The sequence below is a fragment of the Enterobacter sp. J49 genome (assembly GCF_002148625.1).
Lineage (GTDB): Bacteria > Pseudomonadota > Gammaproteobacteria > Enterobacterales > Enterobacteriaceae > Enterobacter > Enterobacter ludwigii.
In genome coordinates this window covers 507,094-563,218 of sequence record NZ_MWPY01000033.1, presented here as the reverse complement: position 1 = coordinate 563,218, position 56,125 = coordinate 507,094, and the positions used below count along the sequence as shown (strand labels likewise).

57 protein-coding genes (2 of these 57 running past the window's edge) are annotated in these 56,125 nt (G+C 56.6%); 23 read left to right on the top strand and 34 right to left on the bottom strand.

Translation table 11 applies throughout. The features are described from left to right. Positions 1 to 101 carry the 3' end of an O-methyltransferase gene (locus tag BJP35_RS15690; protein WP_086463407.1) on the top strand. 559 nt of this gene lie to the left of the window's left edge, so the window shows 101 of its 660 coding nt (coding positions 560-660); its start codon lies beyond the left edge, outside the window; the stop codon is at positions 99 to 101. Positions 102 to 144: 43 nt separating this feature from the next. Here the strand turns inward: BJP35_RS15690 and hrpA are convergent, their stop codons facing one another. After that, the gene (gene hrpA / locus BJP35_RS15685; protein ID WP_086463406.1) at positions 145 to 4,047 is read right to left on the bottom strand and encodes an ATP-dependent RNA helicase HrpA; all 3,903 of its coding nucleotides are present in this window, start codon (positions 4,045 to 4,047) and stop codon (positions 145 to 147) included. Between the two features lie 205 nt (positions 4,048 to 4,252). Between hrpA and azoR the strand changes: the two genes are divergently transcribed. Together azoR and BJP35_RS15675 are read left to right on the top strand one after the other, a co-directional pair. Beyond that, positions 4,253 to 4,858 (top strand): FMN-dependent NADH-azoreductase, encoded by a 606-nt coding sequence (gene azoR, locus BJP35_RS15680; protein ID WP_025204253.1) that lies wholly within the window; start codon positions 4,253 to 4,255, stop codon positions 4,856 to 4,858. Positions 4,859 to 4,954: 96 nt separating this feature from the next. Then, entirely contained in the window at positions 4,955 to 5,638 is a 684-nt protein-coding gene (locus BJP35_RS15675) for an RluA family pseudouridine synthase (protein ID WP_047356066.1), read from the top strand. 7 nt (positions 5,639 to 5,645) lie between these two features. Here the strand turns inward: BJP35_RS15675 and BJP35_RS15670 are convergent, their stop codons facing one another. Continuing rightward, positions 5,646 to 6,185 carry a DUF2058 domain-containing protein gene (locus tag BJP35_RS15670; RefSeq protein ID WP_014169968.1) on the bottom strand — a complete coding sequence of 180 codons (540 nt, stop codon included), beginning with the start codon at positions 6,183 to 6,185 and terminating at the stop codon, positions 5,646 to 5,648. A gap of 171 nt (positions 6,186 to 6,356) precedes the next feature. Here BJP35_RS15670 and BJP35_RS15665 point away from each other — a divergent pair, with 171 nt between their 5' ends. Then, positions 6,357 to 7,331 (top strand): DUF1852 domain-containing protein, encoded by a 975-nt coding sequence (locus tag BJP35_RS15665; protein WP_014169967.1) that lies wholly within the window; start codon positions 6,357 to 6,359, stop codon positions 7,329 to 7,331. A 26-nt stretch (positions 7,332 to 7,357) separates the two neighbouring features. After that, positions 7,358 to 8,386 carry a methionine synthase gene (locus BJP35_RS15660; RefSeq protein WP_025204256.1) on the top strand — a complete coding sequence of 343 codons (1,029 nt, stop codon included), beginning with the start codon at positions 7,358 to 7,360 and terminating at the stop codon, positions 8,384 to 8,386. A 3-nt stretch (positions 8,387 to 8,389) separates the two neighbouring features. Here BJP35_RS15660 and BJP35_RS15655 read toward each other — a convergent pair whose 3' ends face one another. Continuing rightward, a complete protein-coding gene (locus tag BJP35_RS15655) occupies positions 8,390 to 9,322 on the bottom strand; it encodes a LysR family transcriptional regulator (RefSeq protein WP_014169965.1) in 933 nt (310 codons plus the stop codon). 99 nt (positions 9,323 to 9,421) lie between these two features. On the opposite strand from BJP35_RS15655, the gene BJP35_RS15650 reads away from it, so the two are divergent. Further along, entirely contained in the window at positions 9,422 to 9,856 is a 435-nt protein-coding gene (locus BJP35_RS15650; RefSeq protein ID WP_032670472.1) for a DMT family transporter, read from the top strand. A 4-nt stretch (positions 9,857 to 9,860) separates the two neighbouring features. Continuing rightward, a complete protein-coding gene (locus tag BJP35_RS15645) occupies positions 9,861 to 10,331 on the top strand; it encodes a DMT family transporter (protein WP_020884219.1) in 471 nt (156 codons plus the stop codon). A gap of 2 nt (positions 10,332 to 10,333) precedes the next feature. Here BJP35_RS15645 and BJP35_RS15640 read toward each other — a convergent pair whose 3' ends face one another. Genes BJP35_RS15640 through BJP35_RS15605 form a run of 8 tightly spaced genes read right to left on the bottom strand, consistent with a single transcriptional unit; the run spans position 10,334 to position 16,208 of the window. Then, complete coding sequence (locus BJP35_RS15640) at positions 10,334 to 10,861, bottom strand: DUF3833 domain-containing protein (RefSeq protein ID WP_020884220.1); 528 nt, start codon at positions 10,859 to 10,861, stop codon at positions 10,334 to 10,336. Beyond that, positions 10,858 to 11,382 (bottom strand): hypothetical protein, encoded by a 525-nt coding sequence (locus tag BJP35_RS15635; protein ID WP_086463405.1) that lies wholly within the window; start codon positions 11,380 to 11,382, stop codon positions 10,858 to 10,860. The genes BJP35_RS15640 and BJP35_RS15635 overlap by 4 nt, the downstream gene beginning before the upstream one ends. Then, on the bottom strand, positions 11,379 to 11,864 hold the full coding sequence (locus tag BJP35_RS15630; protein ID WP_020884221.1) for a DUF2878 domain-containing protein: 486 nt from the start codon (positions 11,862 to 11,864) through the stop codon (positions 11,379 to 11,381). The genes BJP35_RS15635 and BJP35_RS15630 overlap by 4 nt, the downstream gene beginning before the upstream one ends. Continuing rightward, positions 11,861 to 13,081, bottom strand: coding sequence for a cyclopropane-fatty-acyl-phospholipid synthase family protein (locus tag BJP35_RS15625; RefSeq protein WP_086463404.1), 1,221 nt, complete (start codon positions 13,079 to 13,081; stop codon positions 11,861 to 11,863). Before BJP35_RS15625 ends, BJP35_RS15630 begins: the two co-directional genes overlap by 4 nt. Next, on the bottom strand, positions 13,078 to 13,800 hold the full coding sequence (locus BJP35_RS15620) for a DUF1365 domain-containing protein (protein WP_014169958.1): 723 nt from the start codon (positions 13,798 to 13,800) through the stop codon (positions 13,078 to 13,080). The genes BJP35_RS15625 and BJP35_RS15620 overlap by 4 nt, the downstream gene beginning before the upstream one ends. Position 13,801: 1 nt before the next feature. Next, positions 13,802 to 15,061 (bottom strand): NAD(P)/FAD-dependent oxidoreductase, encoded by a 1,260-nt coding sequence (locus BJP35_RS15615; protein ID WP_086463403.1) that lies wholly within the window; start codon positions 15,059 to 15,061, stop codon positions 13,802 to 13,804. Next, on the bottom strand, positions 15,058 to 15,777 hold the full coding sequence (locus BJP35_RS15610) for an SDR family NAD(P)-dependent oxidoreductase (RefSeq protein WP_047744606.1): 720 nt from the start codon (positions 15,775 to 15,777) through the stop codon (positions 15,058 to 15,060). The genes BJP35_RS15615 and BJP35_RS15610 overlap by 4 nt, the downstream gene beginning before the upstream one ends. Next, complete coding sequence (locus BJP35_RS15605; RefSeq protein ID WP_014169955.1) at positions 15,774 to 16,208, bottom strand: nuclear transport factor 2 family protein; 435 nt, start codon at positions 16,206 to 16,208, stop codon at positions 15,774 to 15,776. The genes BJP35_RS15610 and BJP35_RS15605 overlap by 4 nt, the downstream gene beginning before the upstream one ends. A 263-nt stretch (positions 16,209 to 16,471) precedes the next feature. On the opposite strand from BJP35_RS15605, the gene BJP35_RS15600 reads away from it, so the two are divergent. Further along, positions 16,472 to 16,669, top strand: a complete 198-nt coding sequence (locus BJP35_RS15600; protein ID WP_008502331.1) for a hypothetical protein — start codon at positions 16,472 to 16,474, stop codon at positions 16,667 to 16,669. Position 16,670: 1 nt separating this feature from the next. Beyond that, positions 16,671 to 17,441: a hypothetical protein gene (locus tag BJP35_RS15595; protein WP_047744605.1), complete on the top strand. Its 771-nt coding sequence runs from the start codon at positions 16,671 to 16,673 to the stop codon at positions 17,439 to 17,441. A gap of 86 nt (positions 17,442 to 17,527) precedes the next feature. Here the strand turns inward: BJP35_RS15595 and BJP35_RS15590 are convergent, their stop codons facing one another. Beyond that, a complete protein-coding gene (locus tag BJP35_RS15590) occupies positions 17,528 to 18,112 on the bottom strand; it encodes a TetR/AcrR family transcriptional regulator (protein WP_047356073.1) in 585 nt (194 codons plus the stop codon). A gap of 103 nt (positions 18,113 to 18,215) precedes the next feature. Here BJP35_RS15590 and BJP35_RS15585 point away from each other — a divergent pair, with 103 nt between their 5' ends. Then, positions 18,216 to 18,683 (top strand): DUF1348 family protein, encoded by a 468-nt coding sequence (locus BJP35_RS15585; RefSeq protein ID WP_014169951.1) that lies wholly within the window; start codon positions 18,216 to 18,218, stop codon positions 18,681 to 18,683. A 111-nt stretch (positions 18,684 to 18,794) separates the two neighbouring features. On the opposite strand, the gene BJP35_RS15580 is transcribed toward BJP35_RS15585, so the two are convergent. The 3 genes from BJP35_RS15580 to BJP35_RS15570 all read right to left on the bottom strand — a co-directional run bounded on the left by BJP35_RS15580 (position 18,795) and on the right by BJP35_RS15570 (position 21,239). After that, entirely contained in the window at positions 18,795 to 19,334 is a 540-nt protein-coding gene (locus BJP35_RS15580; RefSeq protein ID WP_044868496.1) for an ester cyclase, read from the bottom strand. Positions 19,335 to 19,407: 73 nt separating this feature from the next. After that, positions 19,408 to 20,127 (bottom strand): SDR family oxidoreductase, encoded by a 720-nt coding sequence (locus tag BJP35_RS15575; RefSeq protein ID WP_041162589.1) that lies wholly within the window; start codon positions 20,125 to 20,127, stop codon positions 19,408 to 19,410. Beyond that, the gene (locus BJP35_RS15570; protein ID WP_086463402.1) at positions 20,127 to 21,239 is read right to left on the bottom strand and encodes an alkene reductase; all 1,113 of its coding nucleotides are present in this window, start codon (positions 21,237 to 21,239) and stop codon (positions 20,127 to 20,129) included. The genes BJP35_RS15575 and BJP35_RS15570 overlap by 1 nt, the downstream gene beginning before the upstream one ends. Positions 21,240 to 21,338: 99 nt before the next feature. Between BJP35_RS15570 and BJP35_RS15565 the strand changes: the two genes are divergently transcribed. After that, a complete protein-coding gene (locus tag BJP35_RS15565; RefSeq protein WP_014169947.1) occupies positions 21,339 to 22,274 on the top strand; it encodes a LysR family transcriptional regulator in 936 nt (311 codons plus the stop codon). Positions 22,275 to 22,310: 36 nt separating this feature from the next. On the opposite strand, the gene BJP35_RS15560 is transcribed toward BJP35_RS15565, so the two are convergent. Then, entirely contained in the window at positions 22,311 to 22,679 is a 369-nt protein-coding gene (locus tag BJP35_RS15560; protein ID WP_014169946.1) for a MerR family transcriptional regulator, read from the bottom strand. A gap of 96 nt (positions 22,680 to 22,775) precedes the next feature. Here BJP35_RS15560 and BJP35_RS15555 point away from each other — a divergent pair, with 96 nt between their 5' ends. The 4 genes from BJP35_RS15555 to BJP35_RS15540 all read left to right on the top strand — a co-directional run bounded on the left by BJP35_RS15555 (position 22,776) and on the right by BJP35_RS15540 (position 28,722). Beyond that, entirely contained in the window at positions 22,776 to 23,594 is an 819-nt protein-coding gene (locus BJP35_RS15555) for an SDR family oxidoreductase (RefSeq protein WP_086463401.1), read from the top strand. 273 nt (positions 23,595 to 23,867) lie between these two features. Further along, a complete protein-coding gene (locus BJP35_RS15550; RefSeq protein WP_014169944.1) occupies positions 23,868 to 24,482 on the top strand; it encodes a TetR/AcrR family transcriptional regulator in 615 nt (204 codons plus the stop codon). 74 nt (positions 24,483 to 24,556) lie between these two features. Continuing rightward, a complete protein-coding gene (locus BJP35_RS15545) occupies positions 24,557 to 25,666 on the top strand; it encodes an efflux RND transporter periplasmic adaptor subunit (protein ID WP_086463400.1) in 1,110 nt (369 codons plus the stop codon). Then, positions 25,663 to 28,722, top strand: coding sequence for an efflux RND transporter permease subunit (locus BJP35_RS15540; RefSeq protein WP_047744599.1), 3,060 nt, complete (start codon positions 25,663 to 25,665; stop codon positions 28,720 to 28,722). Before BJP35_RS15545 ends, BJP35_RS15540 begins: the two co-directional genes overlap by 4 nt. Here the strand turns inward: BJP35_RS15540 and BJP35_RS15535 are convergent. After that, on the bottom strand, positions 28,645 to 29,625 hold the full coding sequence (locus BJP35_RS15535) for a LysR family transcriptional regulator (protein WP_047744598.1): 981 nt from the start codon (positions 29,623 to 29,625) through the stop codon (positions 28,645 to 28,647). The two genes, BJP35_RS15540 and BJP35_RS15535, sit on opposite strands and share 78 nt — an antisense overlap. Positions 29,626 to 29,753: 128 nt before the next feature. Here BJP35_RS15535 and BJP35_RS15530 point away from each other — a divergent pair, with 128 nt between their 5' ends. Further along, positions 29,754 to 31,148, top strand: a complete 1,395-nt coding sequence (locus tag BJP35_RS15530) for an amidohydrolase family protein (RefSeq protein ID WP_047744597.1) — start codon at positions 29,754 to 29,756, stop codon at positions 31,146 to 31,148. Here BJP35_RS15530 and BJP35_RS15525 read toward each other — a convergent pair. Continuing rightward, complete coding sequence (locus BJP35_RS15525) at positions 31,145 to 31,432, bottom strand: DUF1330 domain-containing protein (RefSeq protein ID WP_014169939.1); 288 nt, start codon at positions 31,430 to 31,432, stop codon at positions 31,145 to 31,147. The two genes, BJP35_RS15530 and BJP35_RS15525, sit on opposite strands and share 4 nt — an antisense overlap. A 149-nt stretch (positions 31,433 to 31,581) precedes the next feature. Between BJP35_RS15525 and BJP35_RS15520 the strand changes: the two genes are divergently transcribed. Next, positions 31,582 to 32,487 carry a LysR family transcriptional regulator gene (locus BJP35_RS15520; RefSeq protein ID WP_086463399.1) on the top strand — a complete coding sequence of 302 codons (906 nt, stop codon included), beginning with the start codon at positions 31,582 to 31,584 and terminating at the stop codon, positions 32,485 to 32,487. Positions 32,488 to 32,680: 193 nt separating this feature from the next. Next, positions 32,681 to 33,619, top strand: a complete 939-nt coding sequence (locus tag BJP35_RS15515) for an omptin family outer membrane protease (RefSeq protein WP_025204278.1) — start codon at positions 32,681 to 32,683, stop codon at positions 33,617 to 33,619. A 95-nt stretch (positions 33,620 to 33,714) separates the two neighbouring features. Here BJP35_RS15515 and paaY read toward each other — a convergent pair whose 3' ends face one another. From paaY to paaA, 13 genes are all read right to left on the bottom strand, one after another. Beyond that, a complete protein-coding gene (gene paaY / locus BJP35_RS15510) occupies positions 33,715 to 34,311 on the bottom strand; it encodes a phenylacetic acid degradation protein PaaY (RefSeq protein WP_020884237.1) in 597 nt (198 codons plus the stop codon). A gap of 9 nt (positions 34,312 to 34,320) precedes the next feature. Further along, positions 34,321 to 35,256, bottom strand: a complete 936-nt coding sequence (gene paaX / locus BJP35_RS15505) for a phenylacetic acid degradation operon negative regulatory protein PaaX (protein WP_014169935.1) — start codon at positions 35,254 to 35,256, stop codon at positions 34,321 to 34,323. 136 nt (positions 35,257 to 35,392) lie between these two features. Further along, positions 35,393 to 36,709, bottom strand: coding sequence for a phenylacetate--CoA ligase PaaK (paaK, locus tag BJP35_RS15500; protein WP_014169934.1), 1,317 nt, complete (start codon positions 36,707 to 36,709; stop codon positions 35,393 to 35,395). A 26-nt stretch (positions 36,710 to 36,735) separates the two neighbouring features. Then, the gene (pcaF, locus tag BJP35_RS15495; protein WP_047744595.1) at positions 36,736 to 37,941 is read right to left on the bottom strand and encodes a 3-oxoadipyl-CoA thiolase; all 1,206 of its coding nucleotides are present in this window, start codon (positions 37,939 to 37,941) and stop codon (positions 36,736 to 36,738) included. Then, complete coding sequence (paaI, locus tag BJP35_RS15490; RefSeq protein ID WP_020884240.1) at positions 37,941 to 38,363, bottom strand: hydroxyphenylacetyl-CoA thioesterase PaaI; 423 nt, start codon at positions 38,361 to 38,363, stop codon at positions 37,941 to 37,943. Before paaI ends, pcaF begins: the two co-directional genes overlap by 1 nt. Further along, complete coding sequence (paaH, locus tag BJP35_RS15485) at positions 38,353 to 39,780, bottom strand: 3-hydroxyacyl-CoA dehydrogenase PaaH (RefSeq protein WP_047744594.1); 1,428 nt, start codon at positions 39,778 to 39,780, stop codon at positions 38,353 to 38,355. Before paaH ends, paaI begins: the two co-directional genes overlap by 11 nt. Position 39,781: 1 nt before the next feature. After that, positions 39,782 to 40,570 (bottom strand): 2-(1,2-epoxy-1,2-dihydrophenyl)acetyl-CoA isomerase PaaG, encoded by a 789-nt coding sequence (paaG, locus tag BJP35_RS15480; RefSeq protein ID WP_025204280.1) that lies wholly within the window; start codon positions 40,568 to 40,570, stop codon positions 39,782 to 39,784. Continuing rightward, positions 40,570 to 41,337, bottom strand: a complete 768-nt coding sequence (gene paaF / locus BJP35_RS15475; RefSeq protein ID WP_014169929.1) for a 2,3-dehydroadipyl-CoA hydratase PaaF — start codon at positions 41,335 to 41,337, stop codon at positions 40,570 to 40,572. The genes paaG and paaF overlap by 1 nt, the downstream gene beginning before the upstream one ends. Next, on the bottom strand, positions 41,334 to 42,404 hold the full coding sequence (paaE, locus tag BJP35_RS15470; protein WP_047744593.1) for a 1,2-phenylacetyl-CoA epoxidase subunit PaaE: 1,071 nt from the start codon (positions 42,402 to 42,404) through the stop codon (positions 41,334 to 41,336). Before paaE ends, paaF begins: the two co-directional genes overlap by 4 nt. Before the next feature lie 7 nt (positions 42,405 to 42,411). After that, positions 42,412 to 42,909, bottom strand: a complete 498-nt coding sequence (paaD, locus tag BJP35_RS15465) for a 1,2-phenylacetyl-CoA epoxidase subunit PaaD (RefSeq protein ID WP_047744592.1) — start codon at positions 42,907 to 42,909, stop codon at positions 42,412 to 42,414. A 14-nt stretch (positions 42,910 to 42,923) separates the two neighbouring features. Continuing rightward, a complete protein-coding gene (paaC, locus tag BJP35_RS15460) occupies positions 42,924 to 43,670 on the bottom strand; it encodes a 1,2-phenylacetyl-CoA epoxidase subunit PaaC (RefSeq protein WP_047744591.1) in 747 nt (248 codons plus the stop codon). Between the two features lie 8 nt (positions 43,671 to 43,678). Next, on the bottom strand, positions 43,679 to 43,966 hold the full coding sequence (gene paaB, locus BJP35_RS15455) for a 1,2-phenylacetyl-CoA epoxidase subunit PaaB (protein ID WP_003857353.1): 288 nt from the start codon (positions 43,964 to 43,966) through the stop codon (positions 43,679 to 43,681). 11 nt (positions 43,967 to 43,977) lie between these two features. Beyond that, the gene (gene paaA, locus BJP35_RS15450) at positions 43,978 to 44,907 is read right to left on the bottom strand and encodes a 1,2-phenylacetyl-CoA epoxidase subunit PaaA (RefSeq protein WP_014169925.1); all 930 of its coding nucleotides are present in this window, start codon (positions 44,905 to 44,907) and stop codon (positions 43,978 to 43,980) included. A 284-nt stretch (positions 44,908 to 45,191) separates the two neighbouring features. Between paaA and paaZ the strand changes: the two genes are divergently transcribed. The 4 genes from paaZ (at position 45,192) to BJP35_RS15430 (ending at position 53,000) form a co-directional block, all read left to right on the top strand. Then, complete coding sequence (paaZ, locus tag BJP35_RS15445) at positions 45,192 to 47,231, top strand: phenylacetic acid degradation bifunctional protein PaaZ (RefSeq protein ID WP_047744590.1); 2,040 nt, start codon at positions 45,192 to 45,194, stop codon at positions 47,229 to 47,231. A gap of 165 nt (positions 47,232 to 47,396) precedes the next feature. Beyond that, on the top strand, positions 47,397 to 49,673 hold the full coding sequence (gene tynA, locus BJP35_RS15440; protein WP_047744589.1) for a primary-amine oxidase: 2,277 nt from the start codon (positions 47,397 to 47,399) through the stop codon (positions 49,671 to 49,673). A gap of 167 nt (positions 49,674 to 49,840) precedes the next feature. Next, entirely contained in the window at positions 49,841 to 51,814 is a 1,974-nt protein-coding gene (locus BJP35_RS15435) for an alkyl/aryl-sulfatase (protein WP_047744588.1), read from the top strand. A 79-nt stretch (positions 51,815 to 51,893) separates the two neighbouring features. Then, positions 51,894 to 53,000, top strand: coding sequence for a GGDEF domain-containing protein (locus BJP35_RS15430; protein WP_047744587.1), 1,107 nt, complete (start codon positions 51,894 to 51,896; stop codon positions 52,998 to 53,000). A gap of 41 nt (positions 53,001 to 53,041) precedes the next feature. Here BJP35_RS15430 and BJP35_RS15425 read toward each other — a convergent pair whose 3' ends face one another. Beyond that, positions 53,042 to 54,541 carry an aldehyde dehydrogenase family protein gene (locus BJP35_RS15425; protein WP_047744586.1) on the bottom strand — a complete coding sequence of 500 codons (1,500 nt, stop codon included), beginning with the start codon at positions 54,539 to 54,541 and terminating at the stop codon, positions 53,042 to 53,044. A 241-nt stretch (positions 54,542 to 54,782) separates the two neighbouring features. On the opposite strand from BJP35_RS15425, the gene feaR reads away from it, so the two are divergent. Continuing rightward, positions 54,783 to 55,691, top strand: coding sequence for a transcriptional regulator FeaR (gene feaR, locus BJP35_RS15420; RefSeq protein WP_014169920.1), 909 nt, complete (start codon positions 54,783 to 54,785; stop codon positions 55,689 to 55,691). Here feaR and BJP35_RS15415 read toward each other — a convergent pair whose 3' ends face one another. Beyond that, the gene (locus BJP35_RS15415; protein WP_014169919.1) at positions 55,692 to 56,009 is read right to left on the bottom strand and encodes a YdbL family protein; all 318 of its coding nucleotides are present in this window, start codon (positions 56,007 to 56,009) and stop codon (positions 55,692 to 55,694) included. It abuts the gene before it with no gap. A gap of 7 nt (positions 56,010 to 56,016) precedes the next feature. Continuing rightward, on the bottom strand, positions 56,017 to 56,125 hold the 3' portion of the coding sequence (locus BJP35_RS15410; protein WP_014169918.1) for a YnbE family lipoprotein. It continues 83 nt past the right edge of the window; only the last 109 of its 192 coding nucleotides appear in the window; its start codon lies off the right edge, out of view; it ends in the stop codon at positions 56,017 to 56,019.

The following is a 56,125-nucleotide window of genomic DNA, read 5'->3' as shown; positions in this document are numbered from 1 at the left end:
TTGAGATGATCGGGGATAACCCGCGCCTGACGGCGACCGCGCTACAAACGGTGGGCAGTAAAGGATGGGATGGCTTTACCCTGGCCGTGGTGAATCGCTAAACGCAGATGCCCTCTCTCACAGAGAGAGGGCGAACACCCGACGTTACGCCGAAATCTGCTCCATTGCCTGCAAAATACGTTTATCCGAAATGGGATACGGCGTACCGAGCTGCTGGGCAAAGAAGCTGACGCGCAGCTCTTCGATCATCCAGCGGATCGCCTTCACGTCTTCATCGTCACGGCGCGCTGGCGGCAATTTGTTGAGCCACTGCTGCCATGCCTTCTGCACGCTTTCCACTTTCAGCATCTGCGCGCGGTCACGATGCGGATCGATAGCCATTTTCTCCAGACGTTTTTCGATCGCCTGCAGATAACGCAACGTATCGCCAAGGCGTTTGAAGCCGTTGCCGGTAACGAATCCACGGTACACTAACCCGGCCATCTGCGCTTTCACGTCCGACAGCCCCAGCGCCATGGTCATATCCACGCGCCCTTTCAGGCGTTTGTTGATATTGAACACGGTGGTGAGGATCTGCTCGACCTGTTTCGCAATGTCGACCACGGTGTCGTTCAGTTCTGCCCTGACTTTCTCATGCAGTACCGCAAACTCCGCTTCTGACCAGACCGGACCGCCCGCCTCGTGGATAAGCTTGTCCACACCACAGGAGATGCAGTCGTCAATCAGATCCAGCACTTTACCGTACGGGTTAAAGTAGAGGCCAAGCTTGGCTTTGTTCGGTAACTTCTCGTGCAGATATTTAATCGGTGACGGAATATTAAGCAGCAGCAAACGACGCAGACCACGCCACATCATCTGCTGTTGTTCCTGTGGATTATCAAAGAGTTTGATGGCCACGCTGTCACGCTCATCCACCAGTGCAGGCCAGGCCTTCACCCTGTAGTTGCCGCGTTTTTGCTCATAGCTTTCCGGAAGCGCGCCAAAGCTCCAGATGTGCAATCCGCTCTGCTCGATACCGTCATCAGCCACCGCAGAAAGCGTCTCCTGGACTTTACCTTTCAGCGCCTCTTTCAGTTCGGTCAGCGATCGGCCTTCCTGCAGCTTTTTGTTTTTGTCGTCCACCACGCGGAAGCTGATTTTCAGGTGATCGGGCACCTGATCCCAGTGCCAGTCGTCGCGGTCGACGGTTACGCCCGTCATGCGCCTGAGCTCACGCTCCAGCGAATCCAGCAGCGGCAACTCCAGCGGCGTTACGCGGCCTAAAAACGCTTCGGCATAGTTTGGCGCAGGCACAAAGTTACGACGCACCGGTTTTGGCAGCGATTTGATCAGCGCAATCACCAGCTCGCGACGCAGCCCTGGAATTTGCCACTCGAATCCGCTCTCTTCGACCTGGTTTAACAGCGGCAGCGGAATGTGTACGGTGACGCCATCCGCATCCGCGCCCGGCTCAAACTGATAGGTCAGACGCAGCTTGAGAGAGCCCTGATGCCAGAAGTTCGGGTAATCGAGTTTGCTGACCGACTCCGCCCCCTCTTTGATCAACATGCTCTTTTCAAAGTTGAGCAGGTCCGGGGTCTCTTTGCTGGCCTTCTTCCACCAGCTGTCGAAGTGGCGGGCAGAAATCACATCGTGGCTAATACGCTGGTCGTAAAACTCAAACAGCGCCTCGTCGTCGACCAGAATGTCGCGGCGACGGGATTTATGCTCAAGCTCTTCCACTTCGGCACGCAGTTTGAGGTTTTCACGGAAGAACGCATGACGCGTCTGCCAGTCGCCCTCCACCAGCGCGTGACGAATAAACAACTCGCGACACAACGCGGGATCTATCTGGCTGTAGTTAACCTTGCGCGCGCCAACCACCGGCAGACCGTAAACGGTCACTTTTTCGGTCGCCATCACCGCGCCCTGCGCGCGCTCCCAGTGCGGTTCACTGTATGAGCGTTTCAGCAGATGCTGGGCAACAGGTTCAACCCATTCAGGATCAATGCGCGCCGCAATGCGGCCCCACAGGCGGCTGGTTTCCATCAGTTCGGCCACCATGGTCCATTTAGGCGGTTTCTTGAATAAACCGGACCCCGGGAAGATGGAGAAACGGGCGTTACGCGCCCCGGTATACTCCTGCTTGTCGGCATCCTTCATCCCGATATGGGAGAGCAGACCGGTCAGCAACGCAATGTGAATTTCGCGGTACTCCGCCGGTTCACTGTTAACCGGAATGCCCAGCTCTTTCACCACCTGACGCAGCTGCGTGTAGATATCCTGCCACTCGCGCACGCGCAGATAATTGAGGAAATCGACGCGGCACTGGCGGCGGAACTGGTTCGACGACAGCGCTTTCTGCTGCTCGCCGAGGTAGTTCCACAGGTTCACAAAGGCGAGGAAGTCGGACTCTTTATCGTGGAACCGACGGTGTTTTTCATCAGACGCCTGCTGCTTGTCCATCGGACGCTCGCGCGGATCCTGAATCGAGAGCGCGGAGGTAATGATCATTGCTTCACGCACACAGCCGTGTTTCTGTGCTTCCAGCACCATGCGCGCCAGCCGCGGGTCAACCGGCAGCTGGCTGAGCTGACGGCCCAGCGGCGTCAGTTTGTAGGCGCTAGCCTGCTCGTCGGTGGTGATGGCACCCAGCTCTTCCAGCAGGCGCACGCCGTCCTGAATATTGCGCTTGTCCGGCGCTTCGACAAACGGGAACGCGGCGATGTCGCCAAGCCCTAGCGCAGTCATCTGCAGGATGACCGACGCCAGGTTGGTGCGCAGAATTTCCGGGTCAGTAAACTCCGGTCGCGACAGGAAATCGTCCTCGGAATAGAGGCGAATACAGATCCCTTCCGACACACGGCCACAGCGGCCTTTACGCTGATTAGCGGAAGCCTGAGAAACCGGCTCAATTGGCAGGCGCTGCACTTTGGTGCGGTAGCTGTAGCGGCTGATACGCGCCGTACCCGGGTCAATTACATATTTGATGCCCGGCACGGTAAGCGAGGTTTCCGCCACGTTGGTGGCGAGCACAATACGACGTCCGCTGTGCGGCTGAAACACGCGGTTTTGTTCGCTGTTTGACAGGCGCGCATACAGCGGCAGAATTTCGGTATGGCGAAGATCGCGCTTGCTGAGGGCGTCAGCGGTATCGCGGATTTCCCGTTCGCCGCTCAGGAAAATCAGAATGTCACCCGCGCTTTCATTTCCCAGCTCGTCGACGGCATCAAAGATGGCCTGCAGCTGGTCGCGCTCGGTATCGTCCGCGTCTTCCACTATCGGGCGATAGCGCACCTCCACCGGATACGTTCGGCCAGAGACCTCGATAATCGGCGCATTGTTGAAATGCTTTGAGAAACGCTCCGGATCGATGGTGGCGGAAGTGATGATAATTTTCAGGTCCGGGCGACGCGGTAACAATTCTTTCAGATACCCGAGCAGGAAGTCGATATTCAGGCTGCGTTCGTGCGCTTCATCGATAATGATCGTGTCGTACTGCATCAGCAGACGATCCTGCTGGATTTCCGCCAGCAGAATACCGTCAGTCATCAGTTTGACCATGGTGTTATCGCTAACGTGGTCGCTGAATCGCACCTTATACCCAATGCAGCCGCCGGGCTGCGTTTGCAGCTCTTCGGCAATACGGTTCGCCACGGTACGCGCCGCCAGACGACGCGGCTGGGTGTGACCAATCAGCCCTTTCACCCCACGCCCCAGCTCCATACAAATTTTCGGCAGCTGAGTGGTTTTCCCTGAACCGGTTTCCCCTGCGACAATCACCACCTGGTGGTCGCGCACGGCGTCAAGAATGTCCTGTTTTTTCTGACTGACCGGCAGGTTTTCCGGGTAGGTAATCTCCGGACGTGCGGCTTCGCGCAGCACGACTTTCCCTGCCGCCTGTTCAATCTCTTTGGCCATCTCCTGATAAATGGCCTGTTGTGCATCAGGATTTTTAACCTTCTTCACCCCGTGCAGACGGCGGGCAAACCGCTGTTTATCACGCAGCATCAGTGAATCAAGCTGTTGCAGGAGCATCGGGAAGGTTAATTTTTGTTGTTCTGTCATAGCGTTAACGGGCAGTGCACTGCCGGGTAAAATCTCTTTTTAATGATTGCTATAGAGTATCACATTGGCGCTTTGAGTGCCTTATTCAAAAAATTCGAACATAGACTTCGATATATTGCGCTATCCCTGCGACAGGATTGTGAATAGAGTGTCAACAAGCAACGGGGCAACCCCCTTCAATCAAATGCAAAAACAGGAATCACCCATGAGCAAAGTATTAGTATTGAAATCCAGTATTCTGGCAGGGTACTCACAGTCTGGTCAGCTTTCTGACTACTTCGTTGAACAGTGGCGTGAACAGCATTCTGCTGATGAAATCACCGTGCGTGACCTGGCTGCAAACCCGATTCCTGTGCTGGATGGCGAACTGGTCGGCGCGCTGCGTCCAGGCGACGCTCCCCTGACGCCACGTCAGCAGGAAGCCCTGGCCCTCTCTGACGAGCTGATTGCTGAACTGCAGGCGCACGACGTTATCGTGATCAACGCGCCAATGTACAACTTCAACATCCCTACTCAGCTGAAGAACTACTTCGACCTGGTTGCCCGTGCCGGCGTAACCTTCCGTTACACTGAAAACGGCCCTGAAGGTCTGGTGAAAGGTAAGCGTGCGATTGTACTGACCAGCCGTGGCGGTATTCACAAAGACACCCCAACTGACCTGGTTGCACCGTACCTGACTCTGTTCCTGGGCTTCATCGGTATTACCGACGTGAATTTCGTGTTTGCTGAAGGTATTGCCTACGGCCCGGAAGTTGCGACCAAAGCGCAGACTGACGCGAAAGCCGCTATCGACAGCCTCGTAGCCGCTTAATCATCCCCCTCTCACCGCCTGGTGGGAGGGTTTCTTTCTGTCCCCGCCGCTAAAAATTCGCTATCATCCGCACCCACTCTTCTGTCGGGCCGTCTGATGTCTGCGATTATAGATTCTTTTATTGCCCCACCGTGTCACGACGAGATCGAGATCCTCTGGCAGGACGAACATCTGGTCCTGATTAATAAGCCTTCCGGTCTGCTCAGCCTTTCAGGCAAAAATCCGCAAAATCGCGATTCAGTGCATTATCGACTGGTACAGACGTTTCCCGGCTGCACGCTGGTGCATCGTCTGGATTTCGGTACATCCGGGCTGATGGTGATTGCGCGCAATAAAGCGATTAACGCCGCTCTCTGTCACCAGTTCAGCCAGCGCACCGTGCGAAAGGTATACAGCGCGCTGCTTTGCGGGCATGTGGAACACGACGAGGGCGTGATTGATGCCCCGATTGCTAAAGATCCGGCGCTGTTCCCGCTGATGTCGATTTGTGCAATTACCGGCAAACCCGCACGCTCACGCTATCAGGTGATGGACCGGTTTTATGATGCGGCACTGCCGTTGACGCGGGTCAGACTGACCCCGGAGACCGGGCGAACCCACCAGCTGCGTATTCACTGCCAGCAGTTGGGCTACCCTATTTTAGGCTGCGATCTGTATGGTGGTCTTGCCCTGCCGGGCACCGAACAGATACCGCGGCTGATGCTGCACGCCAGCGAGCTGGATTTTGTGCATCCGGTGAGCGCAGAAGCAATTAACGCCCGTCACGCCGCACCGTTTTAAGCGCTGCTTACCACATCAAATCGTCAGGAATTTTGAAATCTGCGTACGGATCGTCTTCATCCTGCTCTTCCTGACTCAGGGCGCTGTTTAACACGATACTCTCGGCATCGCGCTGGGCGATTTTATCGGCCACCACTGCCGGGATAATCGCATAGTCGCAGTCGCCATTGGCATTAATCACCAGACGCGCAATCGCCAGGCGGCCATTGATCAGCTGGGCCTGCGTCTGCTTGTCGACCTCGATTTTTTTGATGAGATTGCCGTCGGTAAAGTTAAAGGCGATGGTGCCTCTGGTCACGGTGATGCGGTTCATTTCGATCAGCTGCTTGACCTGCGCTTTAAACTCTTTCGCCAGCGTCGCCTGCTTCTGCTGCTCGCTCAGCTGCTTGTCACGCTCGAGCTGCGCTTTTTTATTCTCTTCTACTGCTTCCCTTGCTTCACGGGCCTGAACGCGCGATTTCTTGGCCGTGCGCTGAACTTTAGCCATCTTTTTACTGCTGACTAAGCCTGCTTTCAGCATCTGCTCTTGTAGGGTGAGTTTTGTCATGATCGTTTCTAAACCGTGTTGAAATTTTGGGGATTATACCTGGAAAGGCGCTGTTCATGAAGATAGCTCATGTTGCAGTGAAATTAAGTCACTTCCCCTCCGTCACGGGCTCAGGCATAAATTATGCATTGGTAACTTCTTAGCAACAAGAACTTAGGATGTATAACGACGATGAGTAATGCTTTTACATTTAGCCTTAAGCGTAGTTGCTTTGATGAAAATTATAACCCTTCAGAAAATACGCGTACCACCACCAACTTCGCCAACCTGGCCCGTGGCGAAAAACGCCAGCAAAACCTGCGTAATACGCTGGTGATGATGAATAACCGTTTTAACGCGTTAGCGCGCTGGGACAACCCAAAAGCCGATCGCTATGCGCTCGAACTGGACATTATTTCTGTGGATTTGCATATCGGCGCTGAGAAGCCCTTCCCGGCTATCGAAATATTGCAGACAACGATCGTTGATAAAAAGACCCATGAGCGCATCGACGGTATCGTTGGAAATAATTTCTCGTCCTATGTCCGCGATTATGATTTCAGCGTCTTGCTGCCGGAGCACAATAAAAATCAGTCCCGCTTCGCGATCCCGGATAATTTTGGTGAGCTGCACGGCACTATTTTCCGGCATTTCGTTAACTCACCTGAATACAAAGAGAACTTCAAAAAGGCACCGGTGATCTGCCTGAGCGTCTCCAGCAAAGACACCTACCGCCGCACGGGCAACCAGCACCCGGTGCTGGGCATTGAGTATCGTCCGGACGGTACATCCTTAACCGAGCAGTACTTCGGGAAAATGGGTCTGCAGGTTCGTTACTTTATGCCTGAGAATAGCGCAGCGCCGTTTGCGTTTTATTTCACCGGCGATTTATTACGGGATTACACCAACCTGGAGTTGATTAGCACCATCAGCACCATGGAGACTTTCCAGAAAATTTATCGCCCTGAAATTTACAATGCAAACTCGACCGCCGGAGAATGCTACCAGCCCGATCTTAATCATGAGGATCATTCATTAACAAAAATTGTTTATGACCGCGAAGAACGCAGCCGGCTGGCAATTGAACAGGGCAAATTTACGGAAGCGTATTTCATCAAGCCCTATAAACCTCTTCTTGAGCAGTGGTCAGGTCACAACACGCTTTAATTAATCGATAATAAAGGTCTTCTACTATGAAAACATTGCTCCCGACTTCAACGGCTGGCAGTTTGCCTAAGCCAACCTGGCTTGCGCAACCCGAAACGCTCTGGTCGCCATGGAAATTGCAGGATCAGGAATTACTTGCCGGTAAACAGGATGCGCTGCGTTTATCTCTGGATGAGCAGATCCGTGCGGGCATTGATATTGTCAGCGACGGCGAACAGACTCGTCAGCACTTCGTCACCACCTTTATTGAACACCTCAGCGGCGTTGATTTTGAGAACCGCCAGACCGTGCGAATTCGTAACCGCTATGACGCGAGCGTGCCGACCGTGGTGGATGCCGTCGCGCGTCAAAAACCGGTGTTCGTTGATGATGCAAAGTATTTACGCCAGCTCACGGATAAACCGATCAAGTGGGCTCTGCCCGGCCCGATGACCATGATCGACACCCTCTATGACGCTCACTATAAAAGCCGCGAAAAGCTGGCCTGGGAATTTGCCAAAATTCTCAACCAGGAAGCGAGGGAGTTAGAAGCGGCAGGTGTTGATATCATCCAGTTTGATGAACCGGCCTTTAACGTGTTTTTTGATGAGGTGAACGACTGGGGTATTGCCGCGCTGGAACGTGCCATCGAAGGTTTGCGCTGCCAGACCGCGGTCCATATCTGCTACGGGTATGGCATCAAAGCCAATACCGACTGGAAAAAAACGCTCGGTTCAGAATGGCGGCAGTATGAAGAAGCCTTTCCTAAGCTGCAGACGTCCAATATCGACATCATCTCGCTGGAGTGCCACAACTCCCGCGTACCGATGGACCTGCTGGAACTGATCCGCGGCAAAAAGGTGATGGTGGGTGCCATTGACGTGGCGACCAATACCATTGAGACGCCAGAGGAAGTGGCCGATACGCTGCGTAAAGCGCTGCAGTTTGTCGATGCCGACAAGCTGTGGCCATCGACAAACTGCGGGATGGCCCCGCTCTCACGTCAGGTTGCCAACGGAAAGCTCAACGCCCTGAGCGCCGGCGCCGACATTATCCGTAAAGAACTCGGCGCGTAATCGCTACGTCTGCCAGTAAGGCGGGGTGCCGAAAAGCGCCACGTAATGATCAATCACCGCCCTGACGTTCAGGGGCGGATGACGGGCGTGAGGATAGATTGCCGCAATGTTCAGCGGCTCGGTATTTATGGCGCACTCCCGTTCCGCGAGGAGTGCGACCAGTTCCCCCTTCTGCAGTCTGTCGCCAATCAGCCAGTCCGGAAACAGCACGATCCCCATCCCGCCCAGCGCGGCAATGAGCAGCGACTCCGCATTATTGGAGGTCATCAGCGGCACCACGGGGTAATGCACCCAGGCTTCCCCCTGACCTCGCACCAGCCAGCGATTGGGACCTGACGACCCGCGGTAGACCAGGCACCGGTGGCGACTGAGGTCATCCGGCCCGTCTGGCACACCGTGTTTTCGCAAATAGTCCGGCGACGCGGCCAGATGGTAACGCTGCTGGCCAAAAACCCGCGCGTGAAAGGTTGAGTCCGTCAGCATGCCGATGCGAAAGATAACGTCGGCGGCATCTTTGTGCGGGTCGATAAAGTCATCGGTCAGCGTCAGCTCTATATTCAGCCGGGGATACCGCGCCGCCAGTGCAGGCAGACCCGGGGCAACGTGCCGCTGCCCAAAGTACACCGGGCCATTAATGCGCAGCGTGCCGGAAGGCTCCGTCGAACGCTCATCCAGCTCCCGACGCGCCTCCTCCAGGCTTTCCACCATCGCTCTGGCGTAGCGGATAAAAAGGTGGCCGCTTTCCGTTGGGATCACCGCCCGGGTATTACGATAGAAAAGCTGCTGGCCGAGCGCGTCCTCAAGCTGATGGATAACGCGTGAAACCTGCGAGGCAGACATCCCCTCCCGCCGGGCGACCACAGAAAAGTTTTGCGCTTCGTAAACCGCAATAAAAACCCGCAGCGAGCGGATATTCATATTTCCGGCATCAACCATTAGTGCATTTCCTGCAAAGGTGTTTCCTGCATTATGGCATTTTTCTCATCGATGTTCAGGGCTAGTCTGTTTCGCCTTCAGAACGTAGAGATAATGAATATGCAATGGTTGTTAATTTTACTGGTTATTCTCGGCGGCATGGGCCTCTCCGTAGAGGCTGGCTTGCTGGGGCCACTGGGTGGGGAAGTCGGCGATTTATGGGCCACGTTCAGTATTTTCGGTACAGGTGCCGCACTGACGTTTCTGCTGATGCTGTTTTTCAGCCCGCGTAACAGCCCGTCGTTTTTCGCACAGCCCGCATGGCAACTGCTCGGCGGCGTACTCGGGCCCGTTTACGTCGTCATTTTGACCCTCGCCACGCCAGCCATCGGCATTGCCCTGACGATGATTGGCATTCTGGCAGGTCAGGTCTTTAAGAGTCTTATCATTGACCACTATGGGTTGCTGGGCACCACGCCCAGAAAGATTAACGGTAAACGCATCATCGCGCTGCTTTTCATCATTGCCGCGCTGGTTCTGGTTGCACAGGGGTAACAAAATGACACTGATTATGATTATGTTGGCAGTGTGTGGCGGCGCGACGCTGAGCGTCCAGGCCGCCATCAACGGACAGCTGGGAAGCAGCGTGGGCGTCTTTAAAAGCGCGTTTCTGACGTTTTCCGTTGGTGCGCTGGTCACCGCCCTGCTGATCTTCTTCTTTGAACCCAAACAGGCCATTACCCTGATGGATGTGCCCAAATGGCAGCTGCTCGGTGCCCTGTTCGGCGTGCCCTACATTGTGATAATGGTACTGGCGGTACAACGTATCGGTACCGCCGTTGCCACGGTCGCGGTGATCTTCGGCCAGCTCACCATGAGCATGTTGATTGACAGCTTTGGCTGGCTGGGTAACGCGGTCATTCCGTTTTCGCTGAGCCGTCTCGGGGCCATCGTCTGCCTGGCCATTGCGCTGATCTTCATCTACCTCAGCAGCAAAACCCCCGCCGAACCGGCGCCCGGGAGCGAGTAACGTTACGCCTTGCGGGTAAAGAACAGCGTCACCGTGGCGACGGTGACGCCCAGTTTCTTCAGATCTGTTTTATTGAACAGATGGGTTTCATCCTGCAGGTACATCCAGTCGTCAAAGTGCAGCAGCCAGGTGCTGCCATTGGCTTTCACCTGCATGCTGTAATGCCAGTTGAAGGCGTTTCCCGCCGCCTGCCCGGTTGCCACCCCTTCGATATCCCCTGCCGTGCCTTCGTAGCGATCGCCCCCCATCCGTCGGATATGCCATACCCGCTGCTGCTTTTCGCCGTCGTCATAGACGAAATGTTCATTGAGCGTCAGCGTATCGCCGATAACGTCCCCGGCAATCTCAACGTGAAACCGGCGCAACTGTTTACCGCTGCGATCCTGCACCATGCCCCACGCTTCGGTTTTCCCCTGAAAATAGCGGAAGATATCCAGCTTCGGCTGCTGCTGACGGTATTCCGTCACCTCTGTACTGCAGCCGGCCAGCAGCATCGTTACTGCCAGCGCGATGACCAGAATACGTTTCATTGTTGCCCTCCTGTCAGCTGCTGACGCAGCGCGGGATATTGCGTGCGGGGACTGAGCCAGATTACCAGAAAGCGCGTGCTGAACGCGGCGGACTGACGTGGTCCCAGTGGAATAAAGTCTTTCTGCGTCGCCGAAGCGCGGTACCAGAACTGCCCCTGCCTGTCGGTGACCACAAACGCCAGCTGGCTGCCCGGCCCGACATCGGGCCAGAGCGACTGGAGCATACGCAGCCAGGCTTCGCTTTGGGGCTCCTGCTCGAGGATCCCCTGCGCCTGCCACTGATCGCGCGTTGCCTCAACCAGGTCGTCACGGTCGATTTCACGCGCGTAAGTGATGATCAGCGCCCGATCCCCGTTCTCCCCGCTGTAACGCCCCTCCGGCGTGCGAAGCTGTGAGGTATAGACGGTGAACGGCCCCCAGGTCAGCGTGGCGTCACCGACCTTGCGCCAGGTCAGCCAGTCGGCAGCCTGAGCCACGGGGGACAGGATTATCAGCCAGAGAAGCAGTGCCGCAGCTCTCATTTTTGTCTCCCCACCAGCAGATGGAAAAACAGCATCAATACCAGCCAGCCCGGTGCCATCCAGCTGATGACAATAAAGGTCGGCTCCAGAAAAGTAATGGCACCAAGCCGTTCGCCAATCAGATAGGCGACAGGCCCGCCCACGGTTGCCAGCAGGGTCAGCAGCCAGCCGGGTAATGTTGTTGTGCGCGTCAGCTGAGTCCAGACGGTGGCGAACATCAGCCACAGTGCCACCATCCACAGCGGCATCAGTGACTCACCCGTAAACGCAAGCAGGCCCGTCAACGCCCAGAGCGCATCCAGCAGGCTCCCTGCCGCGGCCAGCGCAATGGCGTAAAGTCGGTACGCGGACGGCAACAGCAGGCAGGCCACAACCGCCAGCACGATCCAGATAATCAGGCCCTGCTCGCGAAAGAGCACCACCAGCGCCCAATAAAAATCGAACGCGATAGCCAGCAGAAAGACCTGCAAATAATGTTTCATACGCGCTCGGCGGTCAGTTGCACCACGCTGATGGTGCGGGCGTTAAACCCGGCTTCACAGTAGCCGAGGTAGTACAGCCACATCCGACGAAACCGCTCATCGAACCCAAGCTTTTCAATCTCCTGCCATGCATGCACGAAGCGCTGGCGCCAGAGAGCCAGCGTGCGGGCATAGTCGGGCCCCATATCAAAGAGATTGCGCATCACGAAATCGGTGTGGCGTGTCATAAGCTCATTCATGGCGGTGATGCTTGGTAAAAAACCGCCGGGAAAAATGTAGCGCTGGATAAAGTCGACGCTTTTGCTGTAGTCGCGATAGCGCTGGTCCTGAATGGTGATGGCCTGTATTGCCATACGACCTCCCGGTCGCAGCCTGGCCTGACAGGTGCGGAAGAAGGTTGGCAGATAGCGCTGCCCCACGGCCTCAATCATCTCTATCGAGACCAGCTTGTCGTACTCTCCGGTGAGGTCGCGGTAATCGCACAGCAGTACCTCAACGCGATCCTGCAACCCGGCGCGGACAATCCGTTCTTTCGCCCAGAGATACTGCTCCTGCGACAGCGTCGTGGTGGTCACCCGACAGCCATAATGACGGGCGGCATATTCCGCCATCGCACCCCAGCCGGTGCCAATTTCCAGCAGGTGATCATTGGCGTTCAGCGCCAGTTGATCGCACAGGCGAGCCATTTTGGCCTGTTGAGCCGCCGTGAGATCCTGCTCATCTGCGGTGAACAGTGCACTGGAGTAAAGCAACTCGTTGTCCAGAAAATGGGCATAGAAGGTATTACCCAGATCGTAATGCGCGGCAATATTTTCGCGGGCCTGGGCGCGTGAGTTTCGCCGCGTCCAGTGACGAAGCCGTTCAAGCGGCCTGCTGAACAGACGAAATCCCTTTTCCAGCCGGCCAAGCACCTGCCCGTTAAGCGCCAGGATCTCAAGCAATGGTGTGAGCTGTGTGGTTTCCCATTCGCCATCCATCCAGGCCTCAGCGGCGGCGAGGCTGCCCCCCGTTAAGACACGCCAGTACACGCCCGGGCTCAGGATCTGAACGTCCGCATGCAGCGCAGCGGATGTCTCGCCGAAATGGAACGTCTGAGCACCCTCACGCAGGGTCAGCGCGCCGCCGCGGATACCGCTTAACAGACGAAACAGCAGCCAGCGCGCGATGCGGACGTTGCGCGGGATATCGGGTTCAAGCGCAAAGACGGGATCGGTCATGAGCGTTCACTCCTGCTGACGGGATGGTTATACAGCGGCACGCGCTTGAGCCACAGCCGCAGCGCCTGCCAGTAAATAGCGAAAACGGTTTTGAGGGTCATCAGTGGAATGCGCAGCAGCAGCGACCGCAGTGCCGCCCGGGTAAGCGGCTCCCGGCGTAGCGCCAGCGTGGCGTCAAACACCTTCGCTTCCTGATGGTTTTCAATGTGCATATGCAACGAGTCGTCAGGCGGGTTAAAGCGCCAGTGGTAGACCATGTCCATCGGGTTAAAAGGGGAAACATGAAACGCTTTTTCTGTGGGACGCGCATCCTGCCCATTCACCGCGTAGTAATGACGCTCATTCCACGGGGTATTGCGAACTTCCGCCAGCACCCAGCGCAGCGTCTCCGCCCGGTCATAGCAGTAGTAAAAGTTGACCGGATTAAAATGGAATCCGAAGTAGCGCAGCTGCGTCAGGAGCATAACCCGCCCCTGCGGCCGTTCTCCGGTCAGGCTTTCAAGCCTGGTGAGGACGTTCTCTTTAAGTGGCGTGCCCAGCGGATAATCCGCATCATGGAACGAAGCGGCGGCAACGCGATTGCGACGGACCCCGACCGCGGGCAACGTCTCCAGCTCATCGAGATCGAGCCAGGCCATAAAGACGCTGTAGCGGAACTGGTGCGCTTTCGGACGGAAGCGACGATGGCGTAATACACCGTGATAGAGGCAGCTGTTCATTTCAGTTCCCCTCCCCGGCGGCTATCGCATTCACCACGTCCAGCGCACTGCGCACGCCATCTTCATGAAAGCCGTTGTACCAGTAAGCGCCGCAGAACCAGCTACGCTGGTGGCCGTTAATCTCACCGCGACGCGCCTGTGCACGCCAGCTTTTGGGGTTAAACAGCGGGTGTTCATAGACAAAGCGTTTCAGAACAAAGCGTTCATCCACGGGGATGTCCGGATTAAGGGTGACGCAGAACAGCGGGCTACCCGCAGGCAACCCCTGCAAAATATTCATGTTGTAGGTGACGCAGGCGCTGGCCTGATCCTGCTGGCTCAGACGGTAGTTCCAGCTCGCCCAGGCACGCTGACGTACCGGTAGCCAGCGCGGATCGCTGTGAAGCACCACCTCATTACGCTGCCAGCCGATATCGCCCAGCACGTCCTGCTCAGCCGCGCTCGGCGCGTCAAGCATCGCCAGCGCCTGCCCGGAGTGACAGGCAAAAATCACCTGATCAACGCTGTGGCTCGCGTTGTCGAGCTGGATCGTTACCCCATTCTGCTGACGAATCACCCGCTGCACCGGGGCGTTGAGGTGCAGCGTCAGGCGGTCACCGAGTTTATCCAGCATGGCGCGGATGTATTCCCGCGAACCTCCGGGCACGACGTACCACTGCGGACGATGCGTCACATCCAGCAGGCCGTGATTGTCAAAGAAACGCAAAAAGAGCGGCAACGGAAAACGTTTCATCTCCTGCAACGACGATGACCAGATGGCCGCCCCCATTGGCAGAATGTAGTGACGCGCGAAAAACGGCGTAAAGCGGTACCTGTCCAGAAACGTCTGCAGCGTCGCGTGCGGATCTGGCTCGCTCTCCAGCGCCTGTTTCGCCAGGCGATTAAAGCGGACAATCTCCCCGAGCAGCCGCCAGAACGACGGGTTCACCAGGTTTCGACGCTGGGCAAATAACGAGGTCAGGGTGTGTCCGTTGTACTCCAGCCCGGTTTGCGGGTTATGCACCGAAAAGCTCATCTGCGTCTTTTGCCCACTGATACCCAGCTCGCTCAGCAGGCCCATAAATCGTGGGTAGGTACGGTCGTTGTAGACGATAAAACCGGTATCGATGGCGAAAGTGCCCTGTGGCGTCGGCACGTCAACCGTCGCGGTATGCCCGCCGGGAGTGGCCCCCGCTTCGAACAGCGTCACCTCATGATGACCGGCAAGACGCCAGGCACAGGTCAACCCGGCGATGCCGCTGCCGATAATGGCAATCTTCATGAACGCACCATCCTGCGCAGCAGTGTGCGCTGAAGAAACGCGGGAAGCCCTGAGAGCAACCGCAAGATAAGGCCAAACCCCACCGGAAACGCAATTTGCATTTTCCCTTTGGCCAGCCCGGTCCGAATGGCCTGCACGGCCTCCTCAACGCTCACCCTGCCCGGCATGGCAAAGTCATTTTTTCGCGTCAGCGGCGTATCAACGAAGCCCGGAAATACCACCGTCACGGCGATCCCTTTCGGCTCCCAGTCGAGCCGCAGACTGTCGGCAAACCAGCTCAGCGCCGCTTTGGACGCGCCGTAAGCCTCTGCGCGCGGGAACGTCAGCCAGTGCGCCATGGAGCTGACCAGCACCACGCGGTTGCCTGAAACCAGCTGCGGCTGTAACGCGGCGAGACAGTTCACCGGCCCGAGGAAATTGGTGGTCATCACCCGCTCTACCAGCGCTGCATCCACCACGCCCTGCTCAAGGTATTCGCAGGTACCGGCGCAGAGAATAACCAGGTCGGCATAGCAGCCCGTCAGCGCCTGGCGACAGGCGTCCCTGTCTGTCATATCGAACAGGCGAACCGTGATAGTGGGGCTGTGCTGATGCAGGGCGTCCAGACGCGCCGGATCGCGCCCGCAGGCGATAACCGTGTGGCCGTCAGCAGCGAAGGATTTCGCCAGCCCGGCGCCGATGCCCGAACTTGCTCCGGTAATCAGAACCGTGCTCATGCGTTCACCCTCCGCTTCACGCCGCGCACTGCCCAACCGAGCAGCGGAAGGTGTTCGTAGATCATCTCTCCGGCGTCGTAATAGTCACGCTGGCGAGTAATCAACCCATGTTCGGTCTCCACCACCGAACATCCCGGCAGGTCGAGCGGCTCGCCTCCGGCAATGCGCGGATGCGACCAGTGCATAATCCACGTGACAACGAAACGACGGTCACCGAACAGCGGAGGATCAATGGTAAAACGGCAATTTTCAACATTGGCCAGCAAATGGGTGAAATAGCGCTGGAGCGCGAAAATCCCGTCATGCTCGCCGAACGGATCGATAAGCGTGGCATCCGAATGGTAAAGCCCGACCAGCGCTGAGGGCGGCTGGCTATCCAGTGCGGTGTAGTACTCAACAAACCGACTCACGACAGAGGGCAAAGTGCTCATGGGTCACATCCTGGCGGTAAACAACGTGGCGTAATCGCATAATTAAAACTTACACAATTAACGTTATTTGTCCAAGTTTGTGTAAAACTATTTTTTATTTATATTATTTTTCAAAAAGTTACACCTGTGTTGCCGATGTTTTTTTCAGAACATTTTCTGACGCACCTGTTTCCCGTTTTGCTTTTCAGTTTTACCTTAAGGCGAATTTCCCCTTCTTCTTCCAGACTTATCCTTTTTAATCATAAGGATGAGGAAACCCCGCGATGAAACGTTTCTTTCTGTCACTTTTCTCCAGTCCGGAATCATTGCTCCAGGTGATGAGCCAGCAGGAAATTATCGAAGCCGTGGAGGATGGCGATCGCATCATCATCGACCAGGACGGGAACGCCTCGGTGAACTACAAGAGCAACGAGGTGCGACAGGATTTCCTGCGTCATGTTAACGCGCTGAAGAGGGCCTGATATGGGAACGGCTATCTTTATGGTGCTGATGGTCTGTGGGTACTGGTACACCAGCCGTGACCTGTCGACCCGTTTTAAAATCAAGCGATCTTTCGGCTGGGATGTCTATTTTCTCGTTGCCCTGTATGGCTGTATCTTCGTTCTGCAAGGGGTGATCGCCACGGGGCTGCTCTGGCTGTTGCTCTATGCACTTTCTGCCGCCGACAACACCTTCCACTTCACCGCGCAAACCTATGCCGACTGGCAAATAGATTTTATGAACTGGAGCTTTTTAGGTATTCAGGCACCGGTTGTCGTCATGCTGGCCTTCGCCATCCTGTTTTGTCTTTATCGTTCTAACTGGGCAGGCAGCGCCAGGCTGGACGGAGAAGGCAGGAAGAAGCTCTACAAACGTCTCGCGCAGTCGAGCGGTATCGAACAACTGCTGTATCAGTGTATGGAGCAAGGGGAGCTGGCGCAGGTGACGCTGCGTTCGAGACGGATTTATGTCGGCATGATCCACACCGCAACGCTCGAGTATGAAAAAACCGCCAATATCGTGCTGATCCCCATGCTAAGCGGCTATCGCGATGAGAAGACAATGCGGATCTGCATCGAAAATAATTACAGCAAATGGTATGCCCGCCACGACATTACTCTGGATTCAGAACCCGGAAGCGCAATGGACTTCAGAAAGGTGATCATGCTGAACCAGATCGAGAGTATTTCCCTGTTTGATCCGGCCAGTGCCAGCTCGCTGGCGATGGCGGAACGGGCAGAAGATGATGACTAAAGGCAGGAGCCTGGCATTTACTGCCAGGCTCAGCGCCAGCCCTTCCATGCTAAGCGTATTTCGTCGACGGCCGATCGTGCCCCGGGTCAGGCGGCGTTTTCTGTCAGCCGTTCTACTCCCTTTTTCAATGAGCTTATGACCTCATCCGCTGCGATCCCCATTTGCGCATGAATAATCGCACCGTCGATCAGCATCATGATTTCATTAACGGTTTTCTCATCAGTTATGCCGGTCAGGGACGCTATTTTTGCCTTTGTTTCGGTTTTATGATTGCGGCAAATATCTTTTATTTCGCCTTCATTTTCTTCAGATTTTGCTTCTGCGCTGGCATTAATAAAGGCGCACCCATGGAATAACGGTGAAATAAACCATTCATACAGCGTGTCAGATAATGCACTGGCCGGGGTTTTACCCGCAGCAAGATGTCGACGCAGCGTGCTTTCAAACCAGTCAATCCATATTTCGTGTCGATAGTGGAGATAGGCAACAATAAGTAAACTTTTCCCAGGAAAATGGCGATAAAACGTCACTTTAGTGACTTTAGCCTGCTTGATAATGGTATCCACGCCCGTTGCTTTAAATCCGCTGGAATAAAACAGATCGTGCGCGGTAAGCAAGATTTTTTCCCTCACACTGAATGTTTTATCGTTATTCAAGTTGACTCTGTTCACAGATCGACGGCCTCAATTGACAGGTTGACAGCGTTATTTTTCAGGCCTAGATTAACACCAGTAGACAGACCTGTCTACATAATACCAACCAGAGGTAGCCGAAATGAACACACGCCCCCCTTTACCGCCTTTTACGCGTGAAAGTGCCATCGAAAAAGTCAGACTGGCAGAAGATGGCTGGAACAGTCGCGACCCGGCCAAAATCGCACTTGCCTATTCGCTGGATACCCAGTGGCGAAACCGCGCGGAGTTTGCCACTAACCGTCAGGAAGCGCAGGCATTCCTGGAGCGCAAATGGAAAAAAGAGCTGGATTATCGTCTGATCAAAGAGCTGTGGGCATTTACGGAAAACCGTATCGCCGTGCGCTATGCCTATGAATGGCATGATGATTCAGGCAACTGGTATCGCTCTTACGGTAATGAAAACTGGGAATTCGAGCCGGATGGTCTGATGAAGCGCCGCTTCGCCTGCATCAACGATATGCCGATAAAAGCGTCTGAGCGCCTGTTTCACTGGCCGCTGGGCAGACGTCCTGATGACCACCCTTCACTGAGCGACCTGGGGCTGTAGGTTTCGTCAGGATCATGCTTCGCCATTACGGGGGGTTATACGCTCCGGGTAACCTTTCGGTTACCCGGGCGGGCTTATCTTTTACACCACGAAAAAGAGGCAGACTATTATTTAAATCACACCCAACTGTTTCATCAGCGTCAGGTTATCTTCAATATGCCAGTTGGAAACTATTTTACCGTTGCCGATCTCATAGATATCCGTCGCGATAAAATCAACGTTCTGACCCTGCCCTTTTATTTTGCCAAATGTCCCGCTGAAATGGCCGTGGAAATGCAAATGGGAGACGACACGATTACCCGTAACGATCATTTGTTCCACCTCGCAGCGTAAATCCGGCACCGCGGTACGAAATACCCTTGAGGCCATAATGGCGCCCTCCGGCCCCTGTTTACGGCCTTCCGGTGGGGTTTTATCCACAAAATTAACCGCCAGCGCTTCCCGCGCCAGAGACTCTTTGCCGGTATCCCAGAACGTGGCATACGTAACGGCCGCATGTTCGCTCGCCGTTAATTGCGTTTGCGACAGCGTGTTATCCACGATAAGAAGATTCGGTTTCACCCGGTCGCTCTGGGCCGAATAAGCCACACCGGATACGCCAGCCAGAATTAACGCCAGCACAGCTGGACGTGCATATGTTGAATATTGCATAAACGCTTACAACCTGAGATTACGTTTTCCGCCAGCATGTTCACTGCCGGAATCAATTCGGATCAACACGGGGTCAGTTAAGTAATGCCCCGCCCTCAATATCAATCACCGAGCCCGTAACAAAGGCATTATCGATGGCAAAGAGATAGCCCTGAGCAACGTCTTCCGCTCGTCCCCACGCTTTAGCGGGCAACGTTTGTGCTGCAACAGTCAGCATTTTTTCCCGCGCAGCCGCATCCATCCCGGCGTGGGCTTCGGTATCGGTCAGACCCGGGCTGATGACGTTTACGCGACGCGGTGAAAGTTCTTTTGCCAGCACTTTTGTTGCCGCCTCGATGGCGGCGTTCATGGTGGTTTTGACTATGGCACCGGCTACCACGCGGCGTGCAACAAATCCGCTGGTCAGCGTCAGCGTACCGCGGAGCGAAATATTCCCGCTCAAATACCTGGCGACATGCATGCTGCCCCAAAATTTGGTATCAAAAGCCAGTTTCGCCGCGCCAGAGTCGAGGCTGGAAAGCGGCCCTCCCGGTGCCTGAGAGCCGGCCGTGACAATAATATTGTCGACCTCACCCAGCGTTTCGCTTAACGCGATCACCTCTGCTTCATTGCTAATATCGAGGACGAGGGTCTCAACAGAGGCGGGAGATGGACTCAGCCGCGCGCGGGCAGCGTTCAGTTTCTCTTTATTGCGTCCCGCGAGAATAATGGCGTCGCCGCGTGCTGCCAGGGCACGGGCTACAGCAAAACCAATACCGGACGCGCCGCCAATAATTAACGTTTTACGGGTCATCATTTTTCCTCACACAGGTTGTAGGTGGGGTAATCGGTATACCCCACCGCTGTACCACCAAAGAGCGTGGCGGGATCGCTGACGTCATTCAGCGGCCAGTGATGCGCCAGCCGCTGTGGTAAATCGGGGTTGGCAATAAACGGGCGTCCAAACGCAATCAAATCGGCATACCCTGCTGCGAGGATTTTTTCCGCCTTTTCGGGGGTATAATTTCCTGCCACGATCAGGGTGCCACGGAATGTTTCGCGCAGTTTTTTGCGGAAACTCTCCGGAACCTGTGGCGCATCATCCCAGTCGGCTTCCGCCAGGTGAATAAACGCAATGCCTCGTTGCTGGCACCAGGCCGCGAGGGCGAGAATGGCTTCGATGACCTGCGGATCGTTCATTCCCCGCTGTGTAATAAACGGCGAAAGCCGGATACCGGTGCGCTCAGCGCCAATGGCCTCTGCAATGGCATCGAGCACCTCCTGCGCGAAGCGGATCCGGTTCACGAGACTGCCGCCATACTCATCCGTACGGATGTTTGACGTGGATCTCAGGAACTGATCAATCAGATAGCCGTTTCCGCCGTGCACCTCCACGCCATCAAACCCGGCCTGAACGGCATTAAGCGCCGCCTGTCGGTACTGATCGACGACGCGCACGATCTCTTTTCGCGACAGCACGCGTGGCGTCGGGCAGTCAACCATTTGACCTTCGCCATGTTCATTCACCACCCATACTTTCGCATCGGGTGCCAGCGCGGAGGGCGCGACGGGCAGTCCGTCTTCGTGAAAACGGGCATGAGACATCCGCCCCACGTGCCAGAGCTGGGAAAAAATCACCCCTCCCGCCTGATGGACCGCACCGGTAGTGAGTTGCCATCCCGCAACCTGCTCTGGCGTATGGATCCCCGGAGTCCATGAATAGCCCTGGCCCTGAGGCGAAATCTGCGTGGCTTCGGTGATGATTAAGCCCGCACTGGCCCGCTGTCGGTAATATTCAGCCATCAGCGTCGAGGGAATATTTCCCGGCTGATGAGCGCGGGCACGGGTCATGGGTGCCATGACGATGCGATTTTTCAGGTTGAGATCCTCTAACCTGTAGCGTTCAAAAAGTGAGGTCTGGTTCATCTGGACGTCCCTTGTGGTTACGATGAAATCACTTTACAGGCGGCATCTGATTTTGATAATTACACTAAAATCAGATGCACTTTTCGGTAAATATGAATAATGGGTAAACTCGAAGATATGGCGCTGCTGGTTGAAGTGGCCGAGGCTGGCGGGCTTTCCGCCGCTGGCCGCCGCCTGTCACTTTCCCCGGCCACCATGACCGCCCGCCTCAAGGCGATTGAAGAACGCTACCAGACGCGCCTGTTTCACCGTTCCACGCGGGCTATATCCCTCACCCGGGCGGGCGAAGAGTTTTACCATGCGGCACTGCGCGTGCTGGAAGAGATGCATCATGCCGAGTCGTTACTGGCACAAAAAGAGGGCGTGCTCAGCGGCAACATTCGTCTTTCCGCCCCCTCTGACTTTGGCAGGCAGTATCTCAGCCCCGCCGTCATGGCATTTTCCCGCCTGCATCCGGAAATCAAATTTTTCATTTACTTAAGAGAACACGTAGAGGATCTGGTCGCTAACCGGCTGGATATGAGCATTCGCTTCGGCAACCTGCCAGACAGCAGCCTGGTGGTCAGAAATATCCGTCCCAATCACCGGGTGCTGGTCGCGTCAGCAGCGTATCTTAACGACCAGGGTATCCCTGCCTCCTGTGACGCGCTGACGGACCACCGCTGTCTGGCGCTGGAGTCGCAAGGGGTGGTGATGAATGAATGGCGGTTTGAGGTTGAGGGGAAAGAGCGCGTCGTTCGCGTAGAGCCTGCCATGGTCTGTGATGACGGGGCGCTGCTTCGTCAGTGGGCCCTCGACGGGGCTGGCATTGCGGGCAAATCGTGGTGGGACGTGAAGGACGATGTCGAGAAAGGTAGGCTGAAAGTGTTGCTTGCCGGGAGCTTCACCGGCTTTAGCCGGTTTGATCGCAAAGATGTCGGGCTACAGTTTGTCTACCCGCAACGGAAACTCCAGCCGCTTCAGGTCACCGCATTTAGCCAGTTTTTTATCGACTGGCTTAAAAAGACTGAACGCGGTGAGCTGATGACGTCGTGAAGCCGCCGGTTGCGTTAAACGGCCCGCGTCAGCCGTTTAAAATACATCAACACACGGCTGACCGACTTTATGAAGGGCATCGGTCAAGCGGGTCCGAAGTTCATTCAGCACCGCTTCTTTCTCCGCCAGTTGCGCCAGTTTGCGCCGCAAAGCGGCCTGTTTTTCCTCCGCGGTAAAGCGGTCATCAACCCAGACCGCCAGAACATCGGCGATTTCAGCCAGGGTAAACCCCAGCATTTTGGCATGCCCGATCAGCTTCAGCCGTTGTAAATCCACAGCCGAGTAGACTTTGTAGTTATTACTGCCGTTTGGCTGCGGAATTTTTTCCAGCAAGCCCGCCCTTTCATAATAACGCACCGTCTCTTTCGATAACCCAGTTCTGGCACACAGCTCGCCGATCCTCATCGCGTCGTTCTCACCTTGTAAAAATCACGCTTGACCGTGTACCTGAGTACACGGTTTATCCTGTGCCGCACAGACAGGGAAAACGGGATTTATGTTATGAATTCTTTTGATTATACAGGAAAAACAGCACTGGTTACCGGTGCATCCTCGGGCATCGGACGGGAGTTCGCCCGCCAGCTCGCGGCCCGTGGCGTGGGGTTGATCCTGGTTGCCCGCTCCGAGGCAACGCTGCAGGCGCTTGCGGCTGAGCTTCAGAAAACGCACAGCGTATCACTCACCGTTATCGTGCAGGACTTAACGCTGCCTGAGGCCATTACCCACATTGTGGAACGGCTGGAAGCGTTACGGCTTTATCCCGATATTTTGATTAATAGCGCGGGGTTTGCCACCTACGGGCGATTTGAAAAGCTATCTCTGGCGCGCCAGCGTGAAGAGATCAACGTCAACTGCGTCGCTCCCGTGGCGCTCGCGCACGCCCTGCTGCCCGCGATGCTGCGTAAAGGTTCAGGCGTGATGATTAACGTGGCCTCAACCGCTGCCATGCAACCGGATCCGTATATGGCAATTTATGGGGCAACAAAGGCATTTTTACTCTCCTTTTCGAACGCGCTGTGGGGAGAATACCGCGCTCACGGCATCCGCGTGCTGGCGCTTTGCCCCGGCGCAACGGATACCGCCTTTTTTGAGGTGGTGAACGCCGAGGAAGCGTCAGTGGGCAAAAGAATGCCAGCGCAGAACGTGGTCGCGCTGGCGTTACGGGCCGTGGATACGCAACGCAATACGCTGATCCCCGGCTGCGGCAACTGGCTGCTGGGCCAGTTACACCGGTTTGTCACCCGCCGACGTCTGGCGATCATTGCTGAAAAAGTATTACGACCTAAGCCTGCCGGTCAGGGGACGCGCTCAGACGCATAATCCCGTTCAGGCCAAAGCGTGACGTTTCAGTGCCGCGCAATTGCACTGAAACGCGCGCAACCTCTCGCAAAGACTGACAATATCCCGCGAAAAACAGTGATACACTTAGCCGACCTGGTTGATGATGCAGTCTTAACGGCTCAGGGCTAACGAGTATTATCCCTCGGGTTCCACAGACGACTGTGCATGTGCCATCTGCCCACTCAACCATGTGACCTAATTACCAAATGGTCACACGTTGTCAATCGGAGCCTGTCACGCTAAGCTGAAATAATGACTAAAGACATGAACACCCCATCCACACGTGGTCCACTCGATCACACGGTCCGAGAGCAAATCGTCGAAGCGGCGTATGAGCATTTCGGCCATTACGGCTATGAAAAAACCACCGTCGCTGAACTTGCCAAAGCCATCGGTTTTTCAAAAGCCTATATCTATAAATTTTTTGATTCCAAGCAGGCAATCGGCGAGGTCATCTGCGCGAACCGTCTTGATATGATCATGGCGGCGGTCAATGCAGCCATCGCTGATGCGCCATCCGCCAGCGAAAAGCTGCGTCGTCTGTTCAGGGCGCTCACCGAGGCGGGAAGTGAACTGTTTTTCCATGAGCGTAAACTTTACGACATCGCCGCCGTTGCCGCGCGGGACAAGTGGCCTTCAACCGAAAGGTATTCCGAACGTCTGCTGAAACTGATTGAGAGCATTGTTGTCGAGGGCAGAAAAGCCGGTGAGTTCGAGAGAAAAACCCCTCTGGACGAAGCTACACTGGCGATCTATATGGTGATGTGCCCTTTCATTAACCCTGTTCAGCTGCAGTACAACCTCGAAGCCGCCCCGACCGCGGCGGTTGTCCTCTCCTCTCTGATTTTGCGAAGCCTGGCCCCCTGATTAGTGACCATTGACTTTATTGGTCACTAGAATGAGAATGCGGATACTGTCCTGTTAATGTAATAAGGGTTCCCATGCTCAGGCTTCATTCAGCCCGCCTTGCCGTATGCCTCCTGCCGTTTGCCCTGGTGGCATGCGGCGATAACCACGCCAGTGACGATCCGCGCACGCAGCCACCGCTTGTCAGGTCTGCGTCCGTGATCCCTGCGAACGAGACGTCACGCGCCTTTACCGGCGTGGTGGTGGCAAGAACGCAAAGTGATTTAGGCTTCAGGGTGCAGGGCAAAATTCTCGAACGTCTTGTCGATACGGGTCAGACCGTTAAGCAGGGCCAGCCTTTAATGCGTCTGGATCCTGTTGATCTGAAATTACAGGCGCAGGCCCAGCAGCGAGCGGTGGATGCTGCCCAGGCGCGCGCACGTAAAGCGTCCAGCGATGAGGCGCGTTATCGCGGCCTTGTGGCATCCGGTGCAGTGTCGGCGTCGGAATACGACCAGATTAAAGCCGCAGCCGACAGCGCCAGAGCGGAGCTCAGCGCTGCCCGGGCACAGGCAGGCGTGGCGCAAAACGCCACCGGTTATGCCGTGCTACTTGCCGATTCAGACGGCGTGGTGATGGAGACGCTTGCCGAGCCTGGACAGGTGGTCAGCGCCGGGCAGGCGGTGATCCGTCTGGCCCGCGCGGGGCAGCGCGAGGCGCTGGTCCAGTTGCCGGAAACCCTGCGCCCTGCCGTGGGAAGTACAGCCCTGGCAACGCTCTACGGTAACGAAAAGCAGCCCGTTAGCGCGAAGCTGCGCCTGCTGTCTGATTCAGCCGATGCGACCACCCGTACCTTTGAGGCCCGATACGTGCTGGATGGCGCGCTGGCGAACGCGCCGCTGGGGGCGACCGTGACGCTGAGCATCGAACACGGCAAAGGCGACAGCCGCGTGATGCAGGTTCCCCTGGCGTCTCTCTACGATGCGGGGAAAGGGCCTGGCGTCTGGCGTATTTCCGCTCAGCCGACAAAAGTCGCCTGGCAGCCTGTCAGGGTGCTTAGCGTAGGGGATGATATCGCCAGAGTGACCGGCGGCGTGCAGCCCGGAGAGAAGATTGTTGCGTTAGGCGTCCATCTTCTGCACGAAGGCGAAGCTGTCCGGCTGGCGGAACAGCGCGATGCCACTCAGGCGGGGATGACACCATGAGTGGAGGTCGTTTCAACCTGTCAGCGCTTGCGGTACGCGAGCGCTCGGTCACGCTGTTCTTGATTATTCTGGTTACCCTTGCCGGTATTTTCTCGTTTTTTGGCCTTGGCCGCGCGGAAGATCCCCCCTTCACGGTTAAGCAAATGACGGTTATCACCGTCTGGCCCGGTGCAACCGCGCAGGAAATTCAGGATCAGGTCGCCGAGCCGCTGGAAAAACGTCTGCAGGAACTCAAATGGTATGACCGCACGGAAACGTATACCCGCCCCGGTATGGCGTTTATCACGCTGTCATTGCAGGACAAAACCCCGCCTTCTCAGGTTCAGGAAGAGTTTTACCAGGCGCGAAAGAAACTGGGGGATGAAACCAAAAACCTTCCGGCAGGCGTCATGGGGCCGATGATCAATGACGAGTTTTCCGATGTCACCTTTGCCCTTTTTGCACTGAAAGCGAAAGGCGAACCACAGCGTCTGTTAGTGCGTGACGCCGAAGCCCTGCGCCAGCAGCTTTTGCACGTTCCAGGTGTAAAGAAAGTGAACATCATCGGGGAACAGGCCGAGCGGATTTACATCTCCTTCTCGCATGACCGTCTGGCAACACTGGGGCTCTCCCCGCAGGATATTTTCACTACGCTCAACAGCCAGAACGCATTAACCGCGGCGGGCTCGATTGAAACGCGCGGGGCGCAAATCTTTATCCGCCTCGACGGCGCTTTCGATAAATTGCAGAAGATCCGCGATACGCCCCTTATCGCGCAGGGCAAAACGCTCCGGCTGTCCGACGTGGCAACGGTTGAACGGGGGTATGAAGATCCACCGACCCTGCAGATCCGTAACCAGCAAGAACCCACCCTGCTGCTCGGTATTGTCATGCGTGAAGGCTGGAACGGCCTGGCGCTGGGTAAAGCGCTGGATGCTGAAACGGCAAACATCAATGCGAATATGCCTCTGGGGATGACCTTAACGAAAGTCACCGATCAGTCGGTGAATATCCGCTCGTCGGTCGATGAGTTCATGATCAAGTTCTTCGTCGCCCTGCTGGTGGTGATGGTGGTGTGTTTTGTCAGTATGGGGTGGCGCGTGGGCATCGTTGTCGCGGCGGCAGTGCCGCTGACGCTGGCGGTCGTTTTTGTCGTGATGGAAGCCTCCGGTATAAACTTCGACCGCGTTACCCTGGGCTCCCTTATTCTCGCCCTCGGCTTACTGGTTGATGATGCCATTATCGCCATCGAAATGATGGTGGTAAAAATGGAGGAAGGCTACGACAGAATCAAAGCCTCCGCCTACGCCTGGAGCCATACCGCCGCGCCAATGCTGGCCGGAACCCTGGTGACAGCCATCGGGTTTATGCCGAATGGTTTTGCGCAGTCAACCGCCGGGGAGTACACCAGCAATATGTTCTGGGTAGTCGGCCTCGCCCTGATAGCTTCGTGGTTTGTGGCGGTGGTATTCACCCCTTATCTGGGCGTCAAAATCCTGCCGGACATCGCAAAAGTCGAAGGCGGTCATGCCGCCATCTATGACACCCCGCGCTATAACCGTTTTCGTCATACCCTGAGCCGCGTGATCGCCCGAAAATGGATCGTCGCCGCGTCCGTCGTGGCCATCTTCACCCTCGCAGTACTGGGGATGGGGCTGGTTAAAAAACAGTTTTTCCCGACGTCCGACCGCCCCGAGGTGCTGGTGGAAGTGCAGATGCCGTATGGCACATCGATTGAGCAAACCAGCGCCGCCACCGCGAAAATCGAAGCGTGGCTGCGCAAACAGCCTGAAGCCAGCATCGTCACCGCCTACATTGGCCAAGGTTCGCCGCGTTTTTATCTGGCGATGGCCCCTGAGTTGCCCGATCCCTCTTTCGCGAAGGTTGTCGTCATGACGGACAGCGAGAAGTCACGCGAGGCGCTGAAGTTCCGCCTTCGCGAAGCGGTAGCCCGCGGGCTGGCTCCGGAGGCACGCGTGCGAGTCACGCAGCTGGTGTTCGGGCCTTATTCTCCCTTCCCGGTCGCCTGGCGTGTAATGGGACCGGATGTCAATAAACTGCGTGACATTGCAGATAACGTCAAAGGTGTGCTGCAGGCCAGTCCGATGATGAGAACCGTCAATACCGACTGGGGTTCACGCGTACCGACCCTGCATTTCACCCTCGATCAGAACCGCCTGCAGGCTACCGGTTTAACGTCGAACGCCGTTGCCCAGCAGCTTCAGTTCCTGCTGTCGGGCGTTCCCATCACCTCCGTGCGGGAAGATATTCGCTCGGTACAGGTTACGGGCCGCGCCGCGGGTGATATCCGCCTCGATCCAGCGAAGATAGAGGGCTTTACCCTGGTGGGTAACGCCGGGCAACGCGTTCCGCTGTCACAAATCGGGGAGATTGAGATCCGAATGGAAGATCCGCTGTTGCGCCGTCGCGATCGTACGCCCACGATTACCGTGCGGGGAGACATTGCCGAAAACCTTCAGCCCCCGGATGTGTCAACCGCCATCATGAAACAGCTGCAACCCCTTGTTGATTCGCTTCCACCTGGCTATCGCATCGAAATGGCGGGATCGATTGAGGAATCCGGCAAAGCCACCCAGGCCATGGCCCCGCTGTTCCCCATCATGATTGCCCTGACGCTGCTGATAATCATTCTGCAGGTGCGTTCACTCTCGGCCATGGTCATGGTATTCCTGACCGCACCGCTGGGGCTTATTGGTGTGGTTCCTACGCTGCTGCTTTTCAATCAGCCGTTTGGCATCAATGCCCTCGTCGGCCTGATCGCGCTTTCGGGGATCCTGATGCGAAACACGCTGATACTCATTGGTCAAATCGATCACAACCAGAAGGACGGTCTCGATCCGTTCCACGCCGTGGTTGAGGCGACCGTACAGCGCGCGAGGCCGGTCTTACTGACGGCCATGGCCGCCGTGCTGGCGTTCATTCCCCTGACACACTCCGTGTTCTGGGGAACGCTGGCCTACACGCTGATTGGCGGAACGCTAGGGGGAACCATTATTACCCTCGTCTTCCTGCCTGCGATGTATGCGATCTGGTTTCGGATCAAGCCCGCCGCCTGACGGTGCCGGGCTGGCGTCCGGGATAAGCCCGGCAATCCAGTCTGCAAAGGCACGCACTGCGGGAGAGAGAAAACGCTGATGGGGATAAAGCAACGTTACGGGCACCGAAGGCGGTTGCCAGTCAGCCAGAACCTCAACCAGCCTTCCCTCCCGCAGATGCGCTGAGACAATACTCTCAGCCAGCTGCGCCAGCCCGAAACCTTCAAGGCACATGTTGATATAAAGCCCGGTGGCATTTACGGCCGCTTCGCCGCGGACAGGGATGGAGACCGTCTCTGTCCCGCGGACAAAGCGTAACGCATCCGCCCGTCGGGTCTGATCGGAAAAATAGTGTATCGCCCGATGCTGTGATAAGTCGTCTGGCGAGCGGGGAGTACCGAACTTCCTGAGATAGTCCGGTGAGGCACAGGTCACCCAGCGAAACCGGCCCAGAGGACGGGCAACAAGAGTCGAGCTATTCAGATCCCCCGTTCGGATCACACAGTCCACCCCCTCCTGCACCAGATCAACCTGCCGATCGTTGACGCCCAACATCAGGTAGATATCCGGATAAAGCCGGGAAAAATCTTTCAGGTGAGGCATCACGATGAAATCCGCGATCCCGCCCGGCATATCCACCCGCAAGCGTCCCTGCGGGCGCCGGACTGACGCCGTCAGGCTCGTTTCCGCATGATCGATTAACGCCAGTATTTCCTGGCATTGCGCCAGATACTGCACACCTTCAGCGGTGAGGCTCACCCGCCTTGTCGTTCTGTTAAGCAGGCGCACCTGGAGGTAATTCTCCAGATTTTTTATGCTGCTGGTGACCGTTGACGAAGGCAGAGAAAGCGTTTCGGCTGCGCGGACAAAGCTTCCGGCCTGCGCTACCCGCATGAAGATCTGCATTGCCTGAATACGATCCATTTTTTCTCCCCCGACCGTCGCTCACATTATTCTTCGTAGATTATGAATAATGAAAACACGTTAAGCATCTTTTTCGCCGTAATCGGGTGGCGTAATTTCTCACCCATGAAGAGACAAAGGACAAGAAGATGAGCGATTACCTGAGAAATATGATTAACAATCAGAGCATAACCCCACCCGCCACGTTGATTAAGGGCGCAACCCTGCTCAGCATGGATGACAGGGTGGGTAATTTTGAGCGCGGCGATATCCTTATCGAAGGCGCAAAGATCGTCGCCATTGGTGAAAATCTGGCAGCAGAAGGCGCCCGCTTAATAGATGCCACACATATGATTGCCATGCCGGGCCTGGTAGATACCCATCGCCATGCCTGGGAGGGACAACTGCGCCGCATTAACCCCGACGCCAAAACGCTTGAAGATTACTGCAACGCCACGCACTTCTCATTCGCCAGGTATTATCGCCCTGCCGATATTTATATCGGCAACCTGCTCACCGCCCTGGGGTGTATTGATGCCGGTATCACCACGGTGATTGATAATTCCCATAACAGCCGCACCGCTGCGCATTCGGACGCGGCCGTTGAGGCCCTGCTGGATGCGGGGATCCGCGCCGTACACGCTTCCGGTGCACCGGTGTCCGGAGAATGGGATCGCGCGCACTGGCCCGGTAACTGGCAGCGCCTGCAAGAAAAGTATTTCCAGAATAACCCTGAAAGTCTTGTTTCGCTGGCGGTCATGGCCCAGCTGGAACCGGAGAGATGGCTGGAGGCCCGCAGGCTGGGGTTGCCAATCGTGACCGAATTCTTTGGGGGTGAAATGGCGTCGCAGCTTGAGGCGCTGCATCAGCAGGGGCTTCTGGGACCGGACAATATTTTTAATCACTGCACCGCACTGCCGGACGACGGATGGAAAATTCTGCGGGACGCGGGCGTACGCGTGAACGTCTGCCCCCGTTCCGATGCGCACTATGGGATTGAAGACGGCATGTTTGCCCTTCAGTCCGCGCTGCGCCACGGCATCAGCCCCGGCCTCAGCGTAGACAATGAAACGTCGTACAGCGGCGACATGTTTATGGAAATGCGCGTGGCTTTTTACCTCCAGCGCGTCATGGGCATGCATCAGCAGCGCTGCTGTGGTTCAGCGCACACCGTAAATACGCTTCATACCCAACAGCTCCTGAAAGCAGCCACCGTCGATGGTGCGGCCTGTGCAGGGTTACAGGAGAGCATCGGCAGCCTGACGCCGGGTAAACAGGCCGACCTGGTGCTTATTAACGCCGGCGATCTCAACCTCTATCCGTCCGGCAATGCATTTGGCACGGTGGTCCATGCGGCAGAGCGCAGCAACATCCATACCGTCATGATTGCCGGACGAATCGTGAAGCAAGACGGCAACGTGCTGGGGGTCGACATCACCCGCCTTCGCGAGGCCATTGATGAATCACGTCATCATCTCTTTACCTCAGCCGGGTATGAGCCGGACATATTTGCTGACGCCTTCCTGCCGCTGGCGCAGGATTAAGCCCCTTCAACCACAACAAATGTCCCGGTTGCCGCCCCCGCGCGCAGCTTTCTGGCGGCCACGTACCCGGGACTGTTATAAAAACGTTTGGCCTCAGCATACGAATCAAACTCTAAAACGACATGGCGTTCATGCGCTTCCCCTTCCAGGTTCTCATATTCCCCGGACCAGACGATGACCCGTGGGTTAAACCCCTGCAGCGCTTCCCCGGCAGCGTTCGCATATTCTGCATAGGCAGCAGGATCTGTGACGGTCACGTGGGCGATTAAATAACCTTTATTCATCTTCTTTATCCTTCCTGAGAACTGTTGCCGGTGGTGTAAAACGCATCAACCTGTTTGACAGCGTTACGCGGTATGAAGACACTCTATTAGTCATCAATAAGGGAATAAATCACCCAAAAAATAACGCACTGTTACCCGGAAGGTGAACAATGAAAAACCTGCATGCACTGACTATTTTTGCGCGCGTCGCAGAAATGCAGAGCTTTACTCAGGCGGCGGAGAGCCTGGGCATTAAGAAAGGCCGCGTTTCAACGGTCGTACGTGAGCTTGAGCATGACCTCGGGACGACGCTGTTGCACCGGACTACCCGTGCGGTACAGCTGACCGAAGACGGTCGGGCTTTTTATTCCCGCGCCCGGGATTTGTTGTCAGATGCAGAAGATCTGCAGTCCATGTTTGCGCCTAGCGGCATGTCACTGCGGGGACGTTTACGCGTCGATATGCCAGCAGTGTTGGCCCAAAGCGTAGTGATTCCCGCCCTGCCACAACTGCTGGACGCGCATCCTGAACTTGAAATAGAACTTTCAAGCACAGACCGGCGAGTCGATCTGGTTCAGGAAGGCTTTGACTGCGTCATTCGTTTTGGGCCCATTGTTGATGAGACCCTCATTGCCCGACCGCTGGGTCAGTTACGGATGATTAACGCCGCCAGCCCACGCTATCTGGAGCGCGTCGGGGTGCCCCAGACGATTGACGACCTGCTTCGTCAGGGACACCGAATGGTGCATTACATGCGAAATTTTGGTGCCCGGCCTGATGGCTGGCAATACCCGGACGGTGATGGCTACCGGTCCGTCATGTTACCCGGCGCCGCGCGGGTCAACAGCGTACCGGCCTATCATGAAGCCGGGCTGGCGGGTCTGGGCTTAATTCAGGGCGGGTATTCCGCGCTGGCGCCCCATATCCAGCGCGGCGCGCTGGTTGAAGTGCTTCCCCATTTGCCTCCTGAACCGCTTAATGCCGCTTTTGTGGTCGCCCATCGGCGTAATTTATCGCAGCGTGTCAGAGCTTTTATGCACTGGACGGAAGTCATTTTAAAACCGTACTTTGATTAATATCCTGCTAAAGATATTCACGCTAATTGTCGGAGGCCGGACGGCAATATTATCTCGCCCAGGGGTGTTTCTTGTGAAAGGAATATACAACGCAAATGCGAATAATGACTAAAACTGGCAGTTGATTGTTATTTGCGTGGCTTTTAAAATTTAATTGCAAGGTATTTATTAAATTTTAATTAGGGACATAAAAATGACAAGAAATACGCTTTTACTGACGATGATGGCCGCCTTTTCAGGCGCAGTATACGCAGGGGAAACGCAATTTACGCCGAATTTCTCACCTGACAGCGTCACCGTTTCAGCCTCGGGCGGGATGCTCAGCGGGAAATCCCATGAAATGGTGTATGACGACGTCACAGGCAGAAAAATCAGCCAACTGGACTGGAAAATTAAAAATGTCGCCATCCTGAAAGGCGATATTTCCTGGGATGCGTACCCTTTCCTGACCCTGAACGCACGCGGCTGGACCTCGCTGGCATCCGGGTCGGGTCATATGGATGACTATGACTGGATGAACGAAAGACAATCCAGCTGGACAGATCATTCGACGCATCCGGCAACTAACGTCAATTATGCCAATGAATACGATCTCAATGTAAAAGGCTGGATATTGCAGGGCGAAAGTTATAAAGCGGGCGTGACTGCCGGTTATCAGGAAACCCGTTTTAGCTGGACGGCGACCGGTGGCTCTTATAATTATGATAACGGTACCAACACGGGGAATTTCCCGGCGGGTGAACGCGGCATTGGTTATAGCCAGCGCTTCTCAATGCCTTATATTGGGCTTGTGGGGCAGTATCGTATTAATAATTTCGAATTTAATGGCCTGTTTAAATTCAGTGACTGGGTGCGCGCTCATGATAACGACGAGCACTATATGCGCGACCTGACCTTCCGCGAGAAAACCTCAGACTCTCGCTATTATGGTGCGTCAGTGGATGCAGGATATTACGTCACGCCACACGCCAAAGTCTTTGCCGAGTTCGCGTATAGCCGTTACAAAGAGGGCAAAGGCGGCACGCAGATTATTGATACTAACACGGGCGAATCCGGGTCAATTGGCGGTGATGCGGCGGGCATTTCCAACAAAAACTATACCGTTACCGCCGGTCTGCAATACCGGTTCTGATTTCGCGCAACGCATCAGGCCAGCGTAAACATGCACAGGCCCCTGACGGGGCCTTTTTCGATGCGCTGCTTTGACATCAGCAGGTGCGCGCCCCTTCATGACGCAGATTTTGGTCGCAGATCCTCGTCAAACTCCAGACGTTTTCGACCGGGCTCCACTTCGCGCAGGGGTTCGACCTGATGCAGGGTCAGCTTGCAGCGATCCACCAGCACCTGATACTCACGCGTGCCCTGCTTCTTCCAGGCAATTTCCTGCTCGCTCAGCACACGTATCGCTTTTGCCGGACTGCCAATGATCAAATGGTTGGCGGGCATCTCCGCTTTCGCTTTCACAAAGGCCGCCGCGCCGACAATGCTGTTTTCGCCAATCACCGCGCCGTCCATGACCACTGCGTTCATCCCTACCAGAGCGTTACGGCGGATAATACAGCCGTGCAGAATCGCGCTGTGGCCGATATGTCCGTCCTCTTCCACCACCGTGTCCTGCTCCGGGAAACCGTGCATGACGCAGTTATCCTGAATGTTCGCGCCGTCTTTCACCACAATCCGGCCAAAATCGCCGCGCAGGCTGGCATTCGGGCCAACATACACGCCTTTGCCCAGGATCACGTCGCCGATGAGCACCGCCGTCGGGTGAACGTAGCTCTCATCAGGCACCACCGGCGTCAGACCGTCAATTTGATAAACGGGCATCTCCACTCCTTATACGATAGTAAGACCACCAAAGCGTTGATAGTAGAGCGTGCCGGGCACAGGCAGTTCGCCGACGGAGGTTTCACCTTTCTCGCTGACAAACGCCAGCGCCCCCGGTGCCACACGCTGATAAATATTAATGCACAGCTGTCGCGCACTTTGTCCGGCCCAGTGTGCAGGCAATAACTCCTCCGGCAACAGCGGGTCTTTCAGCACCACGCGACGGTAAAAATGGATCAGCAACAGCTGGATCTGGAAGCAGCGTTCCGGCGTTAATTCGTCCGGCGCGGCCTCTTTCAGCAGCGGCAGAAGAGGACGGAACGAGTGGATAAACGTCTCGTACATCGCGTTCTGTTCGGTCAACTGCCAGCACTCCTCCACCCGGGCACGCAGCGCCGCGCGGGACAGCGCCAGCGGCGAATGGGCCTCGAAGAAGATGACGTTTTCCGCCACGCCTGCGTCGTGTAAAAGCGACTGCACATCCGCCAGATGCTGCGACGGGGAGGCCATCAGGCTGGGAGCCAGGGTGCCAAAACCCTGCCAGATCAGCTGCTTTTTGACGTCAGCAAGGGTGGTTTTATCCAGGCCTTCCGAGAGCAGCAACAGCCACTTGCCGTCCCACGCGGGGAGTTCAGCACGGTAGATTTTACTCTCCGCGCGGCGGGTCAAACGCAGCCCTTTGTCGCTCAGCCGGTAAAAGCTGCGTCGTCCGATGCGCGACACATCCAGCCAGCCCTCTTTGTTAAGACGAAACAGCGCAGTGCGCACAAAGCGCTCGCCAAACCCCATCCCTTCCAGTAAGGCGGCGAGGCTGCCAAGCCAAATCTCGCCGCCGCGATGTGAAAGCGCGTCACCGTATAATGAGGAGATAAGCGACGTTCCGCTAACGGGAACCGAGCTAACCGCGTGCTGGATAAAGGCATCGAGTTTATTCATGTGATTCATTCTGTTGTTATTTTTGGTCTGGATGAATCATAGCATATTCCCCTCACCCCGGCCCTCTCCCAAAGGGAGAGGGAGACAACGTCCCTTCCCCCCTCTGGGGAGAAGGTTAGGATGAGGGGTGAGGAGTGAGGGAAACTCAACCGTTAGCCGCAACTTTACGCAAATCAAACACCCGACAGGCTTTGCCCTCTGAGCGCGGGATACTGCCGCAGTTGACAATCATCACGTCGGTGGAGATCCCGACCATCGATTTAATCCGATGGCGCAGCTGATGGCACACCTGGCAGCGCTGCTCGTGGGTCAGGGTCAGACTGCTCTCTTTGAGCTCCACCTTCACGGAAAGTGAATCAAGATGACCGCGGCGGTTGACCTCCAGCTGGTAGTGCGGGGAGAGGTGTTCGAACTTCACGATCTCCTCTTCCAGCTGGGACGGGAAGACGTTGACGCCGCGGATGATAAGCATATCGTCACTGCGACCGCTGATCCTGTCCATACGACGCATGGTGCGGGCGGTCCCAGGAAGCAGGCGCGTCAGGTCGCGGGTGCGATAACGAATCACCGGCAGCGCCTCCTTGGTCAGCGTGGTGAACAGCAGTTCGCCCTGCTCGCCATCATTAAGCGGCGTGCCGTCGTTCGGGTTGACGATCTCCGGATAGAAATGGTCTTCCCAGATGGTCGGACCGTCGGCGGTTTCGATACACTCCATCGCCACGCCTGGCCCCATGACCTCGGAAAGCCCATAGATATCCAGCGCGGTGATCCCCAGACGTTTCTCGATTTCGCGGCGCATGGCCTGCGTCCACGGCTCTGCGCCAAATACCCCCACACGCAGGGAGCAGGCGCTGGCATCGCCTCCCATCTGACGTTCCAGCTCTTCGATCAGATTGAGGCAGTAGGATGGCGTCACCATGATCATGTCCGGCTGGAAATCGCGGATCAGCTGCGCCTGTTTCTCCGTCTGGCCGCCGGACATCGGGATAACGGTCGCCCCTAAACGCTCTGCGCCATAGTGCGCGCCCAGCCCTCCGGTAAACAGGCCATACCCATAGGCCACGTGAATTTTGTCTTTCGCACTGCCGCCCGCGGCGCGCAGAGAACGGGCCACCAGGTTGGCCCAGTTGTCGATGTCATGTTGGGTATAACCGACGACAGTCGGCTTTCCGGTGGTGCCGGAAGAGGCATGAATACGCACCACCTGCTCCATCGGCACGGCAAAGGTATCGAACGGATAGTTATCACGCAGGTCCTGCTTGGTGGTGCACGGGAACTTACGGATGTCTTCCAGTGTTTTAAAATCGTCAGGGTGAACGCCCGCGGCGTCAAACTTGCGTTTGTACATCGGAACGTTGTTATAGGCGTGATGCAGCGTCCATTTCAGACGCTCGGTTTGCAGCGCCTGTAATTCGTCAATGGAGGCCGTTTCGATCGGATCAAGCTTTGTTGTATTTGTCATTGTAGGGTACTCACACTGTTATTCGCTCAAACACGCTCAAGGATCATGGCAATGCCCTGACCCACACCGATGCACATCGTACACAGCGCATAGCGCCCGTTGCGTCGATGCAATTCATTGCTCGCGGCCAGCGCCAGTCTGGCACCGCTCATGCCCAGCGGGTGGCCCAACGCAATGGCCCCTCCGTTCGGGTTGACGTGTTCAGCGTCATCCGGCAATCCCAGCTGACGTAACACGCCCAGCGCCTGAGAAGCGAAAGCTTCGTTAAGCTCAATCACGTCCATATCGTTGATGCTGAGCCCGGCACGTTCCAGCACTTTGCGGGTGGCTGGCACCGGTCCTAAGCCCATCAGACGTGGCTCCACGCCAGCGGTAGCCATCGCCACGATCCGCGTGCGCGGGACAAGCCCTTGCGCGTGCGCCATCGACTCGCTGGCGATAATCAACGCCGCAGCGCCATCGTTTACTCCGGAGGCGTTACCCGCCGTCACGACACCGTTCTTGCGAAACGGTGTTTTCAGCGCGGCAAGTTGTTCAAGCGTGGTATCAGCACGGGGATGCTCATCTACCGAAACTTCCGTAACCGTTCCTTTTTTGCCGGGCACCTGCACCGGTACAATCTCCTGCGCCAGAATGCCGTTCTGCTGTGCCTGAGCAGTACGCTGCTGGCTGCGCAGCGCGAAAGCATCCTGATCGGCCCGGCTGATATTTAACAATTCAGCTACATTCTCTGCCGTTTCCGGCATGCTGTCAGTTCCGAATTGCTGATGCATGATCGGATTCACAAATCGCCAGCCGAGGGTGGTGTCGAAAATCTCCGCCTGACGCTGGAACGCCGCCGTGGCTTTACCCATCACAAACGGCGCCCGGGACATTGACTCGACGCCGCCTGCAAGCAGCATGTCGCCATCACCCGCCCTGATCGCCCGTGCGGCAAAGCCAATCGCGTCCAGACCCGAACCGCACAGGCGGTTCAGCGTGGTGCCCGAGACCGTCTGAGGCAGTCCGGCCAGCAGCAGCGACATACGCGCCACGTTGCGGTTATCTTCCCCCGCCTGGTTGGCGCAGCCGAAGATCACATCATCAATCCGCTCGAGGTCGAGCTGCGGATAACGGGCCAGCAGCGCACGCAGTGGCACCGCGCCGAGATCGTCGGCGCGGACGCTGGCCAGCGCCCCGCCATAGCGCCCCACCGGGGTTCGAACGCCATCACAAATAAAAGCGTCACGCATCAGGCTTCTCCTGTCACACTGCCGCCGATGCGGTGAGATTTTCCGCGAAACAGGGCAACGGTTTTCTGTTGTTGGTTCTGAATTTCAATGTCATACACGCCGGTCAGTTTGCCCTGATGCTTAACCCGCGCGGTGGCGGTCAGCGTGTCGCCGGCAAACCCCGGGCGCAGAAAATCGATTGAACAGCCTGACGCCACTGCCGCCAGCCCCTGGCTGTTGCAGGCGTAGGCAAAAGCGGTATCGGCCAGTGAAAACAGCTGTCCTCCGTGGCAGGTTTTGTGGCCGTTGAGCATCTGTGGGGTGATGGTCATCGTCACTACCGCGTAGCCATCGTCCATGTCGATGATGTCGATCCCCAGCGCCTGGGCGCAGGCGTCCTGTTCATACATGGTGCGGGCGTTATGCCAGGCGTTATGACTCATAGCTACTCTCCAGAAGCGCACGCTGGCGCAGCAGTGAACAAGGGCGATAGCGTTCTTCGCCGTAATGGCGTTGCAAATTTTCAAGCAGCGTTAACAGCCGTTGCCAGCCCAGACGCTCCCCCCAGGCAATGGGCCCGTTCGGGTAATTCACGCCGAGGCGCATGGCGGTGTCGATATCCTTCTCGCTGGCCACCCCTTTTTGCAGCGCATCCAGCGCTTCGTTGGCGATCATCGCCACCGTCCGCCAGACCAGCAGGCCGGGGTAATCGGCAATGTGCAGTACCCGGTGTCCCTGCTGCTGCAGGTACCAGACGGCTTTTTGCGTGGCGGTATGCGGGTTATCCGATGCGGCTGCGATCACCGCCACGTCGCGTTCAATGCGGTCAATCACCACGACCGGACAGTGAAAACGCCGGGCCAGCGCCTGAGCGGTCTCCCCCTGGGTTTCAATCAACAGGAGCTCATCTATTTCCGTGACACCGTCACCTCTTCGCTGCACGCGCAGGGGTGTAAAGCTGTCGTTTACTGCGTCAAGCCACGGCACAGACGGTTTCTCACTGTGCCAGTCGTAAACGCCCTTCCCGCTTTTTTTGCCCAGTCGCCCCGCCAGCACCAGTTCCTGCTGCACCAGCGACGGCAGGAAACGACGTTCCTGCCAGAAGGCATTGAACACGGAACAGGTCACCGCAAAGTTGACGTCCTGACCAATCATGTCGGTCAGCTCCAGCGGTCCCATCGGGAAACCGCCGCCGTCGCGCAGGGCGGCATCAATCACTTCTGGCGAGGCGACCTGCTCTTCCAGGGCGCGCCAGGCTTCAGAATAGAACGGACGCGCAACGCGGTTGACGATGAACCCTGGCGTTGACTGGCAGCGGACGGGCTGTTTCCCCCAGTTCAGCGCCAGCTCGCACAGCGCATCGGCCACTTCGGGCGATGTCGCCAGCCCGCTCACCACCTCGACCAGCTTCATTACCGGTGCAGGATTAAAGAAATGCAGCCCCGCGACGCGCTCCGGATGGTGAACATCCGCCGCAATCGCCGTAACAGAAATGGAGGAGGTATTGCTGGTCAGCAAGGTCTGCGGCGGGCAAATCTGAGCCAGTTGCGCAAACAGCGCTTTTTTGACGTCGATACGCTCAGACGCGGCTTCAATCACCAGATCTGCCGCGGCAAGCGCTTCGATATCCGTTACCGGCAGCAGCCTGGCAAGTATCTGGCTGCCAGCATCGGCGGAAAGTTTTCCGCGAGTCACCCGGGAGGCGAGACGCTGGCGGATCCCGTCAATCGCGCGTGAAATCGCGTCTGAAGCAATGTCATACATCAGAACCTGATGCCCATGACTCGCCGCAACTTCCGCAATTCCCGCACCCATCGTGCCGCTTCCAATGACGGCGACAGTACGAACCGTGATCGCCATCTTATTTCCCCGTGAATGTCGGTGCGCGTTTGGCAAGGAAGGCGCTGACCCCTTCCCGGTAGTCGTCGCTGCGACCGGCCAGACGTTGATAATCGCGCTCCAGGTCAAGCTGGGCGTCGAGGGTGTTGGTCTCTGCCGCGTTAATCGCCTGCTTAATCAGCCCCAGACCAAAGGTGGGCTGAGAAGCAAAGTGCAGCGCCATCTGCTGGGCCGTGGCGGAGAGGTGTTCGTCATCCACCACCTGCCAGATCATCCCCCAGGCGTGTGCCTGTTCGGCGCTGAGTTTGTCTCCGAGCAGCGCCAGTCCCATTGCGCGGGCGCGCCCGGCGACGCGCGGCAGGAACCATGTTCCCCCGCAGTCCGGCACTAATCCGAGCTTGCTGAAAGCCATCACAAAGGTGGCAGAACGGGCGGCAATGACCATGTCACACCCCAGCGCCAGCGTGGCCCCGGCCCCGGCGGCCACGCCGTTGACCGCGCAAATCACCGGTTTCGGCAACGTCGCAAGACGGCGAACCAGCGGGTTGTAGAACGTCTCCACGGACATTCCCAGATCCGGCGCCGGACCGTTAGGGTCGACGTTGCGGTCATTAAGATCCTGACCCGCGCAGAAGCCGCGCCCCGCCCCGGTAATAAGCAGACAGCGGATGGTGTCATCGCGCTCGGCCTGTTTAAGGCACTCAGCGAGTTGCTGATGCATCACGTCGTTAAAGCTGTTCAGACGCTCCGGGCGGTTCAGCGTCAGGGTCATCACGCCTTGTTCTACATGACTGAGAATAAATTCCACGATTAGCGTCCTTTAAAGTCGGGGGTACGTTTCTGTAAGAATGCGTCGATGCCTTCTCGCCGGTCTTCGGTCGCTGAAAGCAGCGTAAACAGCTGTCGCTCCTGGACCAGTCCGGCCTGCAGGGAAACCTCCTGAGACTGGCGCAGCGCCTGCTTCGCCGCCTGGAGCGCCAGCGGTGAGTGTCGTGCCATCAGCGCCGCCTGTTTCAGGGCATATTCCAGCGTCAATGAAGCCGGGAACACATCGCTGACCAGCCCGGCGCGCTGCGCCTGCTGCGCGGTAATGCTCTCCCCGGTCAGCACCATTTTGCTGGCCAGCGATTTGCCCACGCTACGAATCAGGCGCTGCGTACCGCCCGCCCCGGGCATGATGCCGAGCGTAATTTCCGGCAGACCAAAACGGGCGTTATCCCCGGCAATCACCACGTCGCACAGCAGCGCAAGCTCGCAGCCCGCACCCAGCGCGAAGCCGTTGACGGCGGCAATCAGGGGTTTATTGAAGGCGTTGATCCGGGCCCACAGCTGGGGACGGATATCGTTCAGGGTGGCAGGCAGGTCTTTCTCCGCCATTTCGTTGAGATCTGCGCCGGCGGCAAAGCAGCGTGCGTTGCCGTAAATCACGCAAACGGAGAGATCGCGATCGGCCGCAGCGGCGTCGAGCGCGTCAGCAATCTGCTCTAACAGGGCGTTATTCAGCGCGTTGCGTGCCGCCGGACGGTTGAGCGTCAGCTGCAGGACACGACCATGACGGGTGACCATCAGTTCGCTCATGCCATCCCCCTGGAGTCAAAATCGACTATCACGTCAGCGGTTAACGGCAGCGACTGACAGCTCAGCACATACCCGACCGCCAGTTCGTCCGGCTCAAGGCTGTAGTTCGTCGCCATATCAACTTTGCCACGCAGCACTTTGCATTTGCAGGTCGCGCATACGCCGCCCTTGCAGGCATACGGCAGGTCGGCGCCCTGACGCAGGGCGGCATCAAGAATGCTTTCATCGTTTGCCGTGAGGGTAATTTCCCGGTCGCGACCGTCCTGACGCACGGTGACTTTTTGCCCTTCAGCCTGCACGCTGACCGTGCGTTTGCCGGTCGAGCCTGGCGTATTAAAACGCTCAAGGTGAATCGATTTCTCTGGCATCCCCAGCGCTTTCAGCGCCGCTTCCGCGTCGTCCATCATGGCGGACGGGCCACAAATAAAGGCTTCGTCGTACTGGCGGAAGTTGATCAGGGTTTTTGCCAGCGCCTGCAGCTTCTCACCGTCGATACGTCCATGCAGCAGATCGCTGTCGAGCACCTCCTGGCTGAAGATGGCGACCAGCTGCAGACGCTGCGGGTATTTGTCTTTCAGATCGGCAAGCGCCTCGCGAAACATCATGCTCTGGCTGCTGCGGTTGCCGTAGATCAGGGTGAAATGACTGTTCGGCTCGGTGGCGAGCGTGGCGGATAAGATGGCCAGCATTGGGGTAATGCCTGAACCCGCGGCAATGGCCAGATAGTGCCCTTCCCGGTCGGCGCGCGGCTGGTAACCAAACTGGCCCTGCGGCACCATGACCTCCAGCACCATGCCCTGTTTGATCTCATCCCGGGCATAGCGGGAAAAACGTCCGCCCTCGATGGCTTTCACCGCTACGCTGATCTCACCCGGCGCGGTACTGCGGCAGATAGAGTAGCAGCGACGCAGCTCATCCTCACCCAGCTTCGCTTTCAGGGTCAGGTGTTGTCCGGGACGAAAGCGATAGGCGTCCTGCAACGCCTGCGGTACCGCGAAAGTGATGGTCACCGCGTCGCGAGTTTCGGGTTCCACTTTTGCCACTGTTAATGAATGAAACGTTGTCATGGCAACCTCAAATACATTTGAAATAGTCGAAAGGCTCACGGCAGTCGTTGCAGCGATAAAGCGCTTTGCAGGCCGTCGAACCAAATTCACTGATAAGCGAGGTATGTGTGCTGGCACAGCGTGGGCAACTCACCTCGGCCGGGGCATGCGCGTGGCAGCTGTGGCCCACCGGTGGGCTGATGCCATATGCGCGCAGGCGTTTACGCGCATCCGCCGTCATCCAGTCGGTTGTCCAGGCCGGTTCGAGCTGAAGCACAATATGCACTGGCGTAAAGCCGTGTGCGGTCATCGCCTCGCGAATCGCGCCAAGCAAATGTTCCGTCGCCGGGCAGCCTGAATAGGTTGGCGTAAAGCCAATAACCCAGCCTTCGCCCTGCGGCGATACGCTACGCACCATGCCTAAATCGGTGATGGTTAACACCGGCACTTCCGGGTCCGGGATCTGGCTTAACAGTGACCAGATTTGAGGGATCTCCGCGGGTTCAATCCCGGCAAAACGCTGCATCTTCACCTCCGTACTTACCACTGCTGACCCGGATGGGCACGCTGGAGATACTGCATTTCTGCCAGCATTGGGCCGAGATGTTCGGTATGCAGCCCGCGCTTGCCCCCCGTGCGATACGCCACTTCCGACGGCACGCTCAGGGTGGCCTCCTGCAAACCGGAAAACACTTCCTGCTCCCACGGCTGACGAAGCTCGCGCGGATCAACCGCGACGCCGGAGGCAATCAACGCCAGCTCGACGTCATCGGCTTCAAACAGCTCGGCCGTAAACCGCCACAGGGTGTCGACCGCCTGCTGCATACGCTGTGAAGATATTTCCGTTCCGTCGCCCAGACGCACCAGCCAGCCACGACTGAAGCGCAGGTGGTAGCGCGCCTCTTTAATGGCTTTCGCGGCGATGGCGGCAAGCTGGCTGTCGCTGCTGTGGGTCAGGCGTTCATACAGCGCTACGTTCCAGGCATCCATAAAGTACTGGCGCGCGAGCGTGTCGGCGAAACTGCCGTTAGGCTGTTCCACCAGCAACACGTTGTGAAACTGGCGCTCATCACGCCCAAACGCCAGGGTGTCTTCATCGCCCTGACCTTCCAGCTCTGCGGCATAGGTCAGGAAATTGCGCGCCTGCCCCAGCAAGTCGAGGCCGATGTTGGCGAGCGCGAGATCGATTTCCAGCTCCGGCGCGTGACCACACCAGGCGCCCAGACGCTGGGAGAGCACCAGACCGTTGTCGCCCAGACGCAGGGCATATGCGGATAATGTTTTCATCCCTGACCTCACATGTGCTCGATGCCATCAGGGATGGTGTAAAACGTAGGATGGCGGTAAACCTTACTTTCCGCCGGGTCGAAGAACTCGCCGCTCTCTTCCGGCTGAGAGGCGACAATCTCGCTCGCCTTCACCACCCAGATAGAGCAGCCTTCACTGCGACGGGTATAGGCATCACGCGCATTTTCCAGCGCCATGCGATCGTCGGCGGCATGAAGACTTCCCACATGACGGTGGGACAACCCTTGTTTGCTGCGTACGAACACTTCGTACAGCGGCCAGTAGACATTGCTCATCGTGTTTCCTCTTAAGCCACTTTGCGGGCGTGTTGTTTTTCCGCGTGCGCCAGTGCGGCTTCACGCACCCACGCCCCGTCTTCCCAGGCTTTACGTTTGGCAGCCAGACGTTCGTGGTTACAGATACCGCGCCCGTTAATGACCTCATCAAACTCGTGCCAGTCGATCTCGCCAAAGCGGTAGTGACCGCTCTCTTCGTCAAAACGCAGGTCAGGATCCGGGACCGTCATGCCCAGCATTTCTACCTGCGGAACCGTGTTGTCGACAAAGCGCTGGCGAAGTTCATCATTGCCGAAGCGTTTGATTTTCCATGCGAGGCTGCGGGCGCTGTTCGGCGAGTTGTCATCGTTTGGGCCGAACATCATCAGAGCGGGCCACCAGAAGCGGTTAATGGCGTCCTGCAGCATCTGGCGTTGGGCGTCACTCCCCTGCGCAAGCGCCATACAGGCTTCAAAGCCCTGACGCTGGTGGAAACTCTCTTCTTTACAGATTTTCACCATCGCGCGGGCATAGGGGCCATATGAGGTACGGCACAGCGCCACCTGGTTGACGATCGCCGCACCGTCCACCAGCCAGCCGATCACCCCGATATCCGCCCAGCTCAGGGTCGGGTAGTTGAAGATGGATGAGTATTTCATCTTGCCGTCGAGCATCTTCTGGTAGATGTCTTCCCGCGCGCAGCCCAGCGTCTCGGCCGCGCTGTAGAGGTACAAACCGTGCCCGGCTTCGTCCTGCACTTTCGCCAGCAGGATCGCTTTGCGGCGCAGCGTCGGCGCGCGGGTGATCCAGTTTCCTTCCGGCAGCATGCCGACAATTTCGGAGTGCGCGTGCTGACCAATCTGGCGGATCAACGTCTTACGATAGGCATCAGGCATCCAGTCCTGAGGCTCAATCGCCGTCTCCTGCGCTATGCGCTGCTCAAAGCGTTGTTCTTGCGTCACGTCATCACCTTTATGATTCGATTATTTACCACTTAAAGTGAAATACTGAATCACTTCATTTCTTAAAAGTTACACAAAGGTTAAATATAACCCCAAGAAATGTTTCCCCATTTTGTGATGGTGCTCGCAAGGCTTTTTGCACAAGGCCTGCACGACGGGGCTTACGGCCATCTGCTTCATTATGCTGGATCACAATGTTAACAATTCATTAAAACTCAGCTTGCTTTTTATGATTCATAATTAAACTATTGATAGTGAAATCACGTAACACTTGGAGATAAGCGATGCAGCAGTTAGCCAGCTTCTTGTCCGGTGCCTGGCAGTCTGGCCGGGGCCGCGAACGTACTATCCATCACGCTATCAGTGGCGAAGCGCTGTGGTCCGTGACCAGCGAAGGGCTGGACATGGCGGATGCACGTCGCTATGCGATCGCGCGTGGCGGCGAAGCCCTGCGCGCCATGACCTTTATCGACCGGGCCGCCATGCTGAAGGCGGTGGCGAAACATCTGCTTAGTGAGAAAGAGATGTTCTATGCCCTGTCTGCCCAGACCGGGGCGACCCGAGCGGACAGCTGGGTGGATATTGAGGGTGGGATCGGGACGCTGTTCACCTATGCCAGCCTGGGGAGCCGCGAGCTGCCTGATGACACACTCTGGCCGGAAGATGAGCTGATCCCGTTGTCGAAGGAAGGCGGCTTTGCTGCGCGTCACGTACTGACGTCAAAATCGGGCGTGGCGGTCCATATCAACGCCTTTAATTTCCCGTGCTGGGGAATGCTGGAAAAACTGGCGCCTACCTGGCTTGCGGGGATGCCTGCCATTATCAAACCCGCCACCGCCACCGCGCAGGTCGCGCAGGCGATGGTGAAAGCGATTGTGGAGAGCGGTCTGGTGCCGGACGGCGCTATCAGTCTTGTCTGCGGCGGCGCGGGCGATCTGCTGAATCATCTCGACAGCCAGGATGTGGTGACCTTTACCGGCTCCGCCAGCACCGGCCAGAGCCTGCGCATTCACCCGAATATCGTGGCGAATTCCATTCCATTTACCATGGAAGCCGACTCCCTCAACTGCTGCGTTCTGGGGGAGGATGTGACGCCGGAACAGCCAGAATTCGCACTGTTTATTCGCGAAGTGGTACGCGAAATGACCGCCAAGGCAGGGCAAAAATGTACCGCCATCCGCCGCATAATTGTGCCTCAGGATCGGATGGATGCCGTCAGCCAGGCGCTGATCGCGCGGCTGCAAAACGTGGTCGTCGGCGACCCGGCAGAGGACGGGGTGAAGATGGGTGCGCTGGTGAACGGCGAGCAACGCGCGGACGTGCAGGAGAAAGTCGATCTGTTGATTGCGGCGGGTTGCCAGGTCAGACTCGGCGGAAAAGCCGATCTGCAGGCTGCGGGGGCATTCTTTCCGCCGACGCTGCTTTTCTGCCCACAGCCAGATGAAACCCCCGCCGTGCATTGCACCGAAGCCTTCGGCCCGGTCGCCACGCTGATGCCCTCCCGCAATTCAGACCACGCGATGCAGCTGGCACGGGCGGGTGGCGGGAGTCTGGCCGGTACGCTGGTCACCGCCGACCCGGCTATCGCCCGCCAGTTTATTGCCGGCGCGGCGCGGGCGCACGGACGAATTCAGATCCTTAACGCCGAATCCGCCAGGGAGTCCACCGGACACGGCTCTCCGCTGCCGCAGCTGGTGCACGGCGGTCCTGGCCGCGCAGGTGGCGGTGAAGAGCTGGGAGGACTGCGTGCGGTGAAGCACTATCTGCAGCGCACCGCCATTCAGGGCAGCCCGACCATGCTTGCCGCCATCGGCAAACAGTGGGTACGGGGTGCTGCGGTTCAGGAAGATCGCGTTCATCCGTTCCGGAAATACTTTGAAGAACTGCAGCCGGGCGACAGTCTGCTGACCCCGCGCCGCACCCTGACGGAAGCCGATATCGTTAACTTTGCCTGCCTGAGCGGCGATCACTTCTACGCCCATATGGACAAAATCGGCGCGGCAGAATCCATCTTTGGCGAACGGGTGGTGCACGGTTACTTCCTGATCTCTGCCGCGGCGGGTCTGTTTGTTGATGCCGGCGTTGGGCCGGTGATTGCCAACTACGGCATGGAAAACCTGCGCTTTATCGAACCGGTTAAGCCGGGCGATACCATTCAGGTGCGCCTCACCTGTAAACGTAAAACGCTGAAGAAACAACGGACCGCCGATGAGAAGCCGACCGGCGTGGTCGAATGGGCCGTTGAGATCTTTAACCAGCACCAGCAGGCGGTCGCGCTCTACTCCATCCTGACGCTGGTGGCGCGCCAGCACGGCGACTTCTGACACGTTCCTCTCTCGCACATTGACCGGGGTGTGATATTGCCCCGGTCTTTTTTTAACCTGGCAAGACTAACAAATAACCTGGCAGATGCAGGCAAACGCTTTTCTCGGGCGCCTGTCAGGATAAGGCTGTCACAACACAATAAACACAACAAGATGAGGTCTACGATGGGAAGCAATTCTTCTTTTTCTGCCCGTAGAACGGCACTGGCTATGGCCGTTGCGCTGTGTTGCGCCTGGCAATCACCTGTTTTCGCACACGGCAGTGAGGCGCATATGGTTCCGATGGACAAAACGCTGCAGGCGTTTGGCGCCGATGTGCAGTGGGATGATTACGCACAGATGTTTACCCTTGCGAAGGACGGGGCATATGTGAAGGTCAAGCCCGGCGCGAAAACCGCTATTGTGAACGGCAAAACCCTCACGTTGCAGGTGCCGGTGGTCATGAAAGGCAAAAAAGCGTTCATCTCCGAGACCTTCATCAACGACGTTTTCCAGTCGGGTCTCGACCAGACCTTCCAGGTTGAAAAACGCCCTCACCCGTTAAACGCGCTAACGGCTGACGAAATTAAGCAAGCCGTGGAGATTGTGAAAGGCTCTGCGGATTTTAAACCGAACACCCGCTTCACCCAGATAGCCCTGGCCGAACCCGAGAAAGCCAAAGTGTGGGACTTTGTGCTCAACGGCACGGCGGTGGACTCTCCCCGCCAGGCGAACATCACCATGCTGGACGGTAAACACGTTATTGAAAGTCTGGTGGACCTGAAGGCTAAAAAGATCCTGCGCTGGGACGCCGTTAAAGATGCCCACGGCATGGTGCTGCTGGATGATTTTGCGACCGTTCAGCAGATCATCAACGAGAGTGCTGAGTTTGCCGAGGTTCTGAAAAAGCGCGGCATTACCGATACGAAGAAAGTGATCACCACGCCACTGACCGTCGGCTATTTCGATGGCAAAGATGGCCTGAAACAGGAAGACCGGCTGCTGAAAGTGGTGAGCTATCTGGACGTGGGCGACGGCAACTACTGGGCGCACCCGATTGAGAACCTGGTGGCAGTGGTCGACCTTGAGCAGAAGAAGATCCAGAAGATTGAAGAAGGTGCCGTTGTGCCGGTGCCGATGACGCCGCGTCCGTATGATGGACGTGACCGCATTAACACGCCGAAAAAGCCGCTCGACATCATTGAGCCGGAGGGCAAAAACTACACCATCACCGGCGATATGATTCACTGGCAGAACTGGGATTTCCATCTGAGTCTGGATTCCCGCGTGGGCCCAATGATTTCTACCGTCACCTACAATGACAACGGCAAAAAACGCCAGATTATGTATCAGGGCTCCCTGGGCGGGATGATCGTCCCTTACGGTGACCCTGACGTGGGCTGGTACTTCAAAGCCTATCTGGATTCCGGCGACTACGGCATGGGCACCCTGACCTCTCCGCTGGTGCGCGGCAAAGACGTGCCGTCCAACGCCGTGATGCTCAATGAAACCATTGCCGATTATACCGGTGCGCCGATGGAGATCCCCCGCGCCATCGCCATTTTTGAACGCTACGCAGGACCGGAATATAAACACCAGGAGATGGGTCAGCCTAACGTCAGTACCGAGCGGCGCGAGCTGGTGGTTCGCTGGGTAAGCACCGTTGGCAACTACGACTATATTTTCGACTGGGTATTCCACGAAAATGGCACCATCGGGATTGATGCCGGTGCAACGGGGATTGAGGCGGTGAAAGGCGTACAGGCGAAAACGATGCATGACCCTACTGCCAAAGACGATACCCGATACGGCACATTAATTGATCACAACATCGTCGGGACCACCCACCAGCACATCTATAACTTCCGTCTCGATATGGATGTGGATGGCATCAACAACACGCTGGTGGCAATGGATCCACAGGTGAAACCGAACCCCGCCGGCGGCCCGCGAACCAGCACCATGCAGATCAATCAGTACGCTATTGATACCGAGCAGCAGGCGGCGCAGAAATTTGACCCGGGCACCATTCGTCTGCTGAGCAACACCAGCAAAGAGAACCGCATGGGGAACCCAATTTCGTATCAGATAATCCCTTACGCCGGGGGGACGCACCCGGTGGCGACCGGCGCGAAGTTCGCCCCGGACGAGTGGATCTATCACCGCCTGAGCTTTATGGATAAACAGCTGTGGGTGACGCGTTACCATCCGGATGAGATGTACCCGGAGGGCAAATTCCCAAACCGCTCAACCCACGATACGGGGCTTGGCAAATACAGCAAAGATAACGAGTCGCTAAACGATCAGGATGACGTCGTCTGGATGACCACCGGCACAACCCACGTCGCCCGCGCCGAAGAGTGGCCAATCATGCCAACGGAATGGGTGCATACCCTGCTCAAACCGTGGAACTTCTTCGACGAAACGCCGACACTCGGCAGGAAAAAAGACGCGCAGAAATAAAAACAGACCGGGCGTAATGCCCGGTTTTTTATTCGTTTATTTGCTGAATATCTCATCCTGATTATAGTTATTTTACTCCACTCATTCCGATTGCATCTTTTGAAACATTTTCAGCCAGGACGCGAAGTTTTCACAAACGACGTAGTACTTTCTCTGAGAGGTTTTAAATGAAATTGAATCTGATTGTCAGAAGTTTCGTGCTGGCTGGAATGATCATGTCCAACAGTCCCTCTTATGCGGCGGAAGCACCAAAGGACGCGTCTGCCGCAACACAACAAGCCAACAATGCCCTTTTTAACCAGCTTCCTTTCTCCGATAACACTGATTTTACCAATGCCCATAAAGGATTTATCGCTCCACTTCCTCAGGACGTTATCAAAGGCGAACAAGGCAATGTCATCTGGGATCCCCAACAGTATTCATTTATTAAAGAAGGTGATAAATCGCCGGATTCGGTAAACCCCAGTTTATGGCGTCAATCCCAGCTGATTAATATCAGCGGTCTGTTTGAAGTTACCGAAGGGGTATATCAGATCCGCAATCTCGATCTGTCAAATATGACCATCATCGAAGGCAAAGAAGGGATTACCGTCGTTGACCCGCTGGTCTCGGCAGAAACCGCCAAAGTCGGCATGGATCTTTATTACAAAAATCGCGGCCAAAAACCGGTCGTGGCGGTGATTTATACCCACAGTCATGTTGACCACTATGGCGGTGTGCGGGGTGTGGTTGATGAAGCAGACGTGAAGGCTGGCAAGGTAAAAGTTTATGCCCCTTCCGGATTTATGGAGGCGGCGGTTGCGGAAAATATCATGGCGGGCAACGTTATGAGTCGTCGCGCCAGTTATATGTATGGCAACCTGCTGAAGCCTGATGCAAAAGGACAAGTGGGTGCGGGTCTGGGGACGACCACGTCCGCCGGTACCGTCACCCTTATCGCGCCGACCAACATCATTGAAAAAGACGGACAAAAAGAGGTCATTGACGGGCTGACCTACGATTTTATGCTGGCCCCCGGCTCTGAAGCGCCTTCAGAGATGCTCTGGTTTATCGAAGAGAAAAAAATCATTGAATCCGCAGAGGATGTGACCCATACGCTGCATAACACCTACTCGCTGCGCGGCGCAAAAATTCGTGAACCGCTGCCCTGGTCAAAATATATTAACCAGGCGATTGTGCGCTGGGGCGATAAAGCCGACATCATCATGGCACAGCATCACTGGCCAACCTGGGGCAATGATAATGTCGTCACACTGCTGAAGAGCCAGCGCGACCTCTACCGTTACATCAACGACCAGACGTTACGCATGGCGAATGAAGGCCTGACGCGTGATGAAATCGCCGCTAATTTTAAACTCCCGGATTCCCTCGCCCATACCTGGGCTAACCGCGGTTACTACGGTTCTGTCAGTCATGACGTTAAAGCCACCTATGTGCTCTATCTGGGCTGGTTCGACGGTAATCCCGCCACGCTGGATGAACTGCCTCCTGAAGAGGCTGCGAAGAAATTCGTTGAGTATATGGGCGGCGCGGAGGCCATTCTGAACAAAGCGAAAACTGACTTTGATCAGGGCAACTATCGCTGGGTGGCGCAGGTCGTGAGTAAAGTGGTGTTTGCCGACCCGAACAATCAGGCCGCGCGTAATCTGGAAGCAGATGCGCTGGAACAGCTGGGTTATCAGGCGGAATCCGGCCCGTGGCGCAACTTCTACCTGACCGGCGCGCAAGAGCTGCGTAACGGCGTGGTGAAAGGCCCGACCCCGAACACCGCCAGCCCGGATACCGTGCGGGCGATGACGCCAGAGATGTTCTTCGACTACCTTGCCGTTCATATCAATGGCCAAAAAGCCGGCGATGCCAAATCGGTGTTTAACATCGATCTGGGCAGTGATGGCGGCAAATACAAACTTGAACTGGAAAACGGCGTGCTGAACCACACGGCAAATGCCGAAGCGAAAGACGCTGACGCTACGCTTACCCTGAACCGTGATACCCTGAATAAAATTATCCTGAAAGAAGTCACGCTCAAACAGGCGCAGGACAGTGGCGATATCAAGATCAGCGGCGACAGTGCCAAACTGGACGCTATGCTTGGCTATATGGATAAGTTCGATTTCTGGTTTAATATTGTGACACCGTAACGGTGCAAAACAGACGGGCGGTCCGGTCCTTCCGCCCGTTCCTGCTTCACTTGCTCCCAGGAAAGGGTAAAGAGCATTTATGGAAAAAAGAAAAAAAACGACGCCAGAGCGGGCTGCCTGGCCGACGCGTCAGGCGATGGTTATGCACGGGCTGGCGATGAACCTGCCGTGGCTGGCATTCGTCAACATCAGCTTCGCCGTGATGATCCTGCTGCGCCACGTCTCGCTTAAACCCGACGACCCCCTCTACCTCCGGTCGCTGCCTCTGCTGAAGTTTATCGATGCCTCGATGTTCGGCATTATTATTCTGTCAGCTGCGTTAATCATCATGGCCTGGCGACGTATTGCCGGCATCAGCGTGGTGCTCTTTTTCTGTAGCGTCATCTGGTCGATATCCTGTTTCTGGTTTATCACCGATCTGTTGCTGCCTCACGTCTGGCCCCTGTGCGCGATTCTGTTACTCGCCGGGTTGACGGCGCTCTACTTTTACCCCCGTGGGTTACTCGCCTTCGTGATCCCGCTCTGGGTCACGCTACCGGTCGCAAGCTGGGTACTCAATGATGGTGTCAACCTTCACTTTGCCGCCGTCTGGACCGTCTTTACGCTGATTTTGCTCTGCGGGCGTTTCATCCTGATAAGCTGGTTTGATGAGGCCTGGCGACGTAACCAGCAAAACCAGCTGTTGATTTCGCGGCTGGAAGCGCTGGCGCATCAGGATCCGTTAACCCAGACCGCCAACCGTCGCAAGATGGAAGTGGTGCTGGAGAATGCCGTTGAGCAGAAAAAATCCTTCTCGCTGATTATGCTGGATATAGATTATTTCAAACTTTACAACGACACCTATGGTCATCAGGCCGGTGACGAATGTTTGACCCGCGTGGCGCAGGTGCTCCGGCAGTCGGTGCGAACACCTGATGATGTCGTGTCTCGCTACGGCGGTGAAGAGTTTGTGGTGATCCTCTTTGATTGCCCGGAAAACACAGCCGAAAAAGTTGCCATGCGTATTCAGGACGGCCTGCGCGCGGAAGCGATAGCGCACGATGCCTCAAAAGTCAGCGATCACGTCACCGTAAGCATGGGCATTGCAGGAATGGCAGAGGGTCTGGCGGGGACGGAGATTATCGCCCGCGCCGATGAGGCGCTGTACCGGGCGAAAGCGGCCGGACGGGACCGCTGGTCACGATAGCCGTGTCGGGTGGCCGTTGCGCCAGCCCGACACGCTTTGTTTTAATACCGTACACATACCGATTTGGTTTCACACCAGCCATCCAGCCAGTCCGGGCCGAAATCGCGCCCAGTGCCGGACTGCTTCATGCCACCAAACGGCAGGTTGGCGTCGATCAGGGTATGGCTGTTCACCCAGACGGTCCCCGCCTGCAGCCGGTCGGTGTATTCCAGCGCCTTGCTGATATTTTGCGTCCAGACGCTGGCCGTCAGCCCGTATTCGGTGTCGTTGGCCAGCGCCAGCGCTTCTTCGCCATCCGCGACGCGCACCAGGTTGACCACCGGGCCGAACACTTCTTCGCGGGTGAGTCGCAGCGCGGCATCCGGGTTCACCACCAGCGTCGGCGACACGTAATAACCGTTGCCATCCGGCCCCCGGTTACCGGTGATCAACTCCGCATTGCGCGATTTTGCCTCGTCGAGGAAGGTCTGCACTTTATCGCAGTGCGCGCGGGAGACCAGCGGGTTGATGAACGCCTCCGGCGACATGCCCGGCCCGACGCTCAGGGATTTCACCGCCTGCTCAAACCCGCTAACCAGCGTGTCAAACAGCGGCGCTTCAATATAGATACGGGAGCTCGCCGCACAAACCTGCCCCTGGTTCAGGAAGCTGCCGGTCATCAGGCCTTCAATTACCCAGGCCGGGTCAGCATCTTTCAGCACAATAGCCGGGTTTTTACCCCCCAGCTCCAGCGTCACCCCCGTGAGCGTGTCCGCCGCCGCGCGGGCAATTTGCTTGCCTGTCGCCGTTGAGCCAGTAAAGCTCACTTTGGCAATATGCGGATGTGAGGTCAGCGCGGCACCGCACACCGCACCGCTTCCCGTGACCACGTTAAACACCCCGTCGGGGATGCCCGCTTCACTTGCCAGTTCCGCCACGCGCAGCATGGTGAGCGGCGTGGTTTCTGAAGGCTTAATGATGATGGAACACCCCGCCGCCAGCGCAGGCATGACTTTCCACATCCCGATCATCAGCGGGAAGTTCCACGGCACAATCCCGGCCACCACGCCAACCGGCTCTTTGCGCGTCCACGCCTGATAGCGGGCCCCCTGCGGTAAGGGGATGGAGAGGTCGAGGGTTTTACCGGCAATTTTCGTGGTAAGCCCTGCGGTATAGCGCATCCAGTTCAGGGTGCAGCCCACTTCAAAGGCGCGGGAGATATGAATGGATTTCCCCTGCTCCAGCGTCTCAAGCTGGGCCAGCTCTTCGCTGTGCTGCTCAACCAGATCGGCGAAATGCAGCAGGATACGCTCACGCTCTGCCGGTAATTTTCCGGCCCAGCTACGGGCAACAAACGCACGCCAGCCGGACATCACGGCGCGGTCGACATCATCAACGCTGGCATCGGCGGTGGAGGCGATGACGTCGCCCGTTGCCGGGTTATAGACATTGAGCCGCTTTTCACTGTCCGACGCGGCCTGACGCCCTTCAATCCACAGGCCATGATGTCGGTCTAAAAAATGCTGTACGGCAGGCTGAACGGCTACCTGAGATTCAGACATAGGGTACTCCTTCGTTTTTATTCGCAGGGTGTTAATGCAGTCTAAGAGGGGTTTTGGATTCTCGCTTTTGTCTCTGTGACATTCGCTTTGCCACCTGTGACAGGCTCCGCAAATCGTGATAATTCCGTCTTATAACGCTGTTACCGGTGAGTGTTCTTTCCTATAGTCAGCCTCATAGCTCTGACAAAATGCAACACAAATGCAACAATGCAAAAACATTGACGGTGCAGCGAGATAAGCGATGGCGTGTGCAAGCGAAGAGGAACAGTATCAACAGTGGCTGGCACAAATTAACCAGGTCTGCGGGCGTTTTAATGCGCGTCCGCTGGAGGGGGAATTCGTCGGCGAGCTGGAAACCAGCTATGCCCGTAGCCTGAAGTTAAGCACCGTAACCGCAGGTGGCGTTAACCTGTTCCGATCCCGCCATGAGATTAACGACAGTAACGATGCCTGGTTCTACACCGTATTTCAGCTGGAAGGCAGCGCGGAGATTGAACAGGACGACCGCCGCGCGGTGCTGAAGACCGGCGATATCACGCTGCTTGATGCTTCCCGCCCGTGCTCCATTGCCTGGCATGAAAAATCCCGCCAGATTTCGCTGCTGGTTCCGCGCCAGATTATTGAGCAACAGTGTCGTTTTCAGGAGGTAAGCTGCGCGCTCACCCTTTCGCGCACGCTGCCCACCGTTCAGTTAAGCCACCACCTGCTGATGGAAAGTATGGGGAATGCCGATCTGAGTGACCGGGAGAGTGAAGCGGCGCTGGAAGCGATGATCTGTCTGCTTCGCCCCGCGTTCCAGCAGCGCGACGTGGCTCAGCCACGTAAAGAACGCCTGTTCCGCAATGTGCTGTCATTGATTGACGATCATATTCAGTCTGAATCACTGCGACCGGAATGGATTGCTGCACAGAGCGGGATGTCGGTGCGAAGCCTCTACCGCATGTTTGCTGATAAGGGGCTGGTGGTCGCCCAGTACATTAAAAACCGCCGTCTCGACCTGTGCGCACAAGTGTTGCGCTCCGCCAGCGATGATGAAAAGCTGGCGGGCATTGGCTACAGCTGGGGCTTTTCCGACCACAGCCATTTTTCAACCGCTTTTAAGCAACGTTTTGGCGTCTCGCCTGGCGAATATCGTAAGCGCTTTCGCTAACTACTTCTTCAGCCATTTCCCGTTGATGCCTTTCACGTACTCGCCCGGCTGGGCGCGGGCAACCAGCTTTTGCCCTGCCATTTTCGCCACTTCATCCACCGGCAGATTGTTGCTGTCAGCCAGCTTCTGATAGCTTTCCGTGCGCGCGGCGTTAATGCGATTGACCAGCGCCAGGGTTTCCGCATCCTGTTTGATTGGCGCAAGATAACCGCTCAGGGTTTCCCCCACGCGCCCCTGCGTCCGGGCGTCATTTAAGGTCAGCGTTGCCGCCTGCACGTTCATGCCGAGCGCCAGTAACATCAGAGCTAATCGTTTCATGGCATCCTCAGAACAGATCGCTGCGTGATTTCAGCAGGGTTTCAACGTCTTTATCGACCTTAATGTGGATCTCATGTTCGATTTTGACATTCATATTGATGGTAATCGGCTCCTTC

Coding starts and splice junctions, on each gene's coding strand:
- hrpA (WP_086463406.1), bottom strand. CDS start 4,047: ATGACAGAACAACAAAAATTAACCTTCCCGATGCTCCTGCAACAGCTT.
- azoR (WP_025204253.1), top strand. CDS start 4,253: ATGAGCAAAGTATTAGTATTGAAATCCAGTATTCTGGCAGGGTACTCA.
- BJP35_RS15675 (WP_047356066.1), top strand. CDS start 4,955: ATGTCTGCGATTATAGATTCTTTTATTGCCCCACCGTGTCACGACGAG.
- BJP35_RS15670 (WP_014169968.1), bottom strand. CDS start 6,185: ATGACAAAACTCACCCTACAAGAGCAGATGCTGAAAGCAGGCTTAGTC.
- BJP35_RS15665 (WP_014169967.1), top strand. CDS start 6,357: ATGAGTAATGCTTTTACATTTAGCCTTAAGCGTAGTTGCTTTGATGAA.
- BJP35_RS15660 (WP_025204256.1), top strand. CDS start 7,358: ATGAAAACATTGCTCCCGACTTCAACGGCTGGCAGTTTGCCTAAGCCA.
- BJP35_RS15655 (WP_014169965.1), bottom strand. CDS start 9,322: ATGGTTGATGCCGGAAATATGAATATCCGCTCGCTGCGGGTTTTTATT.
- BJP35_RS15650 (WP_032670472.1), top strand. CDS start 9,422: ATGCAATGGTTGTTAATTTTACTGGTTATTCTCGGCGGCATGGGCCTC.
- BJP35_RS15645 (WP_020884219.1), top strand. CDS start 9,861: ATGACACTGATTATGATTATGTTGGCAGTGTGTGGCGGCGCGACGCTG.
- BJP35_RS15640 (WP_020884220.1), bottom strand. CDS start 10,861: ATGAAACGTATTCTGGTCATCGCGCTGGCAGTAACGATGCTGCTGGCC.
- BJP35_RS15635 (WP_086463405.1), bottom strand. CDS start 11,382: ATGAGAGCTGCGGCACTGCTTCTCTGGCTGATAATCCTGTCCCCCGTG.
- BJP35_RS15630 (WP_020884221.1), bottom strand. CDS start 11,864: ATGAAACATTATTTGCAGGTCTTTCTGCTGGCTATCGCGTTCGATTTT.
- BJP35_RS15625 (WP_086463404.1), bottom strand. CDS start 13,081: ATGACCGATCCCGTCTTTGCGCTTGAACCCGATATCCCGCGCAACGTC.
- BJP35_RS15620 (WP_014169958.1), bottom strand. CDS start 13,800: ATGAACAGCTGCCTCTATCACGGTGTATTACGCCATCGTCGCTTCCGT.
- BJP35_RS15615 (WP_086463403.1), bottom strand. CDS start 15,061: ATGAAGATTGCCATTATCGGCAGCGGCATCGCCGGGTTGACCTGTGCC.
- BJP35_RS15610 (WP_047744606.1), bottom strand. CDS start 15,777: ATGAGCACGGTTCTGATTACCGGAGCAAGTTCGGGCATCGGCGCCGGG.
- BJP35_RS15605 (WP_014169955.1), bottom strand. CDS start 16,208: ATGAGCACTTTGCCCTCTGTCGTGAGTCGGTTTGTTGAGTACTACACC.
- BJP35_RS15600 (WP_008502331.1), top strand. CDS start 16,472: ATGAAACGTTTCTTTCTGTCACTTTTCTCCAGTCCGGAATCATTGCTC.
- BJP35_RS15595 (WP_047744605.1), top strand. CDS start 16,671: ATGGGAACGGCTATCTTTATGGTGCTGATGGTCTGTGGGTACTGGTAC.
- BJP35_RS15585 (WP_014169951.1), top strand. CDS start 18,216: ATGAACACACGCCCCCCTTTACCGCCTTTTACGCGTGAAAGTGCCATC.
- BJP35_RS15580 (WP_044868496.1), bottom strand. CDS start 19,334: ATGCAATATTCAACATATGCACGTCCAGCTGTGCTGGCGTTAATTCTG.
- BJP35_RS15575 (WP_041162589.1), bottom strand. CDS start 20,127: ATGACCCGTAAAACGTTAATTATTGGCGGCGCGTCCGGTATTGGTTTT.
- BJP35_RS15570 (WP_086463402.1), bottom strand. CDS start 21,239: ATGAACCAGACCTCACTTTTTGAACGCTACAGGTTAGAGGATCTCAAC.
- BJP35_RS15565 (WP_014169947.1), top strand. CDS start 21,339: ATGGGTAAACTCGAAGATATGGCGCTGCTGGTTGAAGTGGCCGAGGCT.
- BJP35_RS15560 (WP_014169946.1), bottom strand. CDS start 22,679: ATGAGGATCGGCGAGCTGTGTGCCAGAACTGGGTTATCGAAAGAGACG.
- BJP35_RS15555 (WP_086463401.1), top strand. CDS start 22,776: ATGAATTCTTTTGATTATACAGGAAAAACAGCACTGGTTACCGGTGCA.
- BJP35_RS15550 (WP_014169944.1), top strand. CDS start 23,868: ATGACTAAAGACATGAACACCCCATCCACACGTGGTCCACTCGATCAC.
- BJP35_RS15545 (WP_086463400.1), top strand. CDS start 24,557: ATGCTCAGGCTTCATTCAGCCCGCCTTGCCGTATGCCTCCTGCCGTTT.
- BJP35_RS15540 (WP_047744599.1), top strand. CDS start 25,663: ATGAGTGGAGGTCGTTTCAACCTGTCAGCGCTTGCGGTACGCGAGCGC.
- BJP35_RS15535 (WP_047744598.1), bottom strand. CDS start 29,625: ATGGATCGTATTCAGGCAATGCAGATCTTCATGCGGGTAGCGCAGGCC.
- BJP35_RS15530 (WP_047744597.1), top strand. CDS start 29,754: ATGAGCGATTACCTGAGAAATATGATTAACAATCAGAGCATAACCCCA.
- BJP35_RS15525 (WP_014169939.1), bottom strand. CDS start 31,432: ATGAATAAAGGTTATTTAATCGCCCACGTGACCGTCACAGATCCTGCT.
- BJP35_RS15520 (WP_086463399.1), top strand. CDS start 31,582: ATGAAAAACCTGCATGCACTGACTATTTTTGCGCGCGTCGCAGAAATG.
- BJP35_RS15515 (WP_025204278.1), top strand. CDS start 32,681: ATGACAAGAAATACGCTTTTACTGACGATGATGGCCGCCTTTTCAGGC.
- paaY (WP_020884237.1), bottom strand. CDS start 34,311: ATGCCCGTTTATCAAATTGACGGTCTGACGCCGGTGGTGCCTGATGAG.
- paaX (WP_014169935.1), bottom strand. CDS start 35,256: ATGAATCACATGAATAAACTCGATGCCTTTATCCAGCACGCGGTTAGC.
- paaK (WP_014169934.1), bottom strand. CDS start 36,709: ATGACAAATACAACAAAGCTTGATCCGATCGAAACGGCCTCCATTGAC.
- pcaF (WP_047744595.1), bottom strand. CDS start 37,941: ATGCGTGACGCTTTTATTTGTGATGGCGTTCGAACCCCGGTGGGGCGC.
- paaI (WP_020884240.1), bottom strand. CDS start 38,363: ATGAGTCATAACGCCTGGCATAACGCCCGCACCATGTATGAACAGGAC.
- paaH (WP_047744594.1), bottom strand. CDS start 39,780: ATGGCGATCACGGTTCGTACTGTCGCCGTCATTGGAAGCGGCACGATG.
- paaF (WP_014169929.1), bottom strand. CDS start 41,337: ATGAGCGAACTGATGGTCACCCGTCATGGTCGTGTCCTGCAGCTGACG.
- paaE (WP_047744593.1), bottom strand. CDS start 42,404: ATGACAACGTTTCATTCATTAACAGTGGCAAAAGTGGAACCCGAAACT.
- paaD (WP_047744592.1), bottom strand. CDS start 42,909: ATGCAGCGTTTTGCCGGGATTGAACCCGCGGAGATCCCTCAAATCTGG.
- paaC (WP_047744591.1), bottom strand. CDS start 43,670: ATGAAAACATTATCCGCATATGCCCTGCGTCTGGGCGACAACGGTCTG.
- paaB (WP_003857353.1), bottom strand. CDS start 43,966: ATGAGCAATGTCTACTGGCCGCTGTACGAAGTGTTCGTACGCAGCAAA.
- paaZ (WP_047744590.1), top strand. CDS start 45,192: ATGCAGCAGTTAGCCAGCTTCTTGTCCGGTGCCTGGCAGTCTGGCCGG.
- tynA (WP_047744589.1), top strand. CDS start 47,397: ATGGGAAGCAATTCTTCTTTTTCTGCCCGTAGAACGGCACTGGCTATG.
- BJP35_RS15435 (WP_047744588.1), top strand. CDS start 49,841: ATGAAATTGAATCTGATTGTCAGAAGTTTCGTGCTGGCTGGAATGATC.
- BJP35_RS15430 (WP_047744587.1), top strand. CDS start 51,894: ATGGAAAAAAGAAAAAAAACGACGCCAGAGCGGGCTGCCTGGCCGACG.
- BJP35_RS15425 (WP_047744586.1), bottom strand. CDS start 54,541: ATGTCTGAATCTCAGGTAGCCGTTCAGCCTGCCGTACAGCATTTTTTA.
- feaR (WP_014169920.1), top strand. CDS start 54,783: ATGGCGTGTGCAAGCGAAGAGGAACAGTATCAACAGTGGCTGGCACAA.
- BJP35_RS15415 (WP_014169919.1), bottom strand. CDS start 56,009: ATGAAACGATTAGCTCTGATGTTACTGGCGCTCGGCATGAACGTGCAG.